Raw genomic sequence first — 56,123 nt, 5'->3', positions numbered from 1 at the left:
ATCGGCGTCATCAGGACGTCGATATTCTGCGCCGACAGGAAATCCTGTACCGCCTTCATGGCGCGGGTCGTGACCGCGGCATTGGTGCGTGTCAGGACAACGCAATGCTTGATGTCGTGGCGGACGATCTTTTCCAGTTTCTTGATCAAGGTGAGGATCTTGGCGCCGCCGCGCGCATCCATCGACGAGCCCTGGATCGGCACCACCACGAGGTCGGAGACCGACAGCGCGTTGGCGACGATCAGGTTCTCCGTGCCTTCCAGGTCGACGATGACATAGTCGGACTGTTCGGCGGCATGGGTGATCTGCTCGGTGATCGAGGCGGGGGAGACTTCACTGACAACGCTGATGCCCGGGCAGGACTTCGGCAGTTCGAACCATTTCGAGATCCATTTCTGCGGATCCGCGTCGAAGATGGTGACACGTTTTCCCCGTTCCGCGACTTCTGTCGCCAGCAGCAGGGCGGCCGTGGTTTTTCCGGCACCACCCTTTGCGTTTGCGAAGGAAATGACTGGCATCTTGGCTCTCCTGACCTTGCCGAGCATTGTCGAGTTGAGAAGTCTTCTTGGGACTTATCTCACTGTCACTCTTGATTTTTTATGGTTACCAAATCCTTAAATTCGCAATTTGCGAGACGGTTATTCAAAGGGATGCCGGCATTTGTGGATAAAACGGGCAGTTTTCCTTGGTACAATTTGCAGGGGTGCTGAACGAATATTTGACTTTCTTCATCTGCAACCGGCCTCCAGTTGGCAATGGCCGACCGTTTCCGGGAATCCGCAGCTGGTCACATGCCAGGCGGAAGACATGATCGGCATCGGTTTTTGACCGGCAGCCGATTGCATGGTTACCGGCCGCCGCTTAGGGTATGGCCAGTTTTGATCGCGTGATTTGCCCGAACCAAAGGACGTCCCATGCTGCCCCGGTCTCTCGCTTTCCGGACCGCCCGTCTCGCAAGAACGGTCCTGCTCGGGGCCGCTGTCGCCCTGGCGGGGACCGCAACGGCCCAGTCGGAGATGCTGAAGCCCTACAAGGACAGGCTGTTCCGCTACAAGAAGATCCACGAGACGCTCTATGACGGCGATTTCCTGGTGGTCGAATATTCCAAGCAGCGCGACCTGCGCGACCGCGACGAGGTCGACGAGCGCCGGGTCTATGGCAACTACGTGTCCTACAAGCCCAAGCGTGGCCGCGGCAGCGCCGAGCTGAAGGCCAATGGCCGCACCATCGAATACATGGGCACCGGCAAGTGGAAGGGTGGCGCGAATGCCATCGTCATCTACATCCACGGCCAGGGCGGCAACCGCTTCCAGGGCATGAACGACGTCTCCTTCGGCGGCAATTTCAACCGGGTTCAGAACCTCATGGTGCGCAATGGCGGTGCCTATCTCACCGTCGACATCAACCATTTCGACAAGCGCGGCACCGCCGATGTCGCCGCGCTGATCCAGTATCAGAAGCAGCTCTCGCCCCGCGCCAAGGTGGTGGTCGCCTGCGGCTCCATGGGCGGCATCATCTGCTGGAACCTGGTCAAGAACGGCAATTACGCAAGCCTGCTCAGCGGCATCATGCTGCTCGGCTCGCCCAAGGACCCGAATTTTCTGGGATCCAGCGCCCTTGGCCGCAACGTGCCGATCTACATGGGCCAGGGCACGCTCGACCGGGTCTACAACTGGGAAGACCAGGCGAATTTCTTCAAGCAGATCAAGCAGCGCGCGCCGAACTATCCGATCAAGTTCACCCTGTTCGACACCGGCACCCACGGCACCCCGATCCGCATGACCGACTGGCGGCTGGTGCTGAACTGGATGCTGGGGTGAGTTTTGGTTAGTTGACTTTGCATTTGTAGAATTCTTAGGAAAGCGACTGACTACAGTGAATATTTACAAAAATACACAGTGGATGAATATCGGTCTGGCAATCGTGTTCGTGGGTGTGGGGCAATGGGGAAGCGGAATTCCCCAAGTATTCGCGTTTGGTGCAATTTTTGTTTTGTTTGCAAATATTCGTTTTTCGGAAAATGAATTGGGCGTTTGGTACAATATCTCAAGCGCATTTATAGCAATAATTTATGTCGCGTTTCTGGCAGATTTTCTAAGAAGATCGCCAGAAGTAAATCTTGAATGGTTTGAAAGCGAAAAGCACTATATCTTCATGGTTTCTATGTTTGGCGGATATACGGTCGGATGGCTGGCTCGATTGCTCAGTTATCTTTTTTTGGCGATTGTGCGGAAGGCAAGGTATCCAATACCAGTCAGGGCACGGTAAAAAAGCAAGTGTGATCTCTAGACCAGCTCACAAACACAGATTTGGCGAGGCGATCTCCAAAATGGCACCTGATGAAAAAGCTCGACAGGAACAAGTCTCGATCAACACAGTCAGGTTGATCCTCTTGGGCAGTTTGTTACTGCTTGGTCCGGTTGCTCTTTTGGCTTACGAGCCATTTGCCTTGATTGCGCTTGGTGGATTTGGTCTCGCGACATTCTTGCTGACTGTGATGGCAAGCCCTGAGAACCGTTCTTCTCGTGGGCAATTGATTCTGATGTCGCTGCTAGCCTGTCTCTTTGCTTTGAGCTTTATTTTAGGACAAGAACCAAGCATCTTTGAACCAGAGTTTTATGTGGTCACGTCTGAAACGAAGCAACCAACACGTTTCAATCTTTTGATTTTGATGGCGCTTGCATCACAATGTGCGGGCGAAATCTCACGCTATTTGGCAAGTTTTGTCTTTGCCAAGATGTCGAAATCAGAAGATGAAAAAGCAAATCATAACTTTGAAGAAGGATGAGTCTACCGAAGGCATGTGGCCCCCTGTTCTCACGCAACTTCGATACCAGCTCAAAAAGAAAGTTACATGAAACTCCTGATGTTCGAGCACTGCTCGCTCTGTTTCCGCGTGCGCATGATCGCGGCGCTGAAAGGCATCGTACTGGAAGAGCAGGTGGTTCTCGACGATGACAGCGCGGCGATGATCTCGCTGGTCGGACGGCGGGTGATCCCGATCCTCGTCAGGGACGATGGCACGCCGATGCTGGAAAGCATGGATATGGTCGATTACATCGAGGCCATGGGCGATCCGGTCCTCACCGGGCCGGAGCGACCGGACATCGCGGAGCTCTGTGCCCGTATCCTGAAGATCTCGCCCTTTCTGACCATGCCGCGCTATCCGCTTCTGAACCTGCCCGAAATGGCGACCGCGTCCGCATGCGCGCATTTTCTAGCCCGCAAGCTCAAGGTCTACGAGGATTTCGAGGCCTTGAAGGCCCGCACATCGGACTTTATCGGCGAACTGATGCCTGTGCTCAAAGATCTCGACCACAGGATCGAGAGCCCCGAGGCCGTCAATGGTGAACTCTCCAGGGACGACATCCGTTTGTTGCCGCTGCTGAGATCGGCGGCGGTGGTGAAGGACCTCGTTTACCCCGACAAGGTCCGGACCTATTTCGAGACACTCATGGCGCGTACAGGCATTGAGCCGCTGCCGGTGGTATGAGCAGCCGGTCCTTTTGTCGACACGATCCTTTGCCTTGATGGGGGTTCCCGGCGGACAGCAAAGACCATGCGATTTCTGAAAGCTTTTTCTCTGATTGCAGTCGCTGGCCTAGGCGGCTTGACGGTGGCCTATGCCAGTGGCCTGTTCGAGCCGCTGCAGGCGGCCTATCCGCGCTCGGTCTGGCCGGCGCTCGGATCGTTCGAAACGATCCCGGGCCAACCCAGGCCACTTCACCAGGTACCGGCTCTCGCTCAACTGAATACGCGTGGACAAGACCTGTTCAAGGACTCCGGCAGCCACGCCCTGCTGGTGCTTCACGGCGGCCGCCTTGTTCTGGAGAACTATGCCGACGGCTACGGACCACAGACCAGGTTCAATTCCTACTCGCTGATCAAGAGCGTGGTCGGCGCGCTTGTCCTTCGGGCCGTATCAGAGGGGAAGATCTCCAACCTGGACGATCCGGTCGGCACCTATTTGTCCGGGTTCGGGACCGAAGATTTCCGCAACAGGCCGGTCGGCAGCTTTCTGGAGATGCGCAGCGGGCTCGATTTCGAAGCGGACGGAGCGGACAAGCAGGACCGACTGACAACCTATAACCCGTTCGGGAAACTGGCGCAGCTCCATGCCGGCAGCATCTCCGCTGTTGAAGACCAGTTGAAGGTCTCGCCGGAAAAGATGGACCTGTTCGTCTACCAGAATGTGAATACCGCCGTGCTCGGACATGTGCTTGAAACGGTCTATGGCCGGCCGCTCCACCAGCTGGTTACGGAGCGTATCTGGCTGCCTGCCGGTGCTGGTGAGGCTCATTGGCTGAGGCACGGAAAGGATGGGCCGGTCACGGCCTATTGCTGCCTTTACGCCACCCCGAAGGACTGGCTCAGGGTCGGGCGCTACCTGATGACCAACGGGACGCCTGAACGGCCGTTCTTGCCGCAAAATCTGTGGGGCGATTATTTCGGCGCCGGCCTTTCCGGCAAGGGCCGGTCAGACGGCACATACGGGTCGCATATCCGTCACAACGTCCTCGACCGGCCGGGCGAAGCGCTCCAGGGCCCGTTTTCCTACATGATGGGGCAGGGCGGGCAGATCGTTTACATAATGCCAGGGGAGGATCTGGTTGTCGTCCGCTTCGGCGAGCGCCACTCCCTGCTGCATTCAACGCTTTATTCAGCGTGGAACAGTCTGGCGGGCAAAAACTGAACCGAAACGCCAGCCCGGCCTGAAAACCCGGCCGATCAGTCTCCAGATATATTGGTCGGCTTAACCTTCAACAGCCCTTCCGCCAGATGATCGAACACCACCCGGATCCTTCGGCTGGTGTGCAGTTCGCGGTGGGTGACCAGCCAGATCGGGAAGGTGATCGGGTCGAGATCCGTGAAGGCCGGCACGATCTCGGGAAAGCGGGCGGCGATCTCGTCGGCCATGATCGACAGGCCGAAGCCCTGGCGAACCAGTTCCCAGGCGACAACGCCGTTCGGCGAGCCGAGGCGGATATTGGCCTCGCTGACCTCCAGTCCGAAGGCCCTTAAGTAACCGACCAGTTCCTCGTTGTTGTCGAAGCCGATGAAATCCATCTCCGGCGCGTCGGCTTTTGTCAGCGGCCGCTCGTATTGTTCGACAAGGGATCTTGCGCCGAAGACGCGGGCAGGGGCCTCGCGCAGCTTGCGGGCAAAAAGGTCCGGATGGTCGGGCGCGACATGGCGGATGGCGATATCGGCTTCGCGGCGGCGCAGGTCGCTGAGGCTGTTGGTACACAGCAGCTTTACCTCGATCCCGGGCGCCACCTCGCGCAGGTTCCTGAGGATGTCGGGCAGGACATGCGCGGCCATCAGGTCCGTGGTCGAGACGGTCACCAGTCCCTCGACCTGCTGCGATTTGCCCGATGCGGCGAGGGACACGCGGCTGGCGGCCTCGCCCATGGCGCGGACATGGTCAACCAGCTCGACCCCGGCCTCCGTCAGGATGAGCGACTTGGACACCCGCTGGAACAGTGTAACGCCCAGGGTTTCTTCAAGGGCGGCCACCTGCCGGCTCAAGGTCGGCTGTGTCAGGCCGAGCGCGCGCGCGGCGGCCGAGAGAGAGCCTTCCTCGGCGGTGACGAGAAAGGCACGGGCCTGGTTCCAGTCGAAGGTGATGGTCTGCCAGTTCATGCAAATATGTATATCAACTACGCAAAATTCCGCAATTTCCATTCTTTTCTGATGAGGCTACGTTAATCGGGAAAGGAGACGCCAATGTCCTCGTCCTCGTTGATGATCCAGTTGGCAAATATCGTTCTTTCGGTTCTGGATTTCCTGGCGTCCCCCACGGGCGGCCGCGATATCGGTCGTGACATTCTTCAGAAAATCGGCCTGCGCGGGACCGGCGGTCGGAAGAAATAGGCGGGCCAGAACCCGGGTATTTACGGCTTTGCGACGCAACGCAGGCCGGGGGCATGTTTGTTCCCGGCGTTAAAGTTCTGCGCGCAGCCAGGAGTGTGACGGTGGAGCACCCCTCCGCATGAGACGAAACTGGACAGATCAGAGATGACAATGACACTGACACAACAAGGCGGCCTGTCGACCCGTTTCTGGGACAAGGCAGCCCGCAAATACGCTGCTTCCCCGATCAGAAACGAGGAAGCCTACAAAAAGACCCTTGCGCGCACGATCGAGCATCTTGGTCCGAATGATGCCGTGCTTGAACTCGGCTGTGGCACCGGTTCGACCGCGTTGCTCCTTGCTGGCAACGTGAAATCCTACAGGGCAACGGATTTTGCCAAGGGCATGATCGACATCGCGGAAGAGAAACTCGCCGCCGGGAGGGCGGACGGATCGGCCCCGGAGGGATTGAGCTTCGCGGTCGCCGACGGCTTCAGTGAGAGGGTCGAGCCGCTGAACGGCGGACACTACGATGCCGTGCTCGGGTTCAACTTCCTGCACCTCGTCGAGACCCCTGAGGACCTGCTGGAACGGGTGCATCATCTATTGAAACCCGGCGGACTGTTCATCTCCAAGACCGTCTGCCTTCGGAAAAAGGCCTGGCTGTTCGGTCCGATGATCAAGGCGCTTCAACTGATCGGCAAGGCCCCTTTCGTGCGCATATTTTCGTTCGATACCCTGGAGCAGACGATCACGCAGGCCGGCTTCGAGATCATCGAGACGGGAACCTACCCGGCCCCCTACAGCCGGTTCGTGGTTGCCCGCAAGGTCTGACATCCGGTGAGAGCGGGCAACTCGTCAAATTAAAACGATTGAAATGGCCGAAGACAGCCGCTTGCCGCTGGCGGATGTGAGTGTTAGGTGTTGTCTACCTGCCACTCACGCCTCTCTGAAAGCCGCCTGATGCTTGTCCGCGACCGCGCGTTTTTCGCGTCCATGTTCCTGACGGTGCTGGCCGACCAGATCCTCCTGTTCCTGGTGCCGCTGGTGATCTTCCAGATCACCGGCAATGTCGCCTGGTCGGGACTGGCGTTTTTCTTCGAGACCCTGCCGCGTTACCTGACCTTTCCCGTCGCCGGTATCCTGTGCGACCGGGTCTCGCCGATCCTGTTGCTGCGTGTCAGCCGGATCCTGAGGGCGGCTGCCTGTGCGCTCGGCATCGCCGGGCAGATCGCTTTCGGGGGCGTCTGGTGGCTGATCGGCCTCTCCGCCGTTGTCGGCGTTCTGACGACCCAGGGCCTCCTGGCGCTGGAAATGGTGCTTGTGCGCGCCTTCGCCGACCAGCGTTTCGAGAAGGTCGCCAGCTACGGCCAGATCGCCGCGCAGATGGGCGTGGTCCTGGGGCCGCTTGTGGCGGCCTACCTGATGGCGCTATGGCCGTGGCAGGCGGTTGTCGTCCTGGCGACGGCCCTGTTCGTGCTGGCCGATCTTGCCTTCCTGCTGTGGCCGGGGCAGGCCCGCATGCAGGCAGTGCCGGACGGCAGGCTGAACCGCCATCCGTTGGCGGACCTGACACATGCGCTGACCCTGGTCTGGCAGCTGCCCGGCCTCATGCGCGCGATCCTGCAGGCTGCCGGGGTCAACCTGATCATCGGGGCGACCCTTGCAACCGCCGCCGCCATGATGACCGGGTTCTTCGCCCAGAGTGAACAGGTCTACGCCTGGCTGCAGGTCGGCGGTGCGCTGGCGACGCTTGCCGTTCTGACGCTGACCGCCCATGTGGCGTTTCGTCTGGGTACGCTCGGCCTGACGGCCTACGCCCTGATCTGCCTCGGCGCGGTCCTGACGGGACTGGGGGCCCACCCGCTCATTTATGCTACCGGATTCCTGCTCATCGCCGGCTTCGACAAGATGTTCAACATCTATGTCAGGACCCTGCGCAAGGAGATCATCCCGCCGGCGGAATTCGGCAAGACGACCGGCGTCATCATCTGCCTCAACAACCTGTCCCAGCCGCTGGCCGGTCTGGTGGTGGCGCTGTTCGCTGCCGGGGACGATGCCCGGGCGGTGCTGCTCGGCCTTGCCGCGGTGATGGCGGTCCTCGGCGGCGTGACCTTTTCCAGGCGCTGACACCCCTCAGGAGAAAGGGGCGCCGGGTGTCATTGGCCGGAGGCCTGATGGGGCAGATGACCGGCCGCCTTGCGCACGATGTCGGCGATCTCGGTGAGCTGCCCGGCAAGGGGACTGGACTTGCGCCAGACCATGCCGACCGTGCGCCGGGGCTCCGGCACCTCGAAGCGGGAAATGGAGACGGAGGCGGAGCGGGTTTCCACCGGCACCGCCATTTCCGGGATCAGGGTCACCCCCATGCCGGCGCTGACCATCTGTACAAGGGTCGACAGCGAGCTGGCATCGAGAACCTCGCGGGGCGGGCCGGAGGGCAGGTTGCAGAAGGACAGGGCCTGGTCGCGAAAACAGTGGCCCTCCTCGAGCAGCAGCAGGCGCATTTCCCGCAAGGAATCTGCATTGGGCAGAGGCGCATTCGCCTCCTTTGCGGAGCGGACCAGGACGAAACGTTCGTCGAAGAGGGGCGTCTCGTCGAGGGAGGTCTCCGAGACGGGCAGGGCAACAATCGCCGTGTCGAGCTGGCCGTCGCCGAGTTCCTGGATCAACTTCGGCGTGACAGTCTCGCGCACATGGATATCAAGCTCGGGATAGGTCTCCGTCAGGTCGCCGACGACGCGTGGCAGAAGATAGGGGGCAACGGTCGGAATCACGCCGATGCGCAATCTGCCGACCAGCCGGTCGCGCGACGCCCGCGCGAGATCACCAAGCTCGTCTGCCGCGCGCAGGATCTCGCGCGCACGCACGACGGCAACCTCGCCGAACTGGGTCAGTCGGACCTGCCGGGCACCGCGTTCCAGGAGGGGGGCACCGAGGACTTCCTCCATTTCCTTGATCTGCATGGACAGCGCCGGCTGCGATATCGCGCAGGATTCCGCGGCCCGGCCGAAATGGCCGTGGCGGGCCAGGGCCTCGAAATAGCGCAGCTGTTTGAGGGTGATGTTGATCATAATTTATTCTTATCAAATCAATCAGAAAATTCAACTTCTTCTGATCGAAGAGCTTTGCTAGTTTAGAACTTGTAAAGAGTGGGATGGCAGCCGCTGGTGGAACAGTGGCAACCAAGGTCCGCCTTTAAAAAAGAGCTTCGAAACGCCGCAGCCCGGCAGTCTTGCCGGGCCCCACGGCGCTTCCCATCAAAAAGACGATCTGTGTGTCAAACTTCTGTCAACAGATCGGAGTTGTCTGAGCCGGTGCACAGCACCAACACTCGAATTGGAGAGGAAAATGGACGCTAAGGTCGATAAATCAGGCGGTTGCCCTGTCATGCATGGCGGCAACACCGAGATGGACAATCCTGTCACGAAATGGTGGCCGAATGCGCTGAACCTCGACATCCTTCACCAGAAAGGCGCGCGCACCAACCCGATGGATCCGGACTTCGACTACCGCAAGGCGGTCCAGGGTCTCGACCACGAGGCGGTCAAGGCCGATGTTCGCGCCCTGATGACGGAAAGCCAGGACTGGTGGCCGGCCGACTGGGGTCATTATGGCGGCCTGATGATCCGTCTGGCTTGGCACTCCGCCGGTTCCTACCGCATGCAGGACGGCCGCGGCGGCGCCGGATCCGGCAACATCCGCTTCGCTCCGCTGAATTCCTGGCCGGACAATGCCAGCCTCGACAAGGCCCGCCGCCTGCTGTGGCCGGTGAAGAAGAAATACGGCAATGCCCTGTCCTGGGCCGACCTGATCATCCTGGCCGGCAACATGGCCTATGAATCCATGGGCTTTAAAACCTTCGGCTTCGGCTTTGGCCGTGAGGACATCTGGGGTCCGGAAACCGACGTCTACTGGGGCGCCGAAAAGGAATGGCTGGCTCCGGCAGAAAACCGCTACGACAGCACCGACGATGCAGCGTCTCTCGAGAATCCGCTGGCGGCGGTCCATATGGGCCTGATCTACGTCAATCCGGAAGGTGTCGACGGCAAGCCGGACCCGATCAAGACCGGCGCGCATGTTCGGGAAACCTTCAAGCGCATGGCGATGAATGACGAAGAGACCGCAGCCCTGACCTGCGGTGGTCACACGGTCGGCAAGGCCCATGGCGGCGGCGCCGGAGACAATATCGGTGTCGAGCCGGAAGCCGCCGGCATCGAAGCGCAAGGTTTCGGCTGGGCCAATCCGGACCAGGACGGCAAGGCCTCCAAGGCATTCACCTCCGGTATCGAGGGGGCGTGGACGCAGGAGCCGACCAAGTTCGACATGGGCTATTTCGACTACCTGTTCAACTACGAATGGGAGCTGACCAAGTCGCCGGCCGGCGCCAACCAGTGGAAGCCGGTCAACATGCCGGAAGACAAGAAGCCTGTTGACGCCACCGATCCGTCGATCCGCCACGATCCGATGATGACGGATGCGGACATGGCCATGAAAATGGACCCGGTCTACAACGAGATCTGCAAGAAGTTCATGGCGGACGAGGCCTATTTCCGCGATTGCTTCGCCCGCGCCTGGTTCAAGCTGACCCACCGCGACATGGGCCCGAAGGTCAACTATCTCGGTCCGGACGTTCCGGCCGAAGACCTGATCTGGCAGGATCCGATCCCGGCCGGCTCGACCTCCTATGACGTCGATGCCGTCAAGGCGAAGATCGCCGCCAGCGGCCTGAGCCCGGCCGAAATGATCGCGACCGCCTGGGACAGTGCCCGCACCTTCCGCGGCTCCGACAAGCGCGGCGGCGCCAATGGTGCGCGCATCCGTCTGGCTCCGCAGAAGGACTGGGAAGGCAACGAGCCGGCCCGTCTCGCCAAGGTGCTCGGCAAGCTGGAACCGATCGCTGCGGAAACGGGTGCTTCCGTTGCCGACGTCATCGTCCTGGCCGGCAATCTCGGCGTGGAGCAGGCCATCAAGGCGGCCGGCTTCGACATGGCCGTTCCGTTCGCCCCGGGCCGCGGCGACGCGACCGACGAGCAGACGGATGCGGAATCTTTCGATGTCCTGGAGCCGCTCGCCGACGGGTTCCGCAACTGGCAGAAGAAGGACTATGTTGTCAGCGCCGAGGAAATGATGCTCGACCGCGCCCAACTGCTCGGTCTGACGGCCCAGGAAATGACCGTTCTGGTCGGAGGCCTGCGTGTGCTGGGCACCAATCACGGTGGCAGCAAGCATGGTGTCTTCACCGACCGCGAAGGTGCCTTGACGACGGACTTCTTCGTCAACCTGACCGACATGGCCTATAGCTGGCACCCTGTCGCGGACGGCACCTACGAGATCCGTGACCGCAAGCTGGGCACCCTGGCCTGGACCGCGACCAGCGCGGACCTCGTTTTCGGATCCAACTCGATCCTCCGGTCCTACGCGGAAGTCTATGCCCAGGACGACAACGCCGGGAAGTTCGTCAAGGACTTCGTGACTGCCTGGACCAAGGTCATGAACGCGGACCGGTTCGACCTGGCATAACACGTCCTTGTCGACTGCATCGAACGTCTGCGGCGCCCCGGTTACCGGGGCGCCGCTTTTTGTGTTTTGCGTCGCACAATAGCGCGGATTGATCCGCACTAACCCTTATTTTCCTTGAAAGGTCATTGTTCCGTCACAAGGTTTATGTTGCACTGCAATGTGTGCCGGCTTGTGCTCGAGGCCGCATTTTGTGGTGGCGGGACGGATCGGTTGTCTAAACCGCCGGTCCCGATGACAGGAGCAGTGCGCTAGATGTTTGATTTGACGGGGCAAAAAGCCCTTGTTGTCGGCGTTGCCAATGACCAGTCCATCGCCTGGGGCTGCGCAAGGGCGTTCCGTGCTCAGGGCGCGGATGTGGCGATCACCTACCTGAACGACCGGGCCGAACCTTTCGTTCGCCCGCTGGCGGAGCAGCTCGGCGCCGAAATCGTCGCCCCCCTCGACGTGCGCAACGAGACGCAAGCGGATGCGCTTTTCGCCGAAATCGTGGCGAGGTGGGGTCGGCTCGACACGCTGCTGCATTCCATCGCCTTTTCGAGGAAGCAAGACCTGCACGGGCGCGTGGTTGACTGCTCGGCCGAAGGGTTCTCGCAGGCCATGGACATTTCGGTCCATTCCTTCCTGCGCCTGATCAGGCGGGCCGAACCGCTGATGCCTGAAGGCGGCACCTGCATGACGGTGTCATTCATGGGCGCGCAGAAGGTGGTCGAGAATTACGGTGTGATGGGGCCGGTCAAGGCGGCTCTGGAAGCTGCCACGCGCTACGCGGCTGCGGAACTGGGACCGAAGGGCATTTCCGTGCATGCGCTGTCGCCCGGACCGCTCCAGACCCGGGCGGCATCCGGTATTGCCGAATTCGATGCGCTTCTCAACGACGCCGCGGAGCGCGCGCCGACCCACCACCTGGCGACGATCGACGATGTCGGCGCCTATGCCGCCTTTCTGGCCAGCCGCGAGGCGTTCAACGTCACCGGCTCGGTGCATCCGATCGACGGCGGCTACAGCATTCTTGGATAGGAGGTCCCGATGAAGGACATTTTCGACGCGTTTGAAAAGGGACAGAACGAATTCCTGAATTCGCTCCAGGACGCGACCGCCTGGGGTCCGTCCGAACATTTCACCCGGTATCAGGCCCAGGCGACCGAACTGGCCAACCTGGCCGAGCTGATGGGACGGGGACTGACGCAACATCTGACCGGGATCACCGAGGCCCACAAGGCGCGCTGGCAGCAGAACCTGTCGGATGCCGGCAAGGCTGTGGAAGATGTGGGCGCAGCCCAGAAATCGGGTGAGCTTTACAAGGCCTGGGAAGACTACTGGCAGGATTCGGCACAGCGGCTGGTGCTGACCATGGACACGCTGCGCCGGCGCGGCGACATCTTCCTGGAGCATGAGGAAGCCGGCTGCCCGCCCGTTCTCAAATATGACTACGAACTGGTGCTCGACGGCGCGGACCTGCCGCGTCCCAGCTGCTACATGCTCCTGAAGATCATCCCGCCGAAGGACGTGCCCTGCCGGGAGCCGAAGGACTGGAAACGGCCTTACATCATCATCGATCCTCGCGCCGGCCATGGCGCAGGCATCGGCGGTTTCAAGCCGGACAGCCAGGTTGGCGTCGCCCTGCGGGACGGCCACCCGGTCTATTTCGTTGCCTTCCGGCGCATGCCGGAAAAAGGCCAGACGCTGGCCGATGTCACCCACGCGGAAGCGGCCTTCGTGCGCAAGGTGAAAGAACTGCATCCGGAGGCGCCCAATCCGGTGGTGACCGGCAACTGCCAGGGCGGCTGGGCAACCCTGCTGCTGGCGGCCTCCAATCCGGACCTGACCGGACCGGTGATCCTGAACGGGGCGCCGGTCGCCACCTGGTCCGGCCGGGTCGGAGAGAACCCGATGCGCTACAATGCCGGCGTTCTCGGCGGCACCTGGAACGCCATGTACTACTCCGATCTCGGTCACGGCGTCTTCGACGGGGCCGACATCGTCCAGAATTTTGAACTGCTCAATCCCGCCCGCAATTATTTCGGCAAGTATTACGACCTCTATGCCAAGGTCGACACCGAGCCGGAACGGTTCCTGGAATTCGAGCGCTGGTGGGGCGGCTATTTCCTGCTGAACGAAGCGGAAATGAAGTGGATCGTCGAACAGCTCTTTGTCGGCAACCGGCTGGCCAAGAACGAGGCCCAGCTGGAGCCCGGACGCAATGTCGACATCAAGAATATCCGCGCGCCGATCATCGTGTTCGCCAGCTGGGGCGACAATATCACGCCGCCGCAGCAGGCGCTCAACTGGATCATCGACACCTATACGGACGAACGGGAAATCGCCATCCGGGGGCAGCGGATCATCTACATGATCCACGACCAGGTCGGCCATCTCGGCATCTTTGTGTCCTCCAAGATCGCCAAGAAGGAACACACGGAAGTCACCTCGACCCTGAAGACCATCGAGGCGCTGGCCCCGGGCCTCTACGAGATGACCATCGACGACTACGAGGGCGGCCTGCTGGAGCGCGAATTCACGGTCAGTTTCCACGAACGCAAGATGGACGATCTGAAAAGGATCGATGACGGCCGCGACGATGAGATCCCGTTCGCCGCGGTGGCACGGGCGTCCGAGCAGCAGGCGGAGTTCTATGACGTTTGCGTGCGCCCCTTCGTGCAGGCCGGCGTCACCGAACAGAGCGCGGATCTGCGCCGCAAGACCCATCCGCTCCGGCTGCAGCGCGCGATGATGTCCAGTCTCAACCCGTTCCTGTCCTGGCTTCCGGACCAGGCGGAGCGCGTCAGGGGGGAGCGCGCTCCGGCAGAGGCAGGCAACCCGTTTGCCGAACTGGAGCGGGTCAACGCCGCCCTGATCGAACAGTCGATGGACCTGTTCCGGGACCTGCGCGACACGGCCTATGAAAACCTCTTTTTCAGCCTGTGGGGATCGCCCTACATGCGCTGGTTCGGCAGGACCAGGCAGCCCGGCCGCACCTTGAAGCGCAAGGACGAGCTGCGCAGCCTGCCGCCGGTCCAGGCGGCCCTGATGCATATCGAGGAAGGCGGGTTCTGCGAGGCGGTCATCCGCATGCTGATCCTTCTGGCGGAAAGCCGCGGCAATGTCCGCCGCGACCGGCTGGAACGCTCGGCAAGGGTGCTGACCCAGGACGAGCCGTTCAAGTCGCTGACACCGGATGCGCGCAGCTTCATGCTGCAGGAGCAGACCCTGATCACCGAGTTTGCTCCGGAACAGGCGCTCGCGGCGCTGCCCAAGCTGCTCAAGACCAGGGAAGAACGCGAGTTGGCGACAAGGGTGGTGCGCTATATTCCCGGCGCAATCGAAGAGATGACGCCGCACACCCTGGAAACCTTGCAACGGTTCCACGAGGTGCTCGACCTGCCGCCCGTGTCGGGCGATATCACCGAAGACCCGCTGGTTGCGACGGACGTGACACTGGAAACCGGGAAAAACGGTGCGCAGGCAGCCCTTGAGGAAACCGGCCGGGTTCCCTCCCGGGCGGCTTCGTCAAGCAATGCGCCGAGGAAGGCGTCGCCGCGCAAACCGGCTGCACGCAAGACTGCGGCGGGCAAGACGAATGGCTCCGGCCGCAAACCGCGCGCCGCGCCGAAGAAACCCCGTGAAAAAGCTGACTGAAAACCGCCGACTGAAAACCGCCGACTGAATAAAAAGGGGCGTCCGGGCCTCTCGGACGCCCCACAGAGCCCCCCTGGAATTTTTATTGGAGTTCGGCTCTGATCTGAACAGTGTTTCGCCTGACAGTGTTTTGCATGACTGACGAACGTGTGCTGTTGCCGTGGCCCGCCGGTAATCCGAACGTTCGACAGGGCCGGAATTGCGGGCACAGCATACCAAGATCCGCCCCCGTCACAAGCCCCGCGACCCGGTCCGAGCCGACAAATTCATCGGGAAAATTTCCGAGGCTGATTTTATTGCGTTTTTTATCGCACGCGAGGACCAATCGTCGTCCTCAATGCTTTCGATCCGTCTCAAGACCTCCTATCTTGTTGCAAAGTGGGCGCTGAAGGTGCTCAGCACAGCCATGCGGAAAGAACCGCATGACGGGAGGGAGATCGGCCGGCCACATGTTCGACTGGACCTACAAGAAGCGTCTCAAGGACGATCTGGAAAACTGGGTTGCGAAGGGTTGGGTCAGTTCCACCGGTGCCGCGGCCATTCTCAAAGACCAGGAACAGGATGACGGGCGCTCGAAGCTGCCCATGGCGTTGGCCGGGATTGGCGTGATTTGCGTGGCCCTGGCCGTGCTGGCCTTCATCGCGGCGAACTGGGATGCGATTCCCAAGACCGTGAAGTTGATCGGTATTGCCCTGCTGGTCGCCGGCAGCCACGGCCTTGCGGCAATGGCTGCGTCCAGGGGGCGCAAGGGCATCGCCGACCTGGCGACGGGATTTGCCACCCTGGTCTTTGTCGGCGGCATGGCGCTGGTCGGGCAGATCTTTCATCTGCCGTCGGACTGGGCCGGCGGCGCGTTTCTGGTCTGCCTCGGAGGCCTCGCCGCGGCCTGGCTGACCGGGTCGAAGACCTCGCTCACCGTTGCCGCGGTCGCCGCCATCACCTGGCAGGTCATGCGCCCCGAATTCGGCGTGCCCAACCTCATGGCCACCTTGACCGGCCTGGTTCTCACCATAGCGGTCTTTATTCATCCGGTGTTCCATCCGTCCCGGCTGACACGCTGGGCGGCAATCTCGCTCCTCTGGGTGACCTATGGCCGCTGGTTCGCGGATACGGCGGATCTGTTGTCCTCCGGCGACGATTTCGCCATCGCCATGCTGCTTGGGGGCGCCGGAGGCCTGAGTGCCGTCATGCTGCAGCTCGACCCGGTTGCGGATCTCTATGTCAAATGGTCCAGCGACCGGCCGCTGCGCGGGCATGGCCACTGGCTTATGGCCCGGTCGATGCAGGATGTCGGTGTTCTGGTCCTGTCGATCCTGATCGTGCTGTCCCTGATCGTTGTGCCTGAAGTCTCCGACGATCTGTCCTTCCTGGGCCTGTTGCCGCTGCCGGCCCTGCTTCCGCTCGGAACCGCCCTGCTGTTGACCGGGACGGGCCTGTTGCTGTCCTTCCAGACAGCCAAGGCAAGGGGCCTGTTCGCCGCGACCGGGCTGGCACTGCTGGCGGTGCTGATGCCGGTTGCCAACATGAATGTGCTGATCCTCGCGGCCGTATCGCTGGCGGCACTGATCGGGCTCTGTGCGCTCGGCACCTGGTACAACAACCGTTTCTGGATGCTGTGCGCCTACCTCGCCCTGACGGCGGAAGCCTTGTGGTTGCTTCAGGTTACCATCGGCTCCCTGCTGGGGCAGTCGCTGTTCTTCCTTGTTGCCGGCCTTCTGCTGCTGGCCATGGCGCTGTGGCTCGCCCGCCTGTTCAAGCGCGGTCAGCGGCCCGCGCCCCCGTCGCCGGAAACCGGGGAGGCGGCGCCATGACCGTAGAGACCCAAACCATGCCTGCAAGCCGGGGCCTGTTGTCGCCCTGGCTTCGCTGGGGTCTGCTGGCGCTGATCCAGCTCGGCCTGATCGCGATCCCGCTGGTGGACCGTCTTCAGGTGCAGAGCAGTGGCACGCTGGTGCCGCTGGCGGTGATCCCGGTCGATCCACGGGATCTGCTGCGCGGCGACTATGTCATCATCAACCTGGCGATCACGCGCATTCCTGTCGATCTTCCCGGCAGCGACGGACTGGAAACCGGCGACAAGGTGTTCGTGGAACTCGCCGGCCAGGACGGCGGCGCGGCGGAGCCTGTCGCAATATCCAGGGACCGCACCAAGGTCGGCACGCCGGCCATAGCCGGGACCGTCCGCTTCGCCACGGCCGAGGAGATCCGCGTGGATTACGGCATTGATGCCTTTTTCCTGCCGGAAGGCGAGGGACTGGAGATCGAGCGCATGGACAAGGATCGCCTGCTGCTGGAAGTCAGCGTGACCGAGGACGGCCGGTCGCTGCCGGTCAATCTGCTGGTCGATGGAAAAGTGGTCCGTTCCGACGCGATCTTTTGACGTATCGCCGCGAGCGGAGTAAGAGCGCGGCACCCGATTGTCATCCGAAAGCCTTTCATGACCGATCCAGCGCTCGACACACTCCTGCTGCCGTTTGAAACCGGCGATGTCGACCTTGCCGACGGAGCGCGCGTCCTGTTCCTGCGCGCCCGTGCCGGAAGGGCCCTGTCCGCCCTGGGTACACTCGACCTGCTGTGCGAACAGAGCTTCGCGCCGGACCGCGATGCCTTGCTGAAGGCCGGTCTGGCGGTTGAGGCGGAGACGGACGCCGGTGGTTTCGACGCCGTCATGGTTCTCCCCGGCCGTCAGCGCCAGGAGGCGCGTGCCCAGCTTGCCCGGGCGGTCTCGAAGACGAGACCCGGCGGTGTGGTCATGGCCTCTGCCCCCAATACCGAGGGGGCGAAGACGCTGGAAAAGGATTTGCGGGACCTGCTCGGCGGTGCCGAAAAGCTCACCAAGAACAAATGCCGGGTGGTCTGGGAGACTGTCCGTTCCGATACGCTTGACGAAGATCTGCTCGCCGACTGGCTGGCGTTGGATGCGCCGCGTCCCGTTCTGGACGGTAGCTGGACCAGTCGTCCGGGCATCTTCGCCTGGGACCGGATTGACCCGGCCTCGAAACTGCTCGCGGACCTGCTTCCGGACACCCTGAAGGGCAAGGGGGCAGATCTTGGTGCCGGTTTCGGCTTCCTGAGCCGCGCGGTCTTCGAAAAGGCCCCCAAGGTCACGGGCATGGATCTCTACGAAGCCGAAAAGCGCGCGCTGGAACTTGCGGAACAGAACCTGGCCTCCTTCAAGGGCAAACGTGCCATGACAGGCATCTGGTCGGATGTGACCAGGGGCATCGAGGGCCCTTACGATTTCATCGTCTCCAACCCGCCCTTCCACCAGGCCGGACGGGCGGACCGCGCCGATGTCGGCCAGGGCTTCATCCGCGCGGCCGCCGGCGGCCTGCGTCCCGGTGGAGAATTCTACATGGTCGCCAACCGGCACCTGCCGTATGAGCAGACGCTCGGCGCGGTCTTCACCACTGTCACACAGCTGGCCGACGAGGGCGGCTACAAGGTGATCAAGGCGGTCAAGGCCAAGGGAGGGCGGTGAGAGAATGTCTGGCGCGAGCAACCACAGACACGACCGTGAGGAATTGCTGAAGTCAATCCGCGTGTTCCCCTCTCCCCCCTGGAGGGGGAGATGTCACCGCAAGGTGACAGAGGGGGGGCTGCGGCCTGCCCGCATAAAGGGCGTTGAGATTGACCGCCTCCACCCGGTCCCCCCCTCTGTCCGCTGTCGCGGACATCTCCCCCGCAAGGGGGGAGAGGGGAGCAAGCGGCAAGGTCTGCGATCTCTCACAGCAACGACGAGCGACATCTGCCTGTCTCAAGGAAGACCTTCATGCGCCTGGTAAAACTGCTCGCCAATCTCGGCTATGGCAGCCGCAAGGAAATGCAGACGGCGATCCGCAACGGCTGGGTCACCGACCGGACCGGCAACCGGCTCAAGGCCGACGCGAAGACGGCGCATGAGGACATCCTCTTCGACGACGAGCCGCTCGATCCGGCCCAGGGTGTTGTCATCCTGATGAACAAGCCGCTGGGCTACACCTGCTCGACCAAGGACCAGGGACGGTTGGTCTATGACCTGCTGCCCGATCGTTTCCGCATGCGCAAGCCCGCTCTGTCCTCCATCGGCCGGCTGGACAAGGAAACCTCGGGCGCGCTGCTCTTCACCGATGACGGCACGTTCCTGCACAAGGTCATCTCGCCGAAGTCGGAAGTCCCCAAGGTCTATGAAGTCGCGCTCGACCGGCCATTGAAGGGCGACGAGGCGGGGCTCTTTGCCTCCGGTGAAATGATGCTGGAGAGCGAGGACAAGCCGCTGAAACCGGCGGAGCTGGAGGTGCTCGGAGAGACCAGTGCCCGCCTGACCCTGCATGAAGGCCGCTACCACCAGGTGCGCCGCATGTTCGCCGCCACCGGCAACCACGTCACCGATCTGAGCCGCAGCCGGATCGGCGGACTCGGCGTCGACGGGCTGGAAGATGGCGGCTGGAGGACGTTGACGGAAGATGACAAGGCACTGATTTTCCAAGAGTAATAACACCGGACGCGGATCCGGGCAGGTTTTGCCAAAAAAACTTCTACCCCCGCTGCATCCAATTTCCGATCTGCCGTGTTTCCGGATCGTGAGGCTGAACCATGGGCCTCGACGATTTGAATTGGAGATCTGAAATGTCCCTTCTTGCACGTACCCTTTTGACCACTTCCGCTCTTCTTCTGGCAGCCGGGGCCGCTCACGCCACTCCGGCCATCGGGCTTGCCGGTGACAAGACCCTGGTCGTGATCGACAGCAACGCCGGCAAGGCGACCAGGTCGATGGACGTCACCGGTGTCGATCGCCTGCTTGGCATCGACCTGCGTCCGGCCACCGGTCAGCTCATCGGCGTCAGCGACGCGCATGAAATCGTCGAGATCGATCCGGAAACGGGCGAGGCGACCGTCATTTCGAAGATGGACAAGATGCTGCCGCTGAAAGACGGTCAGCCGGTCATCGTCGATTTCAATCCGAAGGCCAACAAGCTGCGCTTCATGACCGGCCTGACCAACCACCGGGTCGATATCGAGAGCGGCAAGGTGACTGTCGACGGCAGCCTCGCCTTCGAGGAAAAGGACATGCATGCCGGCGAGGCGCCGAACATTGTCGCCGCCGCCTATATCAATTCCTACGGCAAGCCCGACGCCACCGCGATGTATGACATCGACGCGACCATCGGCGCGGTGATCCGGCAGACTTCGCCGAATGACGGCACCCTTGCGGCGATTGGCAAGCTCGGTGTGGATGCCGCCGACACCTACGCCTTTGACGTTGCGACGGACTCCGAAGGCAACAACAAGGCCTGGCTGGCCACCGGCACGTGGCTGCACACGGTGTCCCTGGAGACCGGCAAGGTCACCGGCAGCTGGGAACTCGAAGGCCTCGATTGGCCGCTGCGCGACATCACCTTCATGACCGCGATGTAACCGGCGTTTTCGTCCTTGGACCTCTCTCCGGTCGCTGAAGCCGGATAGGGGTCTAGGTGACGGACCCACAAATGTAGATGAAATGGGTTGAGGCGATTTGGTCTTCATTTGTGGGTGCGTCACCTAGGCTTTGCGGGGCACTTTCCCACCATGATCCGCAAAGCTGTCCGCCGGAGCGGGCTCTGGCATGCCCACGCCAGGACCCGCTCCGGCTCTTTTTCGGTCGTGTGGACCTCATTCAGGAAACCACTGGTCCAGCAACCTCCATGACACGTAGCAACAGAGTACTGTTTCAATTTGAAGGTGAGGCTGCCGTGCTGGACAGGCAGAAAGAGTTGACCGGGATGGACCACGCTACGCTGATCCAGTCCTGCGCGCGCGGTGACCGGCAGGCTCTGCGGGAAATTCTGGAGACGGACGGCCCCAAGATGCTCGGAATTGCCAAACGCATGCTGCGGCGGCAGGACCTGGCCGAGGACGCTCTTCAGGATGCGCTGGTGCAGATCTGGCGCAAGGCCGGAACGTTCGATCCGGCCAGGGGATCGGGCCGCGCCTGGATCTATGCGATCCTGCGCAATCGGACCCTCAACATGCTGCGCGACGGCGCGCGGGAAGTGGCGACTGACGACGACCGGCTGGAACGCCAGGTGGATGGCAGCGATCTCAACGAGGCCTGGCAGATGCTCGGTCATGACAGCGACCTGCGCCGGTGCCTGGACCGGCTTGAAACGGAGAAACGCAGCGCTGTGCTGATGTCCTATGTCTGGGGCTACACGCATGGTGAAATCGCCGGCCGCCTGTCCGCACCGCTCGGCACCGTCAAGGCCTGGGTGCGCCGTGGCCTGACGTCCCTGAGGGAGTGCATGTCGTGACAAGAACGGCGAACCGCAACCTTGCAGAACTCGCCGATGAATTCGTCATCGGCCTGTGCGACCCGGAAGAGCAGCGCGAAGTGGAACAGCGTCTGACATCGGAGCCCGACCTTGCCGTTCATGTTGAGCTTGCCCGCCAGCGGTTTGCCGCCCTGGATGCGGCCACACCGGAGATCGAGGTGCCGGCCGCGCTCTGGTCCCGCATCGAGGACCGGCTGAACGCTTCTGGCGCCACCACGTCGGAAGATAATGCGGCGTCCCGAACGAGCACCGCGGTGACGGATCTTGCCGTGGAACGCGCAAAACGGCGCGGCCCGCTGGTCTGGACAACGCTCGCAAGCCTCGCAGCCAGCCTGGTTCTGGCAATCGCGCTTGTCTGGAACCTGACGACCGCCATCGACCCGAAAGTCGTTGCCGTCCTGGTGAATGACGATGGTCAGCCGGTGGCGATGATCGAGGGCACGGAAACCAACACCACGCTGGTAACCCTGCTGGGCGACACGGACGTTCCGGCCGGATCGGTGCTGCAGCTCTGGACCAAGCCCGATCCGGACGGCCCACCCGTTTCGGTCGGCGTCTTCGACGAGCCGAAACAGACGCTTCTGGAGGCTGTCGGCCTGCCGGCACCGACAACGGACCAGCTCTACGAGATCACCTTCGAACAGCCCGGCGGTTCGCCCACGGGACTGCCCACCGGTCCGATCCTCGGCAAGGGCTTCACCAGGGAGCCGCAATAATCGCAAACGCCCGGCCAAAAAGGTCGGGCGTTTTCCTTGGCTGAACTAACCGTATGTGCGGCTCAATACCCGGATCCGGCTGTCGAACTCGCCACGGTCGACGTAACAGCCACGCAGGTGGCGGAACCCGGTATTCGGATCGAAGGCAGCCCGTCCATGCAGGATGCGGCGATTGTCGAAGATGACCATTTCCCCGCCCTTGAGACGTGTGGTGACGACGTAGTCCGGTGAGCGGGTCATCTGCATGAGCTTGCGATAGGCCCGGTAATAGGCCTCCATTTGCGCCGTTGGCAGGTCGAATATGCCTGCCAGGTGGGCGTTGAAATGCAGTTCCTGCAGATTGCCGAAGGGATCCAGGTCGATCACCCTGTGATGACGGCGGATATCGTAGTCCTCGTCCTGGAACCGGAACGGCACGGCCGTTTCGGACAGAAGCCGGAAAGCTTCCGGGTCCGCGTTCTGAAGGTCTGCCGCGATGGCAAATCCGTCGCAGAAGGTCGAGCCGCCGCCCCTGGCTTCGTTTGCCAGGCAATGCAGGAACTGGAACCCCGGCGGCAGCTCCTGATTGGCCAGGTCCGTGTGCAGCGGCAGGGCATGGGACGTATAGGCAAGGTTGTTCGGGTTCGGTTTCGACATCACCTCGAACGTTGACCCGAAGTTGGTTTCGCGCAGGAAACCGATCCGCCGGGCCATGGCCATGCCGGCGTCCGGGTCGTCGGCCATGCCGTCGACGAAGGCCAGGCCGGTCTTCTTGGTCTCGATCAGGAACGCCAGAAGGGCATCGTCCCGTGACATCAGGTCCTGCGCGGCAGCACGCGGCAGGGTTTCCGGAGCAAGGTCGCCGCGCCACAGCACCGGCTCGATCCGGGCCGGGTCGGCGAGACCGATGCCGGGCCGGTGTGCCAGCAGCCAGTCCGTCCGGTAGCGGCTGACATGACCATCGCCCGCCCAGGTCAGGACGATGTCGTCATTGTCCTGGGTGGCGCTCTCGATGGTGATGTCCATCGGGATGCCGGTCAGGTCGAACTGCCGTTCCCGGGTTTGCGGATGAAATCCGCTCGGGCAATTGTCCCGCAGCCAGACAAAGGGAAAGTCCGCCTGTGTTCCATCGGGCCAGGCGACATGAAGGACGCGGTCTGCGCCGCGCAAGGATATCTGTGTCATTTCGATTGTCCGTTGATGTTTGAAAGGGGGCGTCTCTGGGACGCAAACCATCAACGGTCAGTGGGAGGAGGCCACCACCAGTAGGCCTTGTTATGCGGATTGCCGGGATTGCGCCCGAGAATTGCGAACATCCGTTTTCAAGCCAGTTCGCGGACAGCGTCCGTTGTTGAAACCGGAGGAAAATCTACCGCAAAAGAACAACCCGGCAAAAGGGAATCTGCCGGGTGTTCCTTGATTTGTGTTCCGCTTGATCAGGCCTTGCTGGCCCTGGCCGCAAGAGCGATGGTGATGTAGCTCCAGCCGTTGATCAGGACGGAAATGCCGGCGATGAGGCCGAGCGCCCAGGCTGCCGAACTCGGCAGTTCCATGAAGATCATGGCGCCTGCGGCGAGCGAGACGACACCGGCAATAAGCACCCAGACCCAGCCCTCGTGAGGCTTGAGCTTGAAGGCAAGTAACACCTGGGAAACGCCCTGTGCGATGAATGTCGCCGCGATCACGAGCGTGAGTGCAAAGGTTCCGGCGAGCGGATTGACATAGATGACGATACCGCCGATCACGGCGATGACGCCGGTAATCAGGTTCCACAGGAAACCGGAAGTCCCCTTGGTCTTGAACGCGTTGTAGATCTGCACGAGACCGCCGATGAACAGGACGGCGGCGATCAGGATCGTGACGGCGATCGACGTGGCCAGCGGCGCGGCAATCAGGATCATGCCGCCGATGACCAGTGCAACGCCAAGCGCAAGAAACCAGCCCCAGTTCTCCTGGATCTTCTTCTTCATGTCTTCGACAGCCTGAACCGCATCCGTCATCTTGAGCTCCTCACTCACCGGTTGAGTCTAAATTTCAGACACGGTAACCCTTGCGCGTACAAACGCAATATCCCGACGGCAATTCCCTGGCCCTGCACGAAGAATATATGCAGCTTGACATTGAGAGTGTATATGCACACAAGGTGTGTGTAGATGCACATCAAGGTGCCATGGAACAGGGACCATGGAAGAAGAAGACGATTTTTCGCTCTGCGTGCTGGACAATGCCCGCAAGGCCGCCCGCGCGGTCAGCCGTCATTACGACCGGCTGGCGCGTCAGGTCGGCATGACTGCGGGGCAGTTCTCCGTTCTGGTCGCCGTGCGCCGGGCCAGGCAGGAAACCACGGGAGAGCTGGCCGACAGGCTCTCCATGGAACGGACCACGCTGGTACGCAACATCGCGCTGCTGGAACGCAAGGGACTGGTGATCTCTGCCCAGGCCGAAAACGGGCGCGGCAAGCACTACCTGATCAGCGCCGAAGGGGCCCGATTGCTGGCAACGGCCCTGCCCCTCTGGCGCAAGGCGCAGCAGGATGTTCTCACCCACCTGGGGAATGACGAGGAATTCAAGAGGGCGATCAAAGCCCTGAAACAGCTGTCGAAATTGTAGCCGGCGGATTGGAGCAAGTTTCCATCAGCGCTGGCAATTCGAGCAGACAGTCCCCACCTGCGCAAGGAGCAGGCCGGGGCTACAAACCAAAGAGGTAAGATATGCGTCGTGTGGTCGTAACGGGAATGGGCATCGTTTCTCCGCTCGGAACCGGGCTGGACACTTTCTGGAAACGGGCGAGCGCGGGCGAAAACGGCATTCGCAGGATCAGCCGTTTCGATGCCGGCGACCTGGCCTGCCAGATCGCGGGCGAGGTGCCGACCAGCGCGGAGGACGAACATGGCTTCGACGTCGACGCGGTCATGGACGCGCGCGAGCAGCGCCGCACCGACCGCTTCATCCACTTTGCCATGGGTGCCGTCCAGGAAGCTCTCGCCCATGCGGGCTGGGAGCCGAAAACCGACAGGGACAAGGAACGCACCGGTACCATCATCGGTACCGGCGTCGGCGGTTTCCCGGCCATGACGGCGGGCACGCGCCTTGTCGATGAAAAAGGGCCCCGCCGGGCATCTCCCTTCCTGGTGCCGTCCTTCCTCGCCAATCTCGCTGCCGGTCAGGTCTCGATCCGCCACGGCCTTAAGGGGCCGATCGGAGCCCCGGTCACGGCTTGTGCCGCCAGCCTGCAGGCGATCGGCGACGCGGCAAGGCTGATCCGCTGCGGCGAGGCGGACGTGATGGTCGCCGGCGGTACGGAGGCCTGTATCGACAAGGTGTCCTATGCCGGCTTCTGCGCCGCCAAGGCAATGTCCTCCAAGCGCAATGACGATCCGGCCCATGCTTCGCGGCCGTTCGACCAGGACCGTGACGGTTTCATCATGGGCGAGGGCTCCGGCATCCTGATCCTGGAGGATCACGATCATGCCAAGGCACGCGGCGCGACAATTCTGGCGGAACTCTCCGGTTACGGGACCAGCGCCGATGCCTACCACGTGACCGCCTCCTCACCTGACGGGGAGGGCGGTCTGAGGGCGATGCGCCAGGCGCTCGCCACCGCAAACCTGTCCCCGGGCGAAATCGGCTATGTCAACGCCCATTCCACCTCGACGCCGGTGGGCGACGCAGCGGAAATCGCCGCGCTGACCACCCTGTTCGAGAACCGTGGCAAGGACCTGGCCGTGTCGTCGTCGAAGTCGATGTTCGGGCATCTTCTCGGCGCCGCGGGCGCCGTCGAGGCGATTGCCTGCGTCAAGGCCCTGATGAGCGGGCTGTTGCCGCCGTCGCGCAATCTCGAAACCGCCGACGAGGCCATGCAGCGCTTCGAGCTGATCCCCGGCAAGGCGATTGCCCGCGAGGTCAACCATATCCTCACCAACGGTTTCGGCTTCGGCGGCGTCAATGCCAGCGCGGTGTTCTCAAAGGTGTGAGGGAATTTGTTGCCCTAACATGGGGCCGCGCGTCTGAACCTCTCCACCGTCGTCATCCCATGGCTTGACCATGACCATGGAATCCATGCCTTATCGTCTCCCAATGGTGAGCCTGCCTTGTGGCTACGATACGGCATGGATTGCAGGGTCGAGCTCACTGATGTCCGGTTTACGGAGCTTTTCCAATGAGATTCCGGATTGGACCACTCGCGCCCCTCTCCCCCGCAAGGCAGGGCAATGGTATTTGACTAACGCCTGTCCGCAGTCGCCAAAAATACCTCTCCCACAGGGAGAGGTCGGACCGAAGGTCCGGGTGAGGGGACAGACTTTTCTGCAGGTCTCAGGCGTTTGTTCCCTCACCCCACCCCTCTCCCACCGGGAGAGGGAGTCATGCTCTGCCAAATGCGATTGCCCTGCTGGAGGGGGAGAGGGGAACAAGCGGCGAAGCCTGTTTGCGCGCAGAGGCACCTGCTTAACCGGACAGCAGTGGGTCGAGCCCTGCAATGACGAAGGGGGGAGTTCAGGGCAGTAAACAGTCTCGCTCGGGTGTCCGGCAGTTTTCCCTTGGCAATTTAATGATTCCCATTTATGAGAAAAATCTCATAAATGGGAATCATTATGACAGACATCGAAACCAATATCGGCCGGAGGATCGCCGATCTGCGCCGTGCCAGGGACTGGCCGCTGGACCACCTTGCGGAAAAATCCGGCGTTAGCCGGGCAACCCTTTCGCGGATCGAGCGCGGCGACACCAGCCCGACGGCGGTCGTTCTCGGTCAACTCGCCCGCGCCTTCGAACTTTCCATGGCCGATCTTTTCGGTTTTGGAGCGCCCCTGCTGGATGCCAGGATCGCCCGCGATGATCAGCCGGTCTGGCAGGATCCGGCGACGGGTTTTCGCCGCCGCAGCGTTTCCCCCTCCGCCAGCGGTTTTCGCGGCAGCGTCATAGAAGGTGAACTGCCCGCCGGTCAGACCATCTCCTATTCCGTGCCGCCACTGCCGGATCTTGAACACCACCTGGTGCTGCTTGAAGGCGCCCTGGTGATGACACTCGGCGACGAGCGCCACGAATTGTCACCCGGCGACTGCCTGCGCTTCCGCCTGAATGCGGCCAATGCCTATCACGCTCCCGGGCCGGGCTCGGCCCGTTATCTCCTGACGGTGATCACGCCATGACAGACTCTACCCTTGAAACCGTGCGTTTCCGGCCGGATCCGCCCGTCCATCTTCTTTCCGCCGACGAGGTGCGTGCGGCCGTGCCCGGGCTGGGCGCCTTGCTGATGGCCTGCGTCGAGGACGGTGCCGGCATCGGCTTCATCTTGCCGCTCTCGAAGGAGAGGGCCGAGGACTTCTGGCGCAGCCGGCTGCCGGCACTGGAAGCGGGTGAAGCCTTCCTGATGGTGGCGAGGGAAGGGGAGGAATTGGCAGGTGTCGTGATGCTTGCGCTGGCCCCGCAGGACAACGGCCGCCACCGCGCGGAGGTCGCCAAGCTGATGGTGCATCCCGATCACCGCCGAAAGGGCCTGGCCCGCAAGCTGATGGCGGCCATCGACGGCCTTGCCCTGTCCCGGGGTCGCTGGCTGCTGGTGCTCGACACGGTCACCGGTGATCGCGCCGAACAGCTCTATCCGACCTGCGGCTACCGGAAGGTCGGCGTCATTCCCGACTACGCCTATGGCAGCCACGGCAATCTCGACGCGACGACGGTGTTTTACAAGGATCTGCGTTAAGGGCCGTAAAGCAGACCCCGTCCGGGCTATCATGCCTCGAAGACGTTCTTGAGCGGTCAGTCGCTGAATGCGATCGAATCCGCCTTGACGCCGAGCTTGTTCAGAACATCCTCGACCGCCTCCATCATGGGCGGCGGGCCGCAGAGATAAAAGCGCCTGTCGAGATCCGGCACAAGGTCCGTCAGCAGATCGGCGTCGATCAGGCCGTGATGGGTTCCGGCAAGATCCTCGTCGGACAGGACGTGGTCAACCTTGAGGCCGTCCATCGATTCCAGCTGGCTCTTGTAGATGACGTCGTCCGAAGTCTTGTTGGCGAAGATGAGCTGGTTGCCTTCGAGCTTGCCCTTCCGTTCCAGGTCCCGGAAGATCGCCAGGAACGGGGTGATGCCGGCGCCTCCGGCAATGAAGACGCCGGGTTCCTCGTAGCGGAAGGTCTTGAACGGATCGGCGATCAGCACCGTGTCGCCTTCCTGGAGGTGGTGCAGGCGCTCGGTGACGCCGTCATGTTCGGGATAGCCCTTGATGGTGAACTCGAGCGACTGTTCCTCAGGCAGCGAGGTCATCGTGAAGGGACGCGTTTCCTCGCGCCAGCCGTCTTCATCCAGAGCGATTTCCGTCGCGTCGCCGACCTTGAAATCGAAGTCGTCCGGCTCGCTGATCCGGAACCGCTTCACGTCATGGGTCACCTGGTCGATTTTCAGAATTTTCGCCGTGTGCATCGTTTGCGTCTCCTTCTGTTCGAAAGGAAAACGCACGGGGTGAGGCAGAGTTCCGGGATTGCTCCGGGACCTCCTAACCTTCCTCGCTCAGCATCTCCAGCTCCAGCCACTGCTCTTCCGCAGCGTCCTTTTCCGTAGTCAGGTCAGTGATTTGCTGGGAGATCCTGGCAAACTTGTCAGGGTTCTTGGCAAAAAGGTTCGGGTCGTTCATTTCGCCCTGAAGCGCTTCAAGCTTTGCTTCAAGTTTCTCGATCGTGTCGGGAAGCGTCTTCAGAAGATGCTGCTGGGTGAAGGTCAGTTTCGACTTCTGCTGCGGCTTGGCGGCGGAACCGTTTGACGCGGCGGCCTTTTCCTTCTTTGCCGGGGCCTGTTTGTCGGCCTTGCGGGCCGTGACGCCTTCGCCGCGCTGCGCCAGCATGTCTGTATAGCCGCCGGCATATTCGCGCCACAGGCCATCGCCTTCCGAGACGATCACGGACGTTGCCACCCGGTCGAGAAAGTCACGGTCGTGGGAGACGATCAGGGCGGTGCCGGGATAGTCGGCCAGAAGCTCCTGCAACAGGTCCAGCGTTTCCAGGTCGAGGTCGTTGGTCGGCTCGTCGAGCACCATCAGGTTGGACTTGTTGGCAAGGGCGCGGGCGAGCATGGCCCGGGCCCGTTCGCCGCCCGACAGCGCCCCGACGGGAGTGCGCGCCTGTTCGGGGGCAAACAGGAAGTCCTTCATGTAGGACACCACGTGTTTGGTCTCGTCTCCGATCACGACCACGTCGCCGCGCCCGCCGGTCAGCACCGTGGACAGGCTGTCGTCGAGATTCAGGTTCTCGCGCTTCTGGTCGAGCGTGACCATCTCGAGATTCGTGCCGAGCCGGGTGGAGCCCGTGTCCGGAGCCAGTTCACCGGTCAGCATCTTCAGCAAGGTGGTCTTGCCGGCACCATTGGGGCCGACAAAACCGACCCGGTCGCCCCGCTGGATACGGGTCGAGAAATCCTTGACGATGGTCCGGTCGCCATAGGACTTGGAAATGCCCCTGGCCTCGATCACCAGCTTGCCGGAAACCTCCGCCTCCGTGGCGCTGAGTTTCGCGGTGCCTTGCGGACCGCGATGTTCGCGCTTCTGTTTTCTCAGGTCCGCCAGCTCGCGTACCCGGCGCATGTTGCGCTTGCGCCGCGCGGTCACACCGTAGGTCATCCAGTGTTCTTCGCGCTTGATCTTCTGGGCCAGCTTCTGCTGGTCGATCTCCTCCTGTTCGAACACCTCGTCGCGCCAGGTCTCGAAATGGGCAAAGCCCTTGTCCATGCGCCGCGCAATACCGCGGTCGATCCAGATTGTGGCCCGGGAGAGATTTTCCAGGAACCGTCGGTCGTGGGAAATCAGCACCAGCGCGGATTTGAGGCTTTTGAGTTCCTCTTCCAGCCATTCGATGGCCGGCAGGTCCAGGTGGTTGGTCGGCTCGTCGAGCAGCAGGATGTCCGGTTCGGGGGCCAGGGTCCGGGCCAGCGCCGCCCGGCGGGCCTCGCCGCCGGAAAGGGCCTTCGGGTCTTCCTTGCCGGTCAGACCGAGCACTTCGAGGAGATAGGCGCCGCGATAGGGATCGTCGCCCTCGGTGAGACCCTCATTGACGTAGTCGAGGACCGTTGCGTAGGCGGAAAGGTCCGGGTCCTGGGGCAGGTAGCGAATGGTGCGTCCCGGCTGGAAGAAGCGCTCGCCATGGTCCATTTCCACCATGCCGGCGGCGATTTTCAACAGCGTCGACTTGCCGGAGCCGTTGCGGCCGACGAGACACAGCCGGTCGCCTTCGGAAACCGACAGGTCCGCGCCGGTCAGAAGCGGGGTGCCGCCGAAGGTCAGGTGAACATCGCGCAGGATCAAAAGGGGCGGGGCCATGGGTGCCTTGAAAATGGTATCGGGTAACGGGTCGGCGCCCGGTTTATCGACCGGATCGGGCCCGCGCAAGCGGGCGGGAAAAACCGACAGGCATTTTTGATCGGCCGTGGCGAGATTTCAGCCGTGAAATCGGATAGTATCCGGGACACGTGGACAGGGGCCAACCTCAATTGCGCAGCCAGATGGCTGCCGGGAGTATGGAAAATGTCTGTTTTGAACACGGGTCCCGTCATGCGCGGACCGATACGCATGGCACGGACCATCTGTCTTGCGGCAACTCTTGTGGCGACCGGCGCCTTGATGCTGACGGCAGCGCCCGGAACGGCCCGCGCTGACGGAATCTATGTCGGCGGCGGGGGTGTCGGCATCACCATTGGATCAGGCGGCTATCGTGGCTATCGCGGCGGCTTCTTCTTCGGTGGCCCGATCGGGTTCTACGGTCCACCTTACCGTCCCTATGGCGCACCCTATTATTATCATCCCTATGACAGCCGCGCCTATCCCTATAGGTCCCGGGTCTATGTCAATCCGCCACGGCAACACTACCGCGGACAACCGCAGCGTGTGCCCTATACCAAGACCGGTCTGGCGCCTTTCACGCCGCAATGGGTGGTCTATTGTTCGCGGAAATTCAAGTCTTTCGACCCCAATACGGGCACGTATCTGGCCTATAGCGGAAAGTATCGCTTCTGCCGCTGAATTTGAAAGAATATTGCGCGTTTAAGTGCATAGGTCTTTGGCTGAACAATAAAACTGCGAAAAAATATTCCTAATTGATTTGCAAAAGTGCAAAAACATAGCCTTTTTGCGACGAAAGTTGGAATGTGCCGTTGGGGGATGCTTGATTGCGCGCAAAGAGCGTGGAATCGTGTGACCTATCGTTCCATATGCTTCAACTAAAAACCCAGAGGGGAGAGCGATATGTTCAAGTCCATGCGTGTGACAGCGCTGGCGGCCGCGTTGATGGCTGCCACATCTCTTACTGCCATGGCCGAGGTGGTCTATCACCGCGGCAACGCCGCTGACCCGGAAACCCTGGACCAGCACAAGACCTCCACAACCTATGAAGCGCATATCCTGCGCGACCTTTACGAGGGGCTGGTGTCCTACAGCGCCGAGGGCAAGGTGATCCCGGGCGTGGCAACCGACTGGACTGTTTCCGACGACGGCACCGTCTACACTTTCACGCTCCGGGACAATGCCAAGTGGTCCAATGGCGACCCGGTTGTTGCCGGTGACTTCGAATATTCGCTGCGCCGCATCATGAAGCCCGACACCGGCGCGAAATACGCAACGGTCCTTTATCCGATCAAGAACGCGGAAAAGGTCAACAAGGGCGATGTGCCGCCGGAGGAACTCGGCGTCAAGGCGCTCGACGACAAGACGCTTGAAATCACGCTTGAAGCGCCCACTCCCTTCTTCATCGACCTGCTCGCGCACCAGACCGGCCTGCCGGTGCATCCGGCGACCGTGGAGGCTCACGGCACGGATTTCGTGAAGCCGGAAAACATCGTCACCAACGGGGCCTTCACCCTGGCCGAGTTCATTCCGAACGCGCATGTCAAGGCGACCAAGAATCCGCATTTCCATGATGCGGACAACGTCAAGATCGACACCGTTTTCTTCTACCCGACGGAAGACCGTGGCGCTGCCCTGCGCCGGTTCCAGGCCGGCGAGCTGCACACCAACAACGATGCTCCGACCGAGCAGGTGGACTTCATGCGCGAGAACCTGGGCGACCAGTTCCGCGTTGCGCCGTATCTCGGCACCTACTACTACGCCCTCAACCATGAAGACGAGGGCCTGTCCAACCCGGATGTGCGCCAGGCGCTCTCCATGGCGATCGACCGTGAGTTCCTCGCCGACGAGATCTGGGGTTCCACGATGGTGGCAGGCTATTCCTTCGTGCCGCCGGGGATCGGCAACTACGGTGAGCCGGCCTTCGCGGACTACAAGGACATGTCCCAGATCGACCGCGAGGACAAGGCACTCGAGCTTCTGGAAGGCGCCGGCTACGGCCCGGACAAGCCGCTCAAGCTGACCATCAACTACAACACCTCGGAAAACCACAAGAACACGGCCGTCGCGATTGCCGACATGTGGGCACCGCTGGGGGTTGAGGTGTCGATGATCAACACCGATACCAAGACGCACTACGCCATGCTGCGTGACCGCCAGGACTTCGACGTCGCCCGCGCCGGCTGGATCGGCGACTATTCCGACCCGCAGAACTTCCTGTTCATGGTCGAGAGCGACAATGACGGCTTCAACTATGCCCGGTACAACAATCCGGAATACGATGCCCTCATGGACGAAGCCGCGGCCACCGTGGATCTGGAGAAGCGCGCCGACATCCTGAAGAAGGCTGAAGAGATCTTCATGCGCGACCTGCCGTTCATCCCGCTGATGTATTACGGCTCCATGAACCTGGTCTCCGACAAGGTCGCCGGATTTGAGGACAACCTCCTCAACATCCATCCGACCCGCTGGATGAGCATCTCCGAATAAACCCGCAATCCTCGGAACCGGCAGGGCATGCCCTGCCGGTTCTTGCAAGGTGGCGTCAACGGACGTTGTGAAAAGACCACCGTTGAAACGACAGGGGCAAGCCTATGCACCGCTATGTGCTCGGTCGATTGCTTGGCGCAATCCCGACCCTCTTCTTGATTGTCACGATTTCCTTCTTCCTGATCCGGATCGCACCGGGCGGCCCGTTCGACCTGGAACGGCCTCTGGAAGCCAAGGTGATGGAGAACCTGAACCGGATCTATCACCTCGACGAGCCGCTCTGGAACCAGTACCTGCTTTACCTGAAAAGCATCGCGCAGCTCGATTTCGGCCCGAGTTTCTATTTCCGTGATTTCACGATCAATGAACTGTTCGCGCAATCGCTGCCGATTTCCATTCAGCTGGGCCTGTCCGCTCTTTGCCTGGCGTTGATCGTCGGCGGCTTTCTCGGTGTTGTGGCCGCGTTGCGCCAGAACCGCCCGACCGACTATTCGGTCATGGCGGCGGCTACCCTTGGCGTGACCATTCCGAATTTCGTCGTGGCGCCGATCCTGACCCTGATCCTCGGGGTCTGGCTGGGCTGGCTGCCTGTCGGCGGCTGGAACGGCGGTGCCTTTGCCAATGTGATCCTGCCGGTGGTCACCCTGGCGTTGCCGCAGATCGCCGTTGTCGCCCGGTTGACGCGCGGCTCGATGATCGAGGCGCTCCGCTCCAACCATGTGCGCACGGCCCGTGCCTACGGCCTGACCAACTACATGATCATCGTCGTTCACGCGCTTCGCGGGGCAATCCTGCCGGTCGTGTCCTATCTGGGGCCGGCAGCTGCCGCCCTGCTGACCGGGTCGGTGGTCATTGAAACCATTTTCGGCATCCCGGGCATCGGCCGTTATTTCGTGCAAGGGGCGCTCAACCGTGACTACACGCTCGTGATGGGGACCGTCGTTGTGGTCGCCTGTTTCGTCATCCTGTTCAACCTCGTCGTGGATCTGCTTTATGCGCTGCTCGATCCGCGCGTCCGCTACGACTGAGGAGGAGAGAGCCATGACCATGACACTCTCGACCAATGAGGCGCCTGCAAGGGGACGTTCGCTCTGGGACGATGCCCGCGACCGTCTGCTTGCCAACCGCGCGGCCGTTGCCTCCATGATCGTCCTGGTGTCGATCGCGCTGCTGTCGATCCTCGGACCGGTCGTCTCGCCGCATGATTTCGACACCGTCTACCGGGACTATGTGAAGGTTCCGGCCAGTCTGGAAGCCTATCCGCGGGCCGACCAGGTAGAGCCCGGATTTGCCTCCGCGGTCAGGCGCGCCCGCGTGACCATGGAGAGCTTCGAGCGCGACGGAGACCAGGTGGTCGCCCGGATAAGCTCCAGGCGGGAGATAGATCCGCGCACGACGCGCTATATCGACAGGAGCGACCTCTTCAAGAATGCGGAAATCAGCGAATTTTCCGCCGACAAGAAACAGGCGACGCTGCGGGCCGACATCAACTTCATGCATTTTTATTTCGGCACAGATGCCAACGGCCGTGACATGATGACCCGCACTTTTATCGCCGGCCGGGTGTCGCTGACCATCGGACTGCTGGCCACGATTGTCGCGATTTCCATCGGCGTCCTCTACGGCGCGACCTCGGGCTATCTCGGCGGCCGGGTCGACCAGATGATGATGCGTGTCGTGGACGTGCTCTATTCGCTGCCCTTCATTTTCTTCGTGATCATGCTGGTGGTGTTCTTCGGCCGGAACTTCATTTTGATGTTCATTGCCGTCGGCGCGGTCGAATGGCTGGACATGGCCCGTATCGTGCGCGGCCAGACGCTGACCATCAAGCGCCAGGAATATGTCCAGGCCGCCGAAGCCATGGGCGTCGCCGATGGCGGCATCGTCCGCCGCCACATCATCCCGAACACGCTTGGGCCGGTGGTGGTCTACATGACGCTGCTGGTGCCGAAGGTCATCCTGCTGGAAAGCTTCCTGTCCTTCCTGGGGCTGGGCATCCAGGAACCGATGACCAGCTGGGGCGTCCTGATTTCCGAGGGGGCGCGCAACCTGCAGGGCGCCGCCTGGATGCTGATCTTCCCGTCCATCTTCCTGACATCGACCTTGTTCGCGCTGAACTTCATCGGCGACGGGCTGCGCGATGCGCTGGATCCGAAAGACCGATAGGGAGAGAGCCATGACGCAAGACAGCAACAGGACGGTCCTCTCCATCCAGGATCTCAAAGTCGACTTCGAAACGGCCACGGGCACCGTCAACGCGGTCCGCGGGGTCGACATTCATGTCGAAGCCGGAGAAACGGTCGCAATCGTCGGCGAGAGCGGCTCCGGCAAGAGCCAGACGATGATGGCCGCGATGGGCCTGCTGGCCTCCAACGGGCGCACGCAAGGCGAAGTGATCTACGAGGAGCGCAACATCCTCGGGCTGCCGGTCGGCAAGCTGAACAAGGTGCGCGGCGCCAAGATCACCATGATCTTCCAGGAGCCGATGACCTCGCTGGATCCGCTTTACACCATCGGCAGGCAACTGGCGGAGCCGATGGTCGTCCACGGCGGCCGGTCCTGGAAGGCGGCAATGGCAAAGGCGCTCGAGCTCCTGAAGCTGGTGAACATTCCCGAGCCGGAACGCAAGATCAAGGCATACCCCTACGAGATGTCGGGCGGGCAGCGCCAGCGGGTGATGATCGCCATGGCACTCGCCAACGATCCGGATGTGTTGATCGCGGATGAACCGACCACCGCCCTGGATGTGACCACCCAGGCACAGATCCTGGACCTGCTGGCCGACCTGCAGAAGCGGCTCGGCATGGCGGTCATCTTCATCACCCACGATCTCGGCATTGTCCGGCGCATCGCCGACCGGGTCTATGTCATGAAATCCGGCGAAGTGGTGGAAAGCGGGGAGACCGGGCAGATCTTCACCCGGCCGGAGCATCCCTATACCAAGATGCTGCTGGATGCCGAGCCGACCGGCCACAAGCTGCCCGTTCCCGACAGCACGCCCGTGCTGCTGGAAGCACAGAAGGTCGAGGTCGAGTTCGAGCTCGACAGCGGTTTCCTGCAGCCAAAGCACATCCTGCGGGCGGTCGACGATATCAGCTTCTCGCTGCGAAAAGGCCAGACACTCGGCATTGTCGGGGAGAGCGGGTCCGGTAAGTCGACGCTCGGCCGGGCCGTCCTGAACCTGTTGCCGGCCGGTGGCCGCGTCGTTTTCCAGGGGCAGCAGATTACCGGCAAGGACCGCTCCGCCATGCGCGCCCTGCGCAAGGACATGCAGCTCATCTTCCAGGATCCGTTCGGGTCGCTCAGCCCGCGCATGACCGTCGGCCAGATCATTTCGGAAGGGCTTCTGGTGCACGAGCCGTCGCTGTCGGCGAAGGACCGGGACATGCGGGCCTGCCAGGCCCTGGAGGAGGTGTCTCTCGATCCGATCATGCGCAACCGCTATCCGCACGAGTTCTCCGGCGGCCAGCGCCAGCGCATCGCGATCGCGCGGACCATGGTCCTGAAGCCGGAACTGGTCGTGCTCGACGAGCCGACCTCCGCCCTCGACCGCACGATCCAGAAACAGGTGGTCGAGCTTCTGCGCAACCTGCAGAAGACGCACGATCTGACTTACCTGTTCATCTCGCACGACCTGGCCGTGGTCAGGGCCCTGGCCGACACGGTGATGGTGATGCAGCGGGGCAAGGTGGTGGAAGCGGGCACCGCGGATGCGATTTTCGAAGCGCCGAAATGCGACTATACCAAGGAGCTGATCGGTGCCGCCATGCTGACCCAGCAGCACATGATGGAAAGCGCCTGAACGGCGCCTGTCCGGCGGATTTCGGTTTGAAAAGTCTCAGCGCCCGGCCAGGCCCGCCGTCTGGACGGGCGTTGTCTCGACCTGGTCCTTGAGCCGGTCGAGATCGGTGCCGTAGTAATGCGGGGCCAGAAGCACGGCGCTCGACAGGATGTGCGAACGCAGTGCCGCAAGCGTCGCCTCCGCATCGCGGGAGGAAAGAGCATCGAAGATCGACGCATGCGGGGTCACATTGGGCCGTTCCCAGGAAGCTTCGGGGCGAGGTGTCGACAGCATCACCTGCTGGAGAATCATGAAGGTTCGAACCAGCATGGGCTCCAGGACCGGCATTCGGGCAATCTTGAACAATCTCAGATGCAGGGCCCTGTCCACTTCTGCGCAGCCGAAGACGTCCCTTTGCGCGCGCCGCTCCTCGAACTGACGGTCCAGTTCGTAAAGGTCGTCGAGCTCTGGTCCGGTGATGTATTTCACCGCTTCGGCGATGCCCGTTGTTTCAATATCCACCCGCAATTTCAACATCAGCCGGGCTTCGGGAAGGCTTGGGTCGGTCACGAACGTTCCCTGGTAGCCCCGCCGGACCACCAGACCGTTTTCCTGCAGAAGCATCAGGGCTTCGCGGATGGTGCTTTGGGAACAACCGTAGTCCTGAGCGAGGGATTGTTCGGTGATCGGGCTTTCCGAGGTCATTTCGCCCGTCAGGATCTTCCGTTTCAAATCCTGGTAGACGGCGTCCGATTTTCGCGCGCGCTTGCCTCCGCGCCCTTTGACCCTATCCGAATTCTTGTCCGCGGCGTCCAAAAAACTCACGTCGTTGCCTCCCCACTGGCATCGCGTCCGATTGGCAACACATGTCGAGACCACTGCCGGCGGAGGCCCCCGGCCGCAATCTCAAACTCCTCTGGATCCGATCTTCCGCGCGGGCGAAGGAAAGGTCGATGGGGCGTGCCAATTCTGCCCAGCCGCCGTTCCGCTTCAGTATTTGCCTGCTTCTTGTCCCCGGCCCAAACCCGGAAATTCTGGCGTGCAGTTCAGATACAATGCCGGTCTGCATATTCGGACGACTGCAAAAAATATCAATAAATACATTGTTTCGCCGTCCCGGACCAAATGCAATCGCTAACTTGTTGGCTTCAGTAACAAGTTTGCGAGCGGCGAAAACCGTGGTGGACAGGCGTGAATCCGCTCAGCTTGCGGCTTTCTCCAGGGCCGAAATCCAGTTCCGGTAGGCGATCTTTTCCAGGAGTTCACTGGTGAAGCCCCGGGCATCAAGGGCTTCCATCAACCGGCCGAGCCCGGTGACGTCACCAAGATCGCGTGGCAACACGCAACCGTCGAAGTCCGATCCGAGCGCGACGCAGTCCTCGCCCAGGCGATCAACCAGGTAGGCGGCGTGATCCGCGATCACGTCCAGTGGCATGTCGCGTCCGTAAGCGCCGTCCGGTCTCAGGAAGGCCACGTGGAAGTTGATCCCGACCAGACCGCCGCTTTCCTTGATGGCGTCCAGCTGCTTGTCGGTCAGGTTCCGGCTGCTTGCGCAGATCGCATGGGCATTGGAATGGCTCGCGACGATTGGCCGGTCGGTGATCCGGGCGAGATCCCAGAACCCCTTTTCGTTGAGGTGCGAGACATCGAGAAGAATGCCGAGCTGGTTGCAGGCCCGCACCAGGTCGCGACCGGCTTCAGGCAGACCCGGACCGATATCCGGCGACGCGGGATGCGCCATAGGCACACCGTAGCCGAAGGCGTTTTCACGGCTCCAGACAAGACCGAGCGAACGCAGACCGCGGCGGTAGAGATCTTCCAGCGCATAGAAATTCGTGTCGATGGCCTCGGCACCCTCGATGTGAAGGCTCACAGCCAGTTGGCCTGCCTCGATCGCGATTTGGTTCTCCTCAGGTGTCCGGCAGATCACGGCCGAACCTTCCGCATCCGTCACGATCTGCTCGGCGCGCTCGATCAGCCGCATTGTGAAATCAAGCGCCTGCTTCTGCGGAACCGGCTGGTAATTGGCCGGGTTTTTCGGGTCGAACGGTTTGGAGAAATCCTGGTCGGGGTTGGAGGGAACGAACATCGCGAAGAGGCCGCCGGCAAACCCTGCCTCGTCTGCGCGAACCCTGTCGATGTGGCCGACGTTGGAGCGCTCGAAAAAACTGCGGTCCTGGCCCTTGAGGGCTTCGATCTCGAGTTTCAGAAGCGTGTCATTGTGGCCATCGAAAATGGGAAAGGGGGACTTTGGAGCGGAATTCGGCACGGAGGGTCCTTGGAGGTGGGCAGCGTTACGCCGGAACGGCAACGGCTAATCTAAGCATTCCTCCCATGAATGTAAGGTGGCTTTGAGAAAGTGACTTGCAACTGTTGAAAAGCTGCCGCAAGAAAGAGCCCAGATTTTCGCAGGTCCCACGAGAGGTCCCATGAAGCGTACCGAACCGCTGAACGAATTTGAACGCCAACACGAAGGCGGCGGACCGAGCCGGCGCGCCTTCCTGGCCGGGAGCGTTGCCTTGGGTGCGCTGACCCTTGCAGGGTGCCAGACCGCCGATATCGTCGGTCTTCCCGACCAGCCCGCGCTGCCGGATGAAGAATTCGATTACGCCACGGCCTATGCGGCGTTGCCGGACGGCGATTTCACCTGGCCGGCCATCAACTACAAGAAATTCGACAAGAAATACTGGCGCCAGGTTGTCGAGTACAAGACACGCGAACGGCCGGGCACCGTTATCGTCGACCCCTATCACAATTTCCTCTATTGGACGCTTGGTGGCGGCAAGGCACTGCGTTACGGCATCGGCGTCGGCCGTGCCGGATTTGCCTGGTCCGGCGAGGCGCTCATTCGCGTCAAGCGGCCGCATCCTATCTGGCGCCCTCCACGCGAAATGATCGCCCGCAAACCGTCCCTGGAACGCTACTGGGAAAAGGGCTACCCGGCCGGTTTGAAGAACCCGCTCGGCGCGCGTGCCATGGATCTGTGGCAGGGCGCGACGGACACGCTTTACCGCATCCACGGTACCAACCAGCCAAACTCCATCGGCAAGAACGTCTCCTCCGGTTGCATCCGCATGTGGCAGCAGGACGTGATCGACCTGTTCAACCGGGTGCCGCTTCGGACAAAGGTGGTTGTTCTGAAAAAGGACTCGGGCAGCGAAGCCTGACAATCGATTTCGCGCATTCAAGGCAGTTCATCTTCGGGTGAACTGCTTTTTTTTGTCAGACCGCCTGCACGAGCGCGACATCGTGAAAAACCGCGGAGAAATGGCAGACCGCCGCGGCCAGCACGAAAGCGTGCCAGATGGCATTCTGGAATGGCAGCCGCTTCCAGGCATAGAACACCGTGCCGATCGTATAGAGCAGGCCGCCGGCCAGGATCATGTAGAAGCCGAAGGTGGAAGCCTTCTCGATCAGCGGATTGGCCGCGAACACGACAACCCAGCCAAGGCCGAGATAGATCGGCACGGTCAGCTTGTCCAGGCCGGTCAGGTGCAGCAGCTTGACCACGGCACCGGTCAGTGCGCCGGTCCAAACGACCGCGAGCAGGATGCCGCCTGTCCAGCCGCCGATGATCATTGCGGCAAGCGGCGTGTAGGTTCCGGCGATCAGCAGGAAAATGGCGGCATGATCCAGCCGCCTCAGGATCCCGGTTTTGTGATCCCGGGCGAACATGTTGTAGAGCGCGGAACAGATCAGCATGGCCATCAGGCAGGCGGCATAGATCATCACGGTCGCCTGCCGTGCCGCATCGCCGGTGTTCCAGAGCGTTGCCGCGAGAATGACGGTCGCGGTCAGTCCCAGGCAGATCCCGATAACATGGATGGCACCGTCTGCGATGAATTCGGCAAGTGTCAGCGGCCTTGATGTCGACATGAATGGATCCTTGTCGCGTTTGCTGTGTTGCAAGCGGGGGCAGATCTCACATCACAGCCGAGTTTGCGGATTTTTAGGCAAAGCAAATACGTGGCCAATCATCAGCATGTCGCGAAACGTTTAGGAAAGCGTAAGATTGTACAAATGACGGATGTGGACTTGCCCAAAATACGGAGACTTGCTTTAAATTTGAGCATCACCTTGCCCGCCAGTCCGGATTCCTGAACATGAGCAACCATCTCTTCGACGCCCTGACCGCCTTCATTCCCGACAGGGACAAGGTGTTTCTGGAACTCGCGGATGGAACGGTGCAGACCTACCGGGACATGTTCGCCCGCTCGGCCCAGTATGCGGGTGCCCTGCAGAAGCTCGGCGTGAAGCCCGGAGACAGGGTTGCGGTCCAGGTGGAGAAAACGGCCGACGCGCTGATGGTCTATCTGGGCACGATCCGCGCCGGTGGCGTCTTCCTGCCGCTCAACACGGCCTATACGCCGGCCGAGGTCGCCTATTTTGTCGGCGACGCGGAGCCCGCGGTTTTTGTCTGCGACCCGGAAAAGGCCGACGCGCTTGCAGGAATCGCGCAGAAAGCGGGGGCGAAGCTGCAGACGCTTGACGCCAACGGGGAGGGCACCCTGCGTCAACTGGCGGACGGAATGCCGGCCGAATACGATACGAGGCCGCGGGAGGACGAGGATCTTGCCGCGATCCTTTACACGTCCGGAACGACCGGACGGTCCAAGGGCGCGATGCTCAGCCACGGCAATCTGGCGTCCAATTCGCGCACCATGGTCGGGTACTGGCGGTTCACGGAAGACGATGTGCTGCTGCACGCCCTGCCGATCTTCCATACCCATGGCCTGTTTGTGGCGACCAACTGCCTGATGATGGCCGGTGGGTCCATGCTGTTCCTGCCGAAGTTCGATCTCGACCAGGTGCTGGCGGCACTGCCCAGGGCAACGTCGATGATGGGCGTGCCGACGTTCTACACGCGGCTGCTCGGCTCCGACCGGTTCACGAAGGAGCTGGCGAGCCACATGCGGTTGTTCATTTCCGGTTCGGCACCGCTTTCCGCCGAGGTCCACAAGGAGTTCTCCGCGCGCACGGGACACGCCATCCTGGAGCGCTACGGCATGACCGAAACCAACATGAACACGTCCAATCCCTATGACGGCGAGCGGCGGCCCGGCACGGTCGGATTTCCGTTGCCGGGTGTCGGGCTGCGCGTGGTCGATCCGAAAACGGGGCGGGAGGTTCCACGGGGCGACGTCGGGATTATCGAGATCAAGGGTCCGAACGTGTTTCAGGGCTACTGGCGCATGCCGGAGAAAACCGCTCAGGAATTCCGGGTCGACGGTTATTTCATCTCCGGAGACATGGGCCGGATCGACGAAGATGGCTACGTGTCGATCGTCGGCCGGTCCAAGGACCTGATCATCACCGGTGGCTTTAACGTCTATCCCGCCGAAGTAGAGGCCCTGCTGGACGAATTGCCCGGGGTTGCCGAAAGCGCGGTGATCGGCGTGCCGCATCCCGATTTCGGCGAGGCGGTCGTCGCCGTGCTGGCTCCGAGGAACGGCGCCGCACTGGATCGCGATACGGTCCAGGCCGCACTTGGTGACCGGCTCGCGAAGTTCAAGCAGCCCAAAATGGTCCATGTGCTGGAAACGCTGCCGCGAAACACAATGGGCAAGATCCAGAAAAACGTGCTGCGCGAGCAGTTCAGCAGCGATTTCGCCTGAAACGTGTTCTATTTCGTGGCCGGTGCATCTTTTGCAAGAGCTGTTGCCCCGTAGATGCCGCATGACAGCAGCAATGCGCCCATCACCCAGAAGATGGAACTGAATCCGGCGCCCATGGCCAGCAGGACGCTGCCCATGGTGACACCGAGTGTGCCGCCGACCAGCCGCGCGGTTATGACCAGGCCGCTGACCTCCCCCTGCTTGTCTTTTGGTACCGCGTTGGCGGTAAGGCGGCCGGTCGGAATCATCGCGAAAGGCAGGGCGATGCCCCATAGGAGGAGCGCGGGAGCGAGCGCCCAGTAGTTTTGAAGATACATCAGCCCGCCGATGGCCGCATTGGCGGCGGCAACGACCAAAAGCGCCGTCAGCACCGGTCGGCGGGACCCATGCAGGTCGGAAAATTTTCCGGCGGGCGAGGCGAGGAAGGGAAACGGAAAGACCGCAATCACCGTGGCCAGCCCCGCGTAAAGGGCACTGAACTTCATGTCGAGCTGAAGGAAATGCGGCACGAAGACCGCCACCACGATCTTGCTCATCTGGGTGAGCAGAATGACCAGGGCGCTGGCGTGAAAGGCCTTCAGTCGAAACAGGTGCACATCGATCAGCGGCCTGGCCTGCCTGGCCTCATAGGCAACGAAAACCGCCAGGCCAATCGTGCCTGCCACCAGGCTTCCAAGGATAGCAGGTGTACCCCAGCCGAAATCCGGGCCTTCCATGAGACCGAAGATCAGCCCTGTCATGCCGATCAGCAGAAGGACCAGCCCGATCCGGTCAATCACCGGCCTTGGCCGCGGCACCGCCGGGTTGCGCCAGAGCAGGCAGGCCAGGGCACTGCCGGCGGCAACAATCGGAATATTGATCCAGAACACCCATCGCCAGGACAGGAACTCCGTCAGCACGCCGCCGAGAAATGGCCCGGCCGCGAGGAAGACCGTCGCCATGCCGGCCAGGGTTCCGATGGCGCGGCCGCGTTCGGTCTCGTCGAATGTCAGGGTGGCGGCGGCCAGCGTCATCGGGAACATGATTGCCGCGCACAGACCCTGGATCACCCGCATTGTGATCAGCATGGTGGCGCTGTCTGCAAACCCGGCCAGCAGGCTGGCAACCGCAAAGACCACGCTGCTGATGACAAGCGCCGGCCGCAGCCCGATCAGATCGATCGCCTTGCCGCCGATGGCCGCGAAACAGGTGAAGGCGAGCATGTAGGAGTTGATGATCCAGTGCGTCGTCGTCGGCGACAGGCCCAAGTCGGAGCGGATGGCAGGAAGGGACACGCCGAGGATGGTCTCGTCGAGCATCACCAGGCCGCCGAGGCCGCCCATGGCCAGAACGAGCCCGCGCTTGCGGGCCATGTCGGGCAGTCCCTCCATCAGCCTCTCCCGTGCCCCAACGAATATCTCCGGTGGCAGCTTAGGCCAAGTTGCAAGTAAGCGGCCAGAAGGATCTAGGCTGTAGTGACAAATTAACGATTGGCAGCGCCGCCCGAAAATCGGGTCATTTCAAGGAGCATGGAGGACGGACATGCGGGGCATGTTCGACGATATGCGACGCAGAAATTACCCGATTTTCGGACGGCCCCTTCGGGGTTGGTCCAGGATCGTCCCTGAAGGCGTTGGAAATGCTCGAAAGTGCGCTGCGCTTCCTTGCGCTTTCCGTCTGTTCAGGAAAACGATCCTGACCCCAACGATGCCAGTCGTTAACTTGTCACTATAGCCTAGGAAGTTCGCCAAACTTTCAGCCTCATCCTGAGGAGCCGCAAAGCGGCGTCTCGAAGGATCCACTGCGAACTCAAGGAACGAGTCGCCCGTCCTTCGAGACAGCGCTTCGCGCTTCCTCAGGATGACGCAGTGTTTGAGGCTGCTGTTGTCGAAGAACTCTAGGCGCCGCCGCCGAAAGCCAGCGTCGACAGGGCCCGGTCCGTGTCGCGGCTCCAGGAGGCCAGCACGGCGGCGAGGCGGGCGGACGGGCTGTCTTCGGGATCGGATGCGCGGCGCACACACCACCAGTCGAGCGAGATGCCGCCTTCGGCAATCGGACGGGACACAAGGGTGCCGTCCGCCAGTTCCGGTTCGATCGCCCACTTGCTGAAGATGGCCACGCCGAAACTGGCGCGGACAAGGTCGATCACCGCCTCGGGTGTGGGCATGGGACTGAGCCGCCGGAACGGCTTCGTGGGGGAACCGAGAAGCGTTGTCCAGTCGAAGCCGGGCTCTGCCGTCAGCGGGTAGACGAAGAAACGTTCGTCTCCCATGTTTTCGCTGTTGACGACCGGTTCGGCCGCCAGAGGATGGTTCCTGGCGAGAACCGCGACGATCGGGTCCGAACCGAGCTTGATCGACTTGAACCGGGAGAGCGCAGGCTCCCGTCCGAAGACAAGGGAGACATCCACGGATCCGTCCAGCAGGGAAGCGAGCGGATGGGCGGTGGCGCGCCCGGCCAGGTCGACGGAAAGGGTCGGATCCGTTTCCTCGAGGTAGTCCAGGAAGGCTGGAAACCAGTGATAGCGGCTGTAGGTCGCCTGGCCGAGGCGGACCAGGTCGCGTTTCTCGCGCGCGGACGCCTCGAGTTCCTGTTCCAGGCGGAACAGCTCGCCCAGAAAGCTTTCGCCGAGGTGGCGCAGCCGTTCGCCCTCGGCGGTCAGCTCGATGCCGGCATCGGCCCGGCGGGCGAGCTGCACGCCAAGCCGGCGCTCGGCTTCCCGCAGCCGGTGCGAGGCCGCGGACTGGGTCACGCCCAGGCGGGAGGCGGAGGCGGTCATGCTGCCGGTCTCCGCGAGGGAGGAGAGCAGAGTGAGGTGATGAATGGCGAGTCGCGGGATCATTCGATCATGAAATCATTTCATATAGAGAATGAAAACTAGGAATTTCATTTTTATAATTTCCGGCTGTATCGACAGGTCATGATCACCAGAACACTCTCCCGGTTTCGCTTCGGTCCCACCAGCGCAACGCTTGTCATTGCCGCTTCGGCCGTCTGTTTCGGCCTCGTCCCGCTTTTCGTGCGGGAGCTTCAGGGACTTGGCACGGGTCCGGCGACGATCGCCCTCTACCGGTATGGCTTTTCGGCGCTGTTTCTGTTGCCGTTTCTGCCCCTTGACCGGAAAAAGCGCGGCGGCGCGCTGCTCCTGATGGGGGCCGGCGCTGTCTTCAGTCTCAGCCTGATCGGTTATCTCGAAGCGCTCGGCTCGGCACCGGTGGCCGCGGCCGGGGTTGTCTACATGTCCTATCCGGTGTTTGCGGCCTTGTTCGCCTGGGTGCTGCTGCGCCAGGCGCTCACCTGGCGGTCCTTCGCGGCGGCCGGTCAGGTGATCGCCGCCGCCGCCCTGCTGCTCGATCCCTCGTCCCTGTCGCCGGAGGTCTTTTCCGCCCTTGTCTGGGCCATTCCGGCACCGGTTGCCTTCGGCTTCCTGGTCGTGGTCCTGAGCGGTCTCGCGGGAGAGCTCAATTCGCTGGAGCGCACCGCCTGCGGCCTCACCGGGTCGATCATCGGCCTGCTGCCGCTGGCGCTCCAGGAAGGGCAGGGCTCGGTGCTGCCGGCAACGGGCGGTGAATGGGGGTTGATCCTGGCCATGGGGCTTCTGACGGCACTGATCCCGCAATTGATGTTCACCTTCGCCTGCCAGAAAGTCGGTCCTGTGCGCACATCGGCCGCGGGAAGCTTCGAATTGCCGACCATGTTCCTTGTCGGCTGGTGGGTTTTCGGGGAAGCGCTGGGCGTACGGGAAATTCTTTCGGCGATATTGGTTCTGGCCGCCATTCTCGTGGCGCCGTCTATCAGCGCAAGACCGGCAGAATTCCGGGGACCGGCGTCAGCCGCATAATATCTTTAAGAAAAGTATCTTGATACAAAGATAAATATCTCCTATCTCCCGCCTGACCGGGCGGTTAAGGGCCCGGCATGGCAATGGAGAGAACGCATGACTGCACGCAAGCCCGACCATCCCGTCGAAGACCTGTTCGTGAAACGCTGGTCCCCCCGGTCCTTTGACCGGTCCGACATGCCGGAAGCGGATCTGAGAACCATTCTGGAAGCTGCCCGCTGGGCGCCGTCCGCCTTCAACCTCCAGCCCTGGCGTTTTGTCTATGCAAGACGCGGCGATGCCGACTGGCAGGTGCTCGTGGATCTGCTCAACCCGTTCAACCGGGAATGGGCCCGGCATGCCTCGGCGCTGGTCTATCTCTTTTCCGACACGGAGGTGGACGGCAAGGACGGCAAGCCGAACAGGGCCAACGGCGCGCATGTCTTCGATGCCGGATCCGCCTGGACGCATGCCGCGCTTCAGGCGTCTATGCTTGGGTATCACTCCCATGGCATGGCAGGGATTCTCAAGGACGAGATTCGCGGAAAGCTGGGTGTACCTGAGCGGTACCAGCCGCATATCGCGATTGCCATCGGCCGTCGTGGCGATGTCGCCGATCTGCCGGAAGATCTCCAGGCCCGCGAGATCCCCAGCAACCGCAAGCCGCTTGAAGAAATCGCCTTTGCCGGGGCCTGGGGCTGACACGTGTGCGACTGCCGCGACCGAAGAACGCCGCCTCGATGGCGCGGCCGTTCTTCGGTGCGGCAATCCGCGCGCGCGCCATGTCGGGTTTCGCGATAGAGTTGCTTCGGTCTCCAACACATCGGAGCAGTCAATGAGCCAGGCCGACACTCTTCCCTTGGAAAGCCTTTTGAACGCCTATCGGGCACCGCGCGATTTTCTCGACTGTTATTCCGTGTCTCTCAAGGGACGGCCGGACCTGCAGGATGCGGACATGCGCGTTCTCGCCGATCATGTCCTTAACGCGGATATCCCCTGGATGAACGCTCTCCTGACGGCGCGCGACCGTCTGACCGGTCTTGTCGGCATGAAAACCACGGACAAGCTGGCCCTGGAGCAGAGCCGGCTGCCGCCGGGAAGCCGTACGCCCGGCGACCGGATCGGTTTCTTCAAAATCTATTCGGTGACGGACGATGAAATCATTCTCGGTGAGGACGACTGGCACCAGGATTTCCGGCTCTCCTTGTTTCGCACGACGGGGAGGGCGCCGAAGGTTTTTGCCGCGACCTGCTGCAAGCGCCACAACCTGGCCGGTCGCGCCTATCTTGCCCTGATCCTGCCGTTCCACAAGATGATCGCACGCTCCGTGCTGGACAAGGCGGTCGCAAGCGGGTTGCCGGCCGCCTAGGCGGCAAGATGTCCGGTCTTGCGCCAGACCCTCGCACCCTGTGACGTGGTGATGGTCTGCCGGCTGTCCGGTGGCACGCGCAGCCAGGTGCCCTGGTCGTAGCGGCCGTCCTGATCCTCGAAACTGCCTTCAACGACAAAATACTCGGCGCCGCCGGGGAACTCCTGGGCGTCGAAGCTTGCGCCGCGCTCCCAGTCGAGCATGACGACCTCCTCGTCGGGGCGGATATAGAGCGGCAGGATGCTTTCTCCCGCGCGTCCCGCCTGCCAGCCGGCCGGGTCAAGCGTGTTCACCCTCACATAGGCCGCGTCGTCGGGCTGCATCTGGCGCAGCTTGACCAGGATGACGGCACCGGGATCACTTGAGGGAACGTGGCTGGAACCGGGAGGGTTGCGGACATACATGCCCTTTGGAAAATCGCCGCTGTCGTCGGAGAAGACACCGTCCAGGACCAGGAATTCCTCGCCCAGGTCATGCTTGTGTGCCGAAAAGGCGGAACCGGGAGCATAGCGGACCAGCGACGTTGCCCGGGCGACTTCCTCGCCGTCCCGTTCCAGCATGCGGCGCTCCACTCCAGCCATTGGCGAGGGCACCCAGTCGAGGCTCGCGCTGTCGACAACAGCCCGTTTTGTCAAATCGGCGTGGATCTTCATGTCAGCTAACCCGGTTGTAGTGTTTACCCTTCACATGGGGTCGAAGGTCCGAAAGGGGAAGAGGACTTTACGATCTGGTGATCCGGGCTGGTGGTGCGAAGGCGGGGAGCATGGCGACGCCAGGGCTTGGTGGGGGCGGGCCGAAGGGACCGGCTTCACGACGGACCGTTTTTCTCGGTGATGTCGGTGCGCTCGGGCCAGAGCAGCCGGTCATATTCGCCGCTGCGCCGAAGGGACTCGAGACCCTTGTTGAAGCGCTCGCAGAGCGCTGCACCGTTCTCCGTCCTCTTGGAGACAATGACGCGATAGTCCCATTGCACCTCGATGGCCTCCAGGGCGAGGTACTTTGCGGCCTCGGCTGGCGGAACCGCGGTTGATATCGCCTTCCTGGCGACGTTCTCGTTGCCCATGACCAGGTCGACGCGTCCGACAGCAAGCATTTGAATGAGGTCTTCCAGAGTCGCCTGGCGGGAAATGGTGACGCTGCCTTCCGAAACAAGCCGGTCCAGATCCTCACCAAGCGCGGCCCCTTCGATGATGCCGAAGCTGAGCCCTTGGAGATCCTGCCAGGTTTTTGCGGTCACCGGCCGGTCGGTCGAATAGAAGAACTGTTCGCGCTGGATCAGGACCGGGTCGCAGAAGTGGAAATAGGGTTCCCGGTCGGCGGTTCTGCCCCAGCCCGCCGAAACGGGCCAGCGGCCCTCCTGCGTTTCGAGCAATGCCCTTTTCCAGGGAAAGAACCCGTACTGAACTTCGATGCCCTCAAGTTCGAAGGCACGCGTCACAACCTGGGCGTAGGTGCCGTAGCCTTCGGCCGCTTCGGAAAAGTACGGGGGCCACTCGCCGACGGCGATTCGGACAGGAACCGGCTTTGCACCGGTCACAGGCGCCTGGACCAGCGCAAGCAAAAAGACGCTCAGAAGCAGTCTCATGTGCGTAAAAACATGAAGGCAAAGTGCTATCGTTGGTCTTCTGGACTGCACAGCAATATCTCTGGAGTTCCCGTGGCAGCGAGACTAGCACAGGATCCGCAGGGTTTCGTTGCTTAATGCCGGAATAAGTTAAGGCGGGCTTTCCTGACAGGATCGTTGGACAGCCCACCGGACTGGCTCGAAGGCAACCAAAACGGTGGAATTCTGGGAAAACCGCGCTTTCCGCTCATGTCGGCTTTGCAAGCCGCGCGGAATCGTGCTGACTACCGCACTGCACGAAATCGCAGGAAACGGAGTGTCCGCAGCGCTGCCGAGGCTGCACGTGAAGTGAAAGCATGACGGTTCAGATCGATATCGGGGAAATGACAGGCGGCGCACGGGCCGGGCTGGATCTTGAGGAACTGCTGGCAACGCGGCTTCTGGTCCAGGGCAATTCCGGGTCGGGCAAATCGCATCTGTTGCGGCGGCTTCTGGAGCAATCGGCCAATTGGGTGCAGCAGGCAATCATCGATCCCGAGGGAGACTTTGTCTCGCTTGCGGACAAGTTCGGTCATGTCGTCGTCGATGCGGTCGGCACGGAGAAGGACCTGCAGATGATCGCAGGCCGTGTGCGCCAGCACCGGGTTTCCGTGGTGCTCAATCTCGAAGGGCTTGACGCGGACCGCCAGATGAAGGCCGCTGCCACATTCCTCGACGGCCTCTTCGATGCCGACCGGGACCAGTGGTACCCGATGATCGTGGTGGTCGACGAGGCGCAGCTGTTTGCGCCGGCAGCCGCGGGCGAAGTCACCGAGGAAGCACGGCGGCGGTCCCTTGGCGCGATGACCAACCTGATGTGCCGTGGCCGCAAGCGCGGACTTGCCGGTGTCATCGCGACACAGCGTCTGGCCAAGCTCGCCAAGAATGTCGCGGCCGAAGCCTCCAACTTCCTGATGGGCCGGACCTTCCTTGACATCGACATGGCCCGCGCCGCGGATCTGCTCGGCATGGAACGGCGTCAGGCGGAAAGCTTCCGCAACCTCGACCGGGGCCATTTCATAGCTCTTGGCCCGGCCATGTCCCGGCGCCCCGTGCCGGTGAAGATCGGGCCGGTGGAGACCATGGGCCGGGGCGGCAGTCCAAAACTGATGCCTCTGCCGGACCAGCCCAAGGAAGACGCCAAGGATCTCATCTTCACGCCGGGCGCCGATGAGGTGCAGCCGGTGCGCCAGCGCTTTGTCGAACCGGTCGTGTCGACCGGCGAGGTGCTCGATCAGCTGACCAGTGCGGAACGCGCGGGCAACGAGGACGTGCCTCAGGCGGAAAGCCTGCTCGACTTCGGTGAGCGCGAGGAAAAGATCGCGGAAATCATCGCCGGCATCCTGGAAGACGAGGACGCCGCCTTCCAGCCGATCGCTTCCCTCTACCAGGATTTCCAGGTCCGCTGCCGGATCACCAAGCTGCCCGGCGGTGCACCGGACCTGCAGACGTTCCGGGAAAAACTGTCCGTGGCCAGGGCAGGGGTCGACAAGGGCGAGATGGATGACGGCGCCTGGTCCCAGGCGGAACTGATTGCCGCCGAGTTGCCGGAAGACATGCGCGGTGTCTACCTGCTGCTTGCCAAGGCGGCGCTCGCCAAGGCGCCGTGTCCCGGAAATATCGAAATCGCCACGGCCTACGGCACACGCTCGCCGGGCCGCGCGCGCTGGCTGCTCAGCCACATGGAAGAACGCGGATTCCTCGTCTGCGCGACGGATCTGCGCGGCAACCGCATTGTCACCCTGACCGACCTCGGTTGGCAGACCGCGCCCGGCGACGAGGCAGCGGCATAAGCGTGACCGGCTGAAACGCTTCTGAAAAGAACGCCGGACATCTCCCGTAACCTCGTCCAAAAGAGGACCGAAAGGTCCGTCTCGAACCAGGTGCGGATGATCCATGCGCAAGCGGCCGTCCTTCGAGACGGCGCCTGAGCGCTTCCTCGATGTGAGGTCTCGGGAAGGTGGCCAGGAAAATCTGGCGGGCTCCCGGAAATTCGCGCATTCTTGGAACATGGAAATCCGGGAGGCGGCCATGACGCTCGAAGAAACCATCGACATCTATTGCGCCGCGTGGTCGGAGCGGGATCCCGCCTATCGGCGCGACCTGCTCGACAAGGTGGTCTCGGTCGATGTCAGATACACAGACCCGGAAACGGATTTGCGTGGTCGCACGGAGCTGGTCGATCATATTTCGGGCGTTCTGGCCGGCCGGGTCGGCGCCAAGATCGTGCGCACAAGCTCAGTTGACCATCATCATGGCATGGCCCGGTTCGCCTGGCATCTCGTCAAGGCTGACGGCACGGCCTTGCCGGAGGGACTGGACATTGTCACCGTCGACGAACAATCGGGGAAACTGAAAGCGGTCCTTGGGTTCTTTGGGCCGCTGAAGACAGACGCCTGACAGGGGACCGGTATCTCAGCCCGGAAATGTCTCGAAGCCGGGGAGCTCTTCCAATTTGTCATCCCAGCCGGCCCGGCTCGCCGTGAACACATGAGCAACCGGTTTCAGGTCGAGCGGGCTGTCCAGGCAACCGGCCGGAACCACCAGCAGGGCGCCGTCCATCTGAAGATTGGGCAGTGCAGAACCGCAAGCCTTGCAGAAAGCCCTTTTGTGCCGCGTTCCGGGCAGGGTGTAGGTCGTGACATTGTCGGCGCCGGACATCCATGTAAGCCGGGCACTGGAAGAGAACAGGTTGGCGGCATGCGCCGAACCGGTGTCCTTGCGGCAATGAGCGCAATGACACAGGAAGAAGCTCTCGAAATCTCCTTCGACCTTGAAGGTAACGGTGCCGCAAAGACAGCTGCCGGAATGCGTGTTCATGATTGGCCGGTCCTGATCTGACGATGAAAGGGGCCGCACTACCACCTGTTGGAGCAGGACGCCAGGCCTCAGATCGCCGGTCGCATGCGCCGGGACGACGACCCTGTTGCAGAAGCGTCGACCGGTTTCTGCGCAAGAAGATATTCCAGTTGCGACAGTTCCAGCGTGATGCCGTCGATCGTGCGGGTGAGCACCCCTTCCATATAGCTTCCACCTGGGGAACGGTCCCGGATGGCGGTCGCCTTGTCCCGCGCCTTGCGCAGGTACAGCATCATCTTGCGCACGTCGCCGGGCGTGACATCCGTGGTCGGAATGGCGTCCAGCAGCGAGGAGGACGCGGACAGGACCGCACGGGACTGTTCAAGGGTCGGAGTGGCCAGCCGCATCGCTTACCTCATATGTTCCTGATTTGTTCTTTTTACGTCAGGGCCGGTGATTGATCAAGCCCCGTTTGAGAAAAACGGCGGAGGGAAGATGTCGACCTGTTGGTCCTGGCCGGAAAAGACAAAGCCCGCGCAAGGACTTGCGCGGGCTCCGGTTTTTGATCTTATTGTCCGGCTCAGGCCGCGCGGACCCGCGACAGGAAGTCGGCGATGGTCGCCTGCAGGCCCTGGGCCTGTTCGGACACCGACTGGGAAACGGACAGGACATCCGCCGCCGAGCTGCTGGTTTCTTCGGCCGCCTGCATGACGTCTCCGACGCTGGTGCTCATGTCGCTGGTGCAGCTGGCGGCCTGCTGGACATTGTGGCTGATCTCGTTGGTGGCATCGCCCTGTTGCTGGATCGCCGCGGCGATCGCGGCGGTGAACTGGTTGACCTCGTCCATGGTCGAGGCGATTTCCTGGATCGACCCGACCGCGTTATGGGTCGAGGACTGGATGCCCGCGATCTGTGCCGAGATCTCTTCCGTCGCTTTCGCGGTCTGCGTTGCCAGTTCCTTCACTTCAGCGGCCACGACCGCAAAGCCCTTGCCGGCTTCCCCGGCGCGCGCGGCCTCGATGGTCGCGTTGAGGGCGAGAAGGTTGGTCTGTTCGGCGATCGCCTGGATCAGGCTGACGACCTCACCGATCTTCTGCGCGGCGCTGTCGAGGCTTCCGACCTTGTCATTGCTGTCATTGGCCGCGCGCGTGGCGCTGGTGACAACCGACTTGGTCTGCTCGATCTGGCGGCCGATCTCGGAAATCGAAGCCGACAGTTCCTCCGCCGCGGAGGCAACCGTTTGCACGCTGCCTTGCGCAACTTCCGAAGACCCGGCCACGGACGAGACCTTGGCGGAGGTATCGCGGGCGATCGCGTCGAGCGACGCGGCCGTCTGTTCCATCCGGTTGGTGTTGCCGGAAACCTGGTCGAGCACCGCATGGACATCGCGCTCGAAGGTTTCGATCAGGGCCTCCACCGCCTGCTGGCGCTCCAGTTGGCTGTGCTGGGACTGTTCGGTATCGTTCTGCAGGGCCCGGCGCTCGTCTTCATTGGCAACGAAGATTTCCAGGGCGCCCGCCATCTGGCCGATCTCGTCCTTGCGCTCCGTGTAGGCGACCGGCGTGTCGACGTCGCCGTCGGCGAGGTTGCGCATGCGCGCGGTCAGAGCCTGGACCGGTCCGGCGATGGTCGAGCCGAGCATCCACATCAGGAAAGTGCCCGCCACGAGCAGGCCCGCGGCCAGAAGAAGACTCGTCTGCAGGGTGGAATTGGCACTCGCCAGAAGCTCGCTCTCGTCCACAGCGACGACGATGAACCAGCGCTGGCCGGTGCCGTCCAGCTCGAACGCCTGGATTGCTTCTGCGGTGCCGCCATCGGTGGTCAGGGCGGCATCGCCCTTGATCGCCTTGATCCTGGCAAGGGTGGCCGCGTCGGCCGCCTTGCCCAGCAGGCCGGCATCCGGATGCGACACCCAGACACCTGCTTCACTGAGCAGGCCGACATAGCCGCTTTCGTAGCTCTGCCCGGCACTGACCGCCTTCTGCAGACCTTCCAGGGAAACGTCGATTGTGGCTCCGCCAATGCCCTTGCCCGAGGCATCCTTGATGGGCGAAGAAGCCGTTGCCATCAGCACGTCGACGCCATTGACCGGGTAGATATAAGGTTCGGTGACCGTGTCATGGCCGAGAGTCTTCGGCTTGTCGTACCACTCCTCCGAACCGCTGTCGCCGCCGAAGATCAGGGGCTCCCAGGCCACTTTGCTGCCGTCATTGTAGAAATAGGGAATGAAGCGGCCCTTGTCGTCGGAGAAATTGGCGCCCGCATTGTCCGCGTCGGCGCCGGCCATGTCCGGCTCCAGGATCGCGCCGCCGCCGACGAAATGCTTGTTCTGCGCGATCTGGTGCTGCATCACCGCGGCATAGGCGTTACGGTCGGTGACGCCCGCATGCTGCAGGCCTTCCAGCGCGTCCGCCGCCGCGCGTGCCGCCAGCTGCGCCTGCGCGAGCGTCTTGCCGGCATCCAGTGCCAGCGCCTGGGCCGTCGTGCGGATAAGATCCTCGCCGGACTTCTGCGAGGTTGACTGGGACATGAAGGTAACGGCCAGGATGAGCGTCAGGAATCCGAACAGGAAGACGCCGCTCGAGGCGAAGAAAATCCGATTTCTGAGAGACATGGGGGCTCCAAAGGTGAGAATGCGCAGACCTTAGGAGAGTCACGTAAATCAAAGCTTACGCCCGCTGGTTGTTTTTGCGGCGCAAAATGAATTTTTCGCCATTCGCGATAAGTTTCGCAGAGGCGCTTGACCCGAGGATGAAAATGGTTACATATGCAACTAAATTCATCTCCGAACCGGGAGGATGTCATGGATCAGAGAACGGACAGCAGTCGGAACCTCAAGGATGAGCGCCGGAATTCGGCGGGCCTGGATTACATGCCGGGATTCGGCAATGATTTTGAAACCGAAGCGCTGCCGGGCTCCTTGCCCCAGGGCATGAACAGCCCGCAGAAATGCGCTTACGGTCTTTACGGTGAGCAGCTTTCGGGCACCGCTTTCACGGCGCCGAGCCACCAGAACGAACGCACCTGGTGTTACCGCATCCGCCCGTCCGTCAAGCACACCAGCCGGTTCAGGAAGATCGATCTTCCCCTCTGGAAGTCGGCGCCGAATGTCTGCGACGATGTCGTCTCGCTCGGCCAGTATCGCTGGGATCCCGTGCCGCATTCGGGCGATGAGCTGACCTGGCTGACAGGCATGCGCACCATGACGACGGCGGGAGACGTCAACACCCAGGTCGGCATGGCCAGCCATATCTACCTGGTGACCCGGTCGATGGAGGACGAATATTTCTTCTCCGCCGACAGCGAGCTCCTGGTGGTGCCCCAGGAAGGTGTCCTGCGGTTCTGCACCGAGCTCGGCGTCATCGAGCTGGAGCCCAAGGAAATCGCCATCCTGCCCCGTGGCCTGGTCTACCGGGTCGAGGTGATCGAAGGGCCCGCGCGCGGATTTGTCTGCGAGAATTACGGCCAGAAATTCGAATTGCCGGGCAGGGGGCCGATCGGCGCGAACTGCATGGCCAATCGCCGCGATTTCAAGACGCCGGTGGCCCATTTCGAGGACCGCGAAGTGCCTTCGACGGTGACGGTAAAATGGTGCGGCCAGTTCCACGAAACGAAGATCGGCCATTCGCCGCTCGACGTGGTGGCCTGGCACGGCAACTACGCGCCGGTAAAATACGATCTCAGGACCTATTGCCCGGTCGGCGCGATCCTGTTCGACCACCCGGACCCGTCGATCTTCACCGTGCTGACGGCGCCGTCCGGCGTGCCGGGCACGGCCAATATCGACTTCGTGCTGTTCCGCGAGCGCTGGATGGTGGCGGAAAACACTTTCCGTCCGCCCTGGTACCACAAGAACATCATGTCCGAGCTGATGGGCAACATCTACGGCCAGTATGACGCCAAGCCGCAGGGATTCGTGCCCGGCGGCATGAGCCTGCACAACATGATGCTGCCGCACGGGCCGGACAACAATGCCTTCGAGGGCGCCTCAAACGCCGACCTCAAGGCGGAAAAACTCGACAACACCATGTCCTTCATGTTCGAGACCCGTTTCCCGCAGCACCTGACGGAATTTGCCGCCAAGGACGCGCCGTTGCAGGATGACTACATCGACTGCTGGGATTCGCTGGACAAGAAATTCGACGGCACGCCCGAAGGAACCTGGAACAAGTAATGAGTTCTACCGCATCTCCTGCCCGGCCATACCATGGCACCGGATGCGGCGCAGATTTCCGCGGCGGCGGGGGCAAGGACACCGGTGCCTAACCATCTGTTTCCGGCGGATCTGCCGGGCTTTGAACGAGAAGAATGGCTGGAGGCCCCGAAAGGGCTTCCGGGGAGAAA

The 56,123-nt window shown here is 61.9% G+C and carries 52 protein-coding genes (1 of these 52 running past the window's edge); 35 read left to right on the top strand and 17 right to left on the bottom strand.

The window, feature by feature from the left end; all coding sequences use genetic code 11:
- Positions 1–518 carry the 5' portion of a ParA family protein gene (locus tag O6760_RS29420; RefSeq protein ID WP_269583212.1) on the bottom strand. Its footprint begins 187 nt before the window's first position, so the window shows 518 of its 705 coding nt (coding positions 1–518); the start codon lies at positions 516–518; its stop codon lies beyond the left edge, outside the window.
- 396 nt (positions 519–914) lie between these two features.
- Here O6760_RS29420 and O6760_RS29415 point away from each other — a divergent pair, with 396 nt between their 5' ends.
- The 5 genes from O6760_RS29415 (at position 915) to O6760_RS29395 (ending at position 4,693) form a co-directional block, all read left to right on the top strand.
- Positions 915–1,820, top strand: coding sequence for an alpha/beta hydrolase (locus tag O6760_RS29415; protein ID WP_269583211.1), 906 nt, complete (start codon positions 915–917; stop codon positions 1,818–1,820).
- Between the two features lie 55 nt (positions 1,821–1,875).
- On the top strand, positions 1,876–2,268 hold the full coding sequence (locus O6760_RS29410; protein WP_269583210.1) for a hypothetical protein: 393 nt from the start codon (positions 1,876–1,878) through the stop codon (positions 2,266–2,268).
- A gap of 61 nt (positions 2,269–2,329) precedes the next feature.
- Positions 2,330–2,788, top strand: coding sequence for a hypothetical protein (locus O6760_RS29405; protein WP_269583209.1), 459 nt, complete (start codon positions 2,330–2,332; stop codon positions 2,786–2,788).
- Positions 2,789–2,854: 66 nt separating this feature from the next.
- On the top strand, positions 2,855–3,493 hold the full coding sequence (grxB, locus tag O6760_RS29400) for a glutaredoxin 2 (RefSeq protein ID WP_269583208.1): 639 nt from the start codon (positions 2,855–2,857) through the stop codon (positions 3,491–3,493).
- A gap of 123 nt (positions 3,494–3,616) precedes the next feature.
- Positions 3,617–4,693: a serine hydrolase domain-containing protein gene (locus O6760_RS29395; RefSeq protein WP_269583207.1), complete on the top strand. Its 1,077-nt coding sequence runs from the start codon at positions 3,617–3,619 to the stop codon at positions 4,691–4,693.
- A gap of 35 nt (positions 4,694–4,728) precedes the next feature.
- Here the strand turns inward: O6760_RS29395 and O6760_RS29390 are convergent, their stop codons facing one another.
- The gene (locus O6760_RS29390) at positions 4,729–5,643 is read right to left on the bottom strand and encodes a LysR family transcriptional regulator (protein WP_269583206.1); all 915 of its coding nucleotides are present in this window, start codon (positions 5,641–5,643) and stop codon (positions 4,729–4,731) included.
- Positions 5,644–5,727: 84 nt separating this feature from the next.
- Between O6760_RS29390 and O6760_RS29385 the strand changes: the two genes are divergently transcribed.
- The 3 genes from O6760_RS29385 (at position 5,728) to O6760_RS29375 (ending at position 7,983) form a co-directional block, all read left to right on the top strand.
- Positions 5,728–5,874: a hypothetical protein gene (locus O6760_RS29385; RefSeq protein ID WP_269583205.1), complete on the top strand. Its 147-nt coding sequence runs from the start codon at positions 5,728–5,730 to the stop codon at positions 5,872–5,874.
- Positions 5,875–6,024: 150 nt separating this feature from the next.
- A complete protein-coding gene (locus O6760_RS29380; RefSeq protein ID WP_269583204.1) occupies positions 6,025–6,687 on the top strand; it encodes a class I SAM-dependent methyltransferase in 663 nt (220 codons plus the stop codon).
- Between the two features lie 129 nt (positions 6,688–6,816).
- Positions 6,817–7,983 carry an MFS transporter gene (locus O6760_RS29375; protein WP_269583203.1) on the top strand — a complete coding sequence of 389 codons (1,167 nt, stop codon included), beginning with the start codon at positions 6,817–6,819 and terminating at the stop codon, positions 7,981–7,983.
- 29 nt (positions 7,984–8,012) lie between these two features.
- Here O6760_RS29375 and O6760_RS29370 read toward each other — a convergent pair whose 3' ends face one another.
- Positions 8,013–8,927 carry a LysR substrate-binding domain-containing protein gene (locus tag O6760_RS29370; RefSeq protein ID WP_269583202.1) on the bottom strand — a complete coding sequence of 305 codons (915 nt, stop codon included), beginning with the start codon at positions 8,925–8,927 and terminating at the stop codon, positions 8,013–8,015.
- Between the two features lie 277 nt (positions 8,928–9,204).
- On the opposite strand from O6760_RS29370, the gene katG reads away from it, so the two are divergent.
- The 10 genes from katG (at position 9,205) to O6760_RS29320 (ending at position 22,018) form a co-directional block, all read left to right on the top strand.
- On the top strand, positions 9,205–11,376 hold the full coding sequence (gene katG / locus O6760_RS29365; RefSeq protein WP_269583201.1) for a catalase/peroxidase HPI: 2,172 nt from the start codon (positions 9,205–9,207) through the stop codon (positions 11,374–11,376).
- A 252-nt stretch (positions 11,377–11,628) separates the two neighbouring features.
- Positions 11,629–12,393: an enoyl-ACP reductase FabI gene (gene fabI / locus O6760_RS29360; RefSeq protein ID WP_269583200.1), complete on the top strand. Its 765-nt coding sequence runs from the start codon at positions 11,629–11,631 to the stop codon at positions 12,391–12,393.
- Between the two features lie 9 nt (positions 12,394–12,402).
- The gene (locus O6760_RS29355) at positions 12,403–15,012 is read left to right on the top strand and encodes a DUF3141 domain-containing protein (RefSeq protein WP_269583199.1); all 2,610 of its coding nucleotides are present in this window, start codon (positions 12,403–12,405) and stop codon (positions 15,010–15,012) included.
- A gap of 422 nt (positions 15,013–15,434) precedes the next feature.
- Positions 15,435–16,823 carry a DUF2157 domain-containing protein gene (locus O6760_RS29350; protein WP_269583198.1) on the top strand — a complete coding sequence of 463 codons (1,389 nt, stop codon included), beginning with the start codon at positions 15,435–15,437 and terminating at the stop codon, positions 16,821–16,823.
- Entirely contained in the window at positions 16,820–17,392 is a 573-nt protein-coding gene (locus O6760_RS29345) for a GDYXXLXY domain-containing protein (RefSeq protein WP_269583197.1), read from the top strand. The genes O6760_RS29350 and O6760_RS29345 overlap by 4 nt, the downstream gene beginning before the upstream one ends.
- 57 nt (positions 17,393–17,449) lie before the next feature.
- Positions 17,450–18,493: a class I SAM-dependent methyltransferase gene (locus O6760_RS29340; RefSeq protein WP_269583196.1), complete on the top strand. Its 1,044-nt coding sequence runs from the start codon at positions 17,450–17,452 to the stop codon at positions 18,491–18,493.
- 291 nt (positions 18,494–18,784) lie between these two features.
- Complete coding sequence (locus O6760_RS29335; protein ID WP_269583195.1) at positions 18,785–19,486, top strand: pseudouridine synthase; 702 nt, start codon at positions 18,785–18,787, stop codon at positions 19,484–19,486.
- Between the two features lie 134 nt (positions 19,487–19,620).
- The gene (locus tag O6760_RS29330; RefSeq protein ID WP_269583194.1) at positions 19,621–20,409 is read left to right on the top strand and encodes a DUF4394 domain-containing protein; all 789 of its coding nucleotides are present in this window, start codon (positions 19,621–19,623) and stop codon (positions 20,407–20,409) included.
- Positions 20,410–20,675: 266 nt separating this feature from the next.
- Positions 20,676–21,281 (top strand): sigma-70 family RNA polymerase sigma factor, encoded by a 606-nt coding sequence (locus O6760_RS29325; protein WP_269583193.1) that lies wholly within the window; start codon positions 20,676–20,678, stop codon positions 21,279–21,281.
- Entirely contained in the window at positions 21,278–22,018 is a 741-nt protein-coding gene (locus O6760_RS29320) for an anti-sigma factor (RefSeq protein WP_269583192.1), read from the top strand. The genes O6760_RS29325 and O6760_RS29320 overlap by 4 nt, the downstream gene beginning before the upstream one ends.
- Positions 22,019–22,063: 45 nt before the next feature.
- Here O6760_RS29320 and O6760_RS29315 read toward each other — a convergent pair whose 3' ends face one another.
- Together O6760_RS29315 and O6760_RS29310 are read right to left on the bottom strand one after the other, a co-directional pair.
- Complete coding sequence (locus O6760_RS29315; protein ID WP_269583191.1) at positions 22,064–23,182, bottom strand: TauD/TfdA family dioxygenase; 1,119 nt, start codon at positions 23,180–23,182, stop codon at positions 22,064–22,066.
- 251 nt (positions 23,183–23,433) lie between these two features.
- The gene (locus O6760_RS29310; protein ID WP_269583190.1) at positions 23,434–23,997 is read right to left on the bottom strand and encodes an HdeD family acid-resistance protein; all 564 of its coding nucleotides are present in this window, start codon (positions 23,995–23,997) and stop codon (positions 23,434–23,436) included.
- Between the two features lie 184 nt (positions 23,998–24,181).
- Here O6760_RS29310 and O6760_RS29305 point away from each other — a divergent pair, with 184 nt between their 5' ends.
- The 4 genes from O6760_RS29305 (at position 24,182) to O6760_RS29290 (ending at position 27,701) form a co-directional block, all read left to right on the top strand.
- The gene (locus O6760_RS29305) at positions 24,182–24,607 is read left to right on the top strand and encodes a MarR family winged helix-turn-helix transcriptional regulator (RefSeq protein WP_269583189.1); all 426 of its coding nucleotides are present in this window, start codon (positions 24,182–24,184) and stop codon (positions 24,605–24,607) included.
- Between the two features lie 101 nt (positions 24,608–24,708).
- On the top strand, positions 24,709–25,971 hold the full coding sequence (fabF, locus tag O6760_RS29300; protein ID WP_269583188.1) for a beta-ketoacyl-ACP synthase II: 1,263 nt from the start codon (positions 24,709–24,711) through the stop codon (positions 25,969–25,971).
- A 618-nt stretch (positions 25,972–26,589) separates the two neighbouring features.
- Complete coding sequence (locus O6760_RS29295) at positions 26,590–27,147, top strand: helix-turn-helix domain-containing protein (RefSeq protein WP_269583187.1); 558 nt, start codon at positions 26,590–26,592, stop codon at positions 27,145–27,147.
- A complete protein-coding gene (locus O6760_RS29290; protein WP_269583186.1) occupies positions 27,144–27,701 on the top strand; it encodes a GNAT family N-acetyltransferase in 558 nt (185 codons plus the stop codon). The genes O6760_RS29295 and O6760_RS29290 overlap by 4 nt, the downstream gene beginning before the upstream one ends.
- Before the next feature lie 56 nt (positions 27,702–27,757).
- Here the strand turns inward: O6760_RS29290 and O6760_RS29285 are convergent, their stop codons facing one another.
- Together O6760_RS29285 and O6760_RS29280 are read right to left on the bottom strand one after the other, a co-directional pair.
- Positions 27,758–28,420: an FAD-binding oxidoreductase gene (locus tag O6760_RS29285; protein WP_269583185.1), complete on the bottom strand. Its 663-nt coding sequence runs from the start codon at positions 28,418–28,420 to the stop codon at positions 27,758–27,760.
- A gap of 73 nt (positions 28,421–28,493) precedes the next feature.
- The gene (locus O6760_RS29280) at positions 28,494–30,305 is read right to left on the bottom strand and encodes an ABC-F family ATP-binding cassette domain-containing protein (protein ID WP_269583184.1); all 1,812 of its coding nucleotides are present in this window, start codon (positions 30,303–30,305) and stop codon (positions 28,494–28,496) included.
- A 204-nt stretch (positions 30,306–30,509) separates the two neighbouring features.
- Here O6760_RS29280 and O6760_RS29275 point away from each other — a divergent pair, with 204 nt between their 5' ends.
- The 5 genes from O6760_RS29275 (at position 30,510) to O6760_RS29255 (ending at position 36,615) form a co-directional block, all read left to right on the top strand.
- Positions 30,510–31,004, top strand: a complete 495-nt coding sequence (locus O6760_RS29275) for a BA14K family protein (protein WP_269583183.1) — start codon at positions 30,510–30,512, stop codon at positions 31,002–31,004.
- A gap of 222 nt (positions 31,005–31,226) precedes the next feature.
- Entirely contained in the window at positions 31,227–32,813 is a 1,587-nt protein-coding gene (locus tag O6760_RS29270; protein ID WP_269583182.1) for a peptide ABC transporter substrate-binding protein, read from the top strand.
- 104 nt (positions 32,814–32,917) lie between these two features.
- Positions 32,918–33,841, top strand: coding sequence for an oligopeptide ABC transporter permease OppB (oppB, locus tag O6760_RS29265; protein ID WP_269583181.1), 924 nt, complete (start codon positions 32,918–32,920; stop codon positions 33,839–33,841).
- Positions 33,842–33,854: 13 nt separating this feature from the next.
- The gene (locus tag O6760_RS29260; protein WP_269583180.1) at positions 33,855–34,979 is read left to right on the top strand and encodes an ABC transporter permease subunit; all 1,125 of its coding nucleotides are present in this window, start codon (positions 33,855–33,857) and stop codon (positions 34,977–34,979) included.
- Between the two features lie 10 nt (positions 34,980–34,989).
- Entirely contained in the window at positions 34,990–36,615 is a 1,626-nt protein-coding gene (locus O6760_RS29255; protein WP_269583179.1) for an ABC transporter ATP-binding protein, read from the top strand.
- Between the two features lie 36 nt (positions 36,616–36,651).
- Here the strand turns inward: O6760_RS29255 and O6760_RS29250 are convergent, their stop codons facing one another.
- Together O6760_RS29250 and O6760_RS29245 are read right to left on the bottom strand one after the other, a co-directional pair.
- Entirely contained in the window at positions 36,652–37,419 is a 768-nt protein-coding gene (locus O6760_RS29250) for a GntR family transcriptional regulator (protein ID WP_269583178.1), read from the bottom strand.
- Between the two features lie 376 nt (positions 37,420–37,795).
- Positions 37,796–38,863 (bottom strand): dipeptidase, encoded by a 1,068-nt coding sequence (locus tag O6760_RS29245; protein WP_269583177.1) that lies wholly within the window; start codon positions 38,861–38,863, stop codon positions 37,796–37,798.
- Between the two features lie 160 nt (positions 38,864–39,023).
- Here O6760_RS29245 and O6760_RS29240 point away from each other — a divergent pair, with 160 nt between their 5' ends.
- Positions 39,024–39,761 (top strand): L,D-transpeptidase, encoded by a 738-nt coding sequence (locus O6760_RS29240; RefSeq protein ID WP_269583176.1) that lies wholly within the window; start codon positions 39,024–39,026, stop codon positions 39,759–39,761.
- A 55-nt stretch (positions 39,762–39,816) separates the two neighbouring features.
- Here the strand turns inward: O6760_RS29240 and trhA are convergent, their stop codons facing one another.
- Positions 39,817–40,470 carry a PAQR family membrane homeostasis protein TrhA gene (gene trhA / locus O6760_RS29235; protein WP_269583175.1) on the bottom strand — a complete coding sequence of 218 codons (654 nt, stop codon included), beginning with the start codon at positions 40,468–40,470 and terminating at the stop codon, positions 39,817–39,819.
- Positions 40,471–40,697: 227 nt separating this feature from the next.
- On the opposite strand from trhA, the gene O6760_RS29230 reads away from it, so the two are divergent.
- Positions 40,698–42,209 (top strand): malonate--CoA ligase, encoded by a 1,512-nt coding sequence (locus O6760_RS29230; protein WP_269583174.1) that lies wholly within the window; start codon positions 40,698–40,700, stop codon positions 42,207–42,209.
- Between the two features lie 8 nt (positions 42,210–42,217).
- Here O6760_RS29230 and O6760_RS29225 read toward each other — a convergent pair whose 3' ends face one another.
- Together O6760_RS29225 and O6760_RS29220 are read right to left on the bottom strand one after the other, a co-directional pair.
- The gene (locus O6760_RS29225) at positions 42,218–43,579 is read right to left on the bottom strand and encodes a DHA2 family efflux MFS transporter permease subunit (protein ID WP_269583173.1); all 1,362 of its coding nucleotides are present in this window, start codon (positions 43,577–43,579) and stop codon (positions 42,218–42,220) included.
- Between the two features lie 506 nt (positions 43,580–44,085).
- Positions 44,086–44,967 carry a LysR family transcriptional regulator gene (locus O6760_RS29220; RefSeq protein ID WP_269583172.1) on the bottom strand — a complete coding sequence of 294 codons (882 nt, stop codon included), beginning with the start codon at positions 44,965–44,967 and terminating at the stop codon, positions 44,086–44,088.
- Positions 44,968–45,108: 141 nt separating this feature from the next.
- Between O6760_RS29220 and O6760_RS29215 the strand changes: the two genes are divergently transcribed.
- The 3 genes from O6760_RS29215 (at position 45,109) to O6760_RS29205 (ending at position 47,377) form a co-directional block, all read left to right on the top strand.
- Positions 45,109–46,029, top strand: coding sequence for a DMT family transporter (locus O6760_RS29215; protein ID WP_269583171.1), 921 nt, complete (start codon positions 45,109–45,111; stop codon positions 46,027–46,029).
- Positions 46,030–46,125: 96 nt separating this feature from the next.
- Positions 46,126–46,710, top strand: coding sequence for a nitroreductase family protein (locus O6760_RS29210; protein WP_269583170.1), 585 nt, complete (start codon positions 46,126–46,128; stop codon positions 46,708–46,710).
- Between the two features lie 133 nt (positions 46,711–46,843).
- Entirely contained in the window at positions 46,844–47,377 is a 534-nt protein-coding gene (locus tag O6760_RS29205) for a DUF2867 domain-containing protein (protein WP_269583169.1), read from the top strand.
- On the opposite strand, the gene O6760_RS29200 is transcribed toward O6760_RS29205, so the two are convergent.
- A complete protein-coding gene (locus tag O6760_RS29200; protein ID WP_269583168.1) occupies positions 47,374–48,030 on the bottom strand; it encodes a cupin domain-containing protein in 657 nt (218 codons plus the stop codon). The two genes, O6760_RS29205 and O6760_RS29200, sit on opposite strands and share 4 nt — an antisense overlap.
- Before the next feature lie 155 nt (positions 48,031–48,185).
- Positions 48,186–48,962, bottom strand: a complete 777-nt coding sequence (locus tag O6760_RS29195; protein ID WP_269583167.1) for a substrate-binding periplasmic protein — start codon at positions 48,960–48,962, stop codon at positions 48,186–48,188.
- 335 nt (positions 48,963–49,297) lie between these two features.
- Between O6760_RS29195 and O6760_RS29190 the strand changes: the two genes are divergently transcribed.
- On the top strand, positions 49,298–50,773 hold the full coding sequence (locus O6760_RS29190; protein ID WP_269583166.1) for an ATP-binding protein: 1,476 nt from the start codon (positions 49,298–49,300) through the stop codon (positions 50,771–50,773).
- A 238-nt stretch (positions 50,774–51,011) separates the two neighbouring features.
- On the top strand, positions 51,012–51,380 hold the full coding sequence (locus O6760_RS29185; RefSeq protein WP_269583165.1) for a hypothetical protein: 369 nt from the start codon (positions 51,012–51,014) through the stop codon (positions 51,378–51,380).
- Positions 51,381–51,395: 15 nt separating this feature from the next.
- Here O6760_RS29185 and O6760_RS29180 read toward each other — a convergent pair whose 3' ends face one another.
- The 3 genes from O6760_RS29180 to O6760_RS29170 all read right to left on the bottom strand — a co-directional run bounded on the left by O6760_RS29180 (position 51,396) and on the right by O6760_RS29170 (position 54,393).
- Positions 51,396–51,800 (bottom strand): GFA family protein, encoded by a 405-nt coding sequence (locus tag O6760_RS29180; RefSeq protein WP_269583164.1) that lies wholly within the window; start codon positions 51,798–51,800, stop codon positions 51,396–51,398.
- 68 nt (positions 51,801–51,868) lie between these two features.
- A complete protein-coding gene (locus O6760_RS29175) occupies positions 51,869–52,186 on the bottom strand; it encodes a hypothetical protein (RefSeq protein ID WP_269583163.1) in 318 nt (105 codons plus the stop codon).
- Positions 52,187–52,359: 173 nt separating this feature from the next.
- Entirely contained in the window at positions 52,360–54,393 is a 2,034-nt protein-coding gene (locus O6760_RS29170; protein ID WP_269583162.1) for a methyl-accepting chemotaxis protein, read from the bottom strand.
- A 189-nt stretch (positions 54,394–54,582) separates the two neighbouring features.
- On the opposite strand from O6760_RS29170, the gene hmgA reads away from it, so the two are divergent.
- Complete coding sequence (gene hmgA / locus O6760_RS29165) at positions 54,583–55,953, top strand: homogentisate 1,2-dioxygenase (protein ID WP_269583161.1); 1,371 nt, start codon at positions 54,583–54,585, stop codon at positions 55,951–55,953.
- The last annotated feature ends 170 nt before the right edge of the window (positions 55,954–56,123 follow it).

Origin of the sequence: Roseibium sp. Sym1 (genome assembly GCF_027359675.1) — a bacterium.
Classification (GTDB): domain Bacteria; phylum Pseudomonadota; class Alphaproteobacteria; order Rhizobiales; family Stappiaceae; genus Roseibium.
Note: the sequence above shows the minus strand (reverse complement) of the source record. Positions and strands in the feature narration are given on the sequence as shown.

Excerpts from the sequence above, each read along its gene's own strand:
- O6760_RS29325 (WP_269583193.1), top strand. The coding sequence starts at position 20,676 with ATGACACGTAGCAACAGAGTACTGTTTCAATTTGAAGGTGAGGCTGCC.
- katG (WP_269583201.1), top strand. The coding sequence starts at position 9,205 with ATGGACGCTAAGGTCGATAAATCAGGCGGTTGCCCTGTCATGCATGGC.
- O6760_RS29375 (WP_269583203.1), top strand. The coding sequence starts at position 6,817 with ATGCTTGTCCGCGACCGCGCGTTTTTCGCGTCCATGTTCCTGACGGTG.
- O6760_RS29225 (WP_269583173.1), bottom strand. The coding sequence starts at position 43,579 with ATGGAGGGACTGCCCGACATGGCCCGCAAGCGCGGGCTCGTTCTGGCC.
- O6760_RS29260 (WP_269583180.1), top strand. The coding sequence starts at position 33,855 with ATGACCATGACACTCTCGACCAATGAGGCGCCTGCAAGGGGACGTTCG.
- O6760_RS29350 (WP_269583198.1), top strand. The coding sequence starts at position 15,435 with ATGACGGGAGGGAGATCGGCCGGCCACATGTTCGACTGGACCTACAAG.
- O6760_RS29355 (WP_269583199.1), top strand. The coding sequence starts at position 12,403 with ATGAAGGACATTTTCGACGCGTTTGAAAAGGGACAGAACGAATTCCTG.
- O6760_RS29220 (WP_269583172.1), bottom strand. The coding sequence starts at position 44,967 with ATGACCGCCTCCGCCTCCCGCCTGGGCGTGACCCAGTCCGCGGCCTCG.
- O6760_RS29290 (WP_269583186.1), top strand. The coding sequence starts at position 27,144 with ATGACAGACTCTACCCTTGAAACCGTGCGTTTCCGGCCGGATCCGCCC.
- hmgA (WP_269583161.1), top strand. The coding sequence starts at position 54,583 with ATGGATCAGAGAACGGACAGCAGTCGGAACCTCAAGGATGAGCGCCGG.
- O6760_RS29285 (WP_269583185.1), bottom strand. The coding sequence starts at position 28,420 with ATGCACACGGCGAAAATTCTGAAAATCGACCAGGTGACCCATGACGTG.
- O6760_RS29180 (WP_269583164.1), bottom strand. The coding sequence starts at position 51,800 with ATGAACACGCATTCCGGCAGCTGTCTTTGCGGCACCGTTACCTTCAAG.
- trhA (WP_269583175.1), bottom strand. The coding sequence starts at position 40,470 with ATGTCGACATCAAGGCCGCTGACACTTGCCGAATTCATCGCAGACGGT.
- O6760_RS29215 (WP_269583171.1), top strand. The coding sequence starts at position 45,109 with ATGATCACCAGAACACTCTCCCGGTTTCGCTTCGGTCCCACCAGCGCA.
- grxB (WP_269583208.1), top strand. The coding sequence starts at position 2,855 with ATGAAACTCCTGATGTTCGAGCACTGCTCGCTCTGTTTCCGCGTGCGC.
- O6760_RS29255 (WP_269583179.1), top strand. The coding sequence starts at position 34,990 with ATGACGCAAGACAGCAACAGGACGGTCCTCTCCATCCAGGATCTCAAA.
- O6760_RS29270 (WP_269583182.1), top strand. The coding sequence starts at position 31,227 with ATGTTCAAGTCCATGCGTGTGACAGCGCTGGCGGCCGCGTTGATGGCT.
- O6760_RS29230 (WP_269583174.1), top strand. The coding sequence starts at position 40,698 with ATGAGCAACCATCTCTTCGACGCCCTGACCGCCTTCATTCCCGACAGG.
- O6760_RS29190 (WP_269583166.1), top strand. The coding sequence starts at position 49,298 with ATGACGGTTCAGATCGATATCGGGGAAATGACAGGCGGCGCACGGGCC.
- O6760_RS29240 (WP_269583176.1), top strand. The coding sequence starts at position 39,024 with ATGAAGCGTACCGAACCGCTGAACGAATTTGAACGCCAACACGAAGGC.
- fabI (WP_269583200.1), top strand. The coding sequence starts at position 11,629 with ATGTTTGATTTGACGGGGCAAAAAGCCCTTGTTGTCGGCGTTGCCAAT.
- O6760_RS29340 (WP_269583196.1), top strand. The coding sequence starts at position 17,450 with ATGACCGATCCAGCGCTCGACACACTCCTGCTGCCGTTTGAAACCGGC.
- O6760_RS29195 (WP_269583167.1), bottom strand. The coding sequence starts at position 48,962 with ATGAGACTGCTTCTGAGCGTCTTTTTGCTTGCGCTGGTCCAGGCGCCT.
- O6760_RS29205 (WP_269583169.1), top strand. The coding sequence starts at position 46,844 with ATGAGCCAGGCCGACACTCTTCCCTTGGAAAGCCTTTTGAACGCCTAT.
- O6760_RS29385 (WP_269583205.1), top strand. The coding sequence starts at position 5,728 with ATGTCCTCGTCCTCGTTGATGATCCAGTTGGCAAATATCGTTCTTTCG.
- O6760_RS29310 (WP_269583190.1), bottom strand. The coding sequence starts at position 23,997 with ATGACGGATGCGGTTCAGGCTGTCGAAGACATGAAGAAGAAGATCCAG.
- O6760_RS29210 (WP_269583170.1), top strand. The coding sequence starts at position 46,126 with ATGACTGCACGCAAGCCCGACCATCCCGTCGAAGACCTGTTCGTGAAA.
- oppB (WP_269583181.1), top strand. The coding sequence starts at position 32,918 with ATGCACCGCTATGTGCTCGGTCGATTGCTTGGCGCAATCCCGACCCTC.
- O6760_RS29175 (WP_269583163.1), bottom strand. The coding sequence starts at position 52,186 with ATGCGGCTGGCCACTCCGACCCTTGAACAGTCCCGTGCGGTCCTGTCC.
- O6760_RS29305 (WP_269583189.1), top strand. The coding sequence starts at position 24,182 with ATGGAAGAAGAAGACGATTTTTCGCTCTGCGTGCTGGACAATGCCCGC.
- O6760_RS29390 (WP_269583206.1), bottom strand. The coding sequence starts at position 5,643 with ATGAACTGGCAGACCATCACCTTCGACTGGAACCAGGCCCGTGCCTTT.
- O6760_RS29380 (WP_269583204.1), top strand. The coding sequence starts at position 6,025 with ATGACACTGACACAACAAGGCGGCCTGTCGACCCGTTTCTGGGACAAG.
- O6760_RS29185 (WP_269583165.1), top strand. The coding sequence starts at position 51,012 with ATGACGCTCGAAGAAACCATCGACATCTATTGCGCCGCGTGGTCGGAG.
- O6760_RS29405 (WP_269583209.1), top strand. The coding sequence starts at position 2,330 with ATGGCACCTGATGAAAAAGCTCGACAGGAACAAGTCTCGATCAACACA.
- O6760_RS29275 (WP_269583183.1), top strand. The coding sequence starts at position 30,510 with ATGTCTGTTTTGAACACGGGTCCCGTCATGCGCGGACCGATACGCATG.
- O6760_RS29200 (WP_269583168.1), bottom strand. The coding sequence starts at position 48,030 with ATGAAGATCCACGCCGATTTGACAAAACGGGCTGTTGTCGACAGCGCG.
- O6760_RS29280 (WP_269583184.1), bottom strand. The coding sequence starts at position 30,305 with ATGGCCCCGCCCCTTTTGATCCTGCGCGATGTTCACCTGACCTTCGGC.
- O6760_RS29345 (WP_269583197.1), top strand. The coding sequence starts at position 16,820 with ATGACCGTAGAGACCCAAACCATGCCTGCAAGCCGGGGCCTGTTGTCG.
- O6760_RS29370 (WP_269583202.1), bottom strand. The coding sequence starts at position 8,927 with ATGATCAACATCACCCTCAAACAGCTGCGCTATTTCGAGGCCCTGGCC.
- O6760_RS29330 (WP_269583194.1), top strand. The coding sequence starts at position 19,621 with ATGTCCCTTCTTGCACGTACCCTTTTGACCACTTCCGCTCTTCTTCTG.
- O6760_RS29335 (WP_269583195.1), top strand. The coding sequence starts at position 18,785 with ATGCGCCTGGTAAAACTGCTCGCCAATCTCGGCTATGGCAGCCGCAAG.
- fabF (WP_269583188.1), top strand. The coding sequence starts at position 24,709 with ATGCGTCGTGTGGTCGTAACGGGAATGGGCATCGTTTCTCCGCTCGGA.
- O6760_RS29170 (WP_269583162.1), bottom strand. The coding sequence starts at position 54,393 with ATGTCTCTCAGAAATCGGATTTTCTTCGCCTCGAGCGGCGTCTTCCTG.
- O6760_RS29415 (WP_269583211.1), top strand. The coding sequence starts at position 915 with ATGCTGCCCCGGTCTCTCGCTTTCCGGACCGCCCGTCTCGCAAGAACG.
- O6760_RS29295 (WP_269583187.1), top strand. The coding sequence starts at position 26,590 with ATGACAGACATCGAAACCAATATCGGCCGGAGGATCGCCGATCTGCGC.
- O6760_RS29315 (WP_269583191.1), bottom strand. The coding sequence starts at position 23,182 with ATGACACAGATATCCTTGCGCGGCGCAGACCGCGTCCTTCATGTCGCC.